At 40.0% G+C, this 56572-nt stretch carries 52 protein-coding genes (1 of these 52 running past the window's edge); 28 read left to right on the plus strand and 24 right to left on the minus strand.

The features are described from left to right. The 7 genes from thiL to nrdR all read right to left on the minus strand — a co-directional run. Nucleotides 1–497: the 5' portion of a thiamine-phosphate kinase gene (thiL, locus tag PVK63_RS16045; protein WP_130088117.1), read on the minus strand. It extends 496 nt beyond the left edge of the window; 497 of the gene's 993 nt are visible here — the first part of the coding sequence; it begins with the start codon at nucleotides 495–497; its stop codon lies off the left edge, out of view. Between the two features lie 82 nt (nucleotides 498–579). Next, nucleotides 580–1047: a transcription antitermination factor NusB gene (nusB, locus tag PVK63_RS16050; protein WP_105054205.1), complete on the minus strand. Its 468-nt coding sequence runs from the start codon at nucleotides 1045–1047 to the stop codon at nucleotides 580–582. Further along, nucleotides 1047–1517 carry a 6,7-dimethyl-8-ribityllumazine synthase gene (ribH, locus tag PVK63_RS16055; RefSeq protein WP_122035847.1) on the minus strand — a complete coding sequence of 157 codons (471 nt, stop codon included), beginning with the start codon at nucleotides 1515–1517 and terminating at the stop codon, nucleotides 1047–1049. The genes nusB and ribH overlap by 1 nt, the downstream gene beginning before the upstream one ends. A 149-nt stretch (nucleotides 1518–1666) precedes the next feature. Further along, nucleotides 1667–2776: a bifunctional 3,4-dihydroxy-2-butanone-4-phosphate synthase/GTP cyclohydrolase II gene (gene ribBA, locus PVK63_RS16060; protein ID WP_130088116.1), complete on the minus strand. Its 1110-nt coding sequence runs from the start codon at nucleotides 2774–2776 to the stop codon at nucleotides 1667–1669. A gap of 37 nt (nucleotides 2777–2813) precedes the next feature. Continuing rightward, nucleotides 2814–3470: a riboflavin synthase gene (locus PVK63_RS16065; protein WP_130047208.1), complete on the minus strand. Its 657-nt coding sequence runs from the start codon at nucleotides 3468–3470 to the stop codon at nucleotides 2814–2816. A gap of 3 nt (nucleotides 3471–3473) precedes the next feature. After that, complete coding sequence (ribD, locus tag PVK63_RS16070; RefSeq protein ID WP_130088115.1) at nucleotides 3474–4595, minus strand: bifunctional diaminohydroxyphosphoribosylaminopyrimidine deaminase/5-amino-6-(5-phosphoribosylamino)uracil reductase RibD; 1122 nt, start codon at nucleotides 4593–4595, stop codon at nucleotides 3474–3476. 1 nt (nucleotide 4596) lies between these two features. After that, a complete protein-coding gene (nrdR, locus tag PVK63_RS16075) occupies nucleotides 4597–5046 on the minus strand; it encodes a transcriptional regulator NrdR (RefSeq protein ID WP_130044730.1) in 450 nt (149 codons plus the stop codon). Nucleotides 5047–5205: 159 nt separating this feature from the next. Between nrdR and PVK63_RS16080 the strand changes: the two genes are divergently transcribed. Next, the gene (locus tag PVK63_RS16080; protein ID WP_130088114.1) at nucleotides 5206–7194 is read left to right on the plus strand and encodes a methyl-accepting chemotaxis protein; all 1989 of its coding nucleotides are present in this window, start codon (nucleotides 5206–5208) and stop codon (nucleotides 7192–7194) included. Between the two features lie 84 nt (nucleotides 7195–7278). Beyond that, the gene (locus PVK63_RS16085; RefSeq protein WP_130044728.1) at nucleotides 7279–7605 is read left to right on the plus strand and encodes a hypothetical protein; all 327 of its coding nucleotides are present in this window, start codon (nucleotides 7279–7281) and stop codon (nucleotides 7603–7605) included. Nucleotides 7606–7684: 79 nt separating this feature from the next. On the opposite strand, the gene PVK63_RS16090 is transcribed toward PVK63_RS16085, so the two are convergent. After that, nucleotides 7685–12199, minus strand: coding sequence for an SslE/AcfD family lipoprotein zinc metalloprotease (locus PVK63_RS16090; protein ID WP_274440740.1), 4515 nt, complete (start codon nucleotides 12197–12199; stop codon nucleotides 7685–7687). A 245-nt stretch (nucleotides 12200–12444) separates the two neighbouring features. After that, nucleotides 12445–13695: a serine hydroxymethyltransferase gene (gene glyA / locus PVK63_RS16095; protein ID WP_130047211.1), complete on the minus strand. Its 1251-nt coding sequence runs from the start codon at nucleotides 13693–13695 to the stop codon at nucleotides 12445–12447. 326 nt (nucleotides 13696–14021) lie between these two features. Between glyA and PVK63_RS16100 the strand changes: the two genes are divergently transcribed. Beyond that, entirely contained in the window at nucleotides 14022–14630 is a 609-nt protein-coding gene (locus tag PVK63_RS16100) for a YitT family protein (protein WP_130047212.1), read from the plus strand. 64 nt (nucleotides 14631–14694) lie between these two features. Here the strand turns inward: PVK63_RS16100 and PVK63_RS16105 are convergent, their stop codons facing one another. The 8 genes from PVK63_RS16105 to gmhB form a co-directional block, all read right to left on the minus strand. Continuing rightward, nucleotides 14695–15021, minus strand: a complete 327-nt coding sequence (locus PVK63_RS16105; protein WP_130088112.1) for an MliC family protein — start codon at nucleotides 15019–15021, stop codon at nucleotides 14695–14697. Between the two features lie 233 nt (nucleotides 15022–15254). Then, nucleotides 15255–16223, minus strand: coding sequence for an ABC transporter ATP-binding protein (locus PVK63_RS16110; RefSeq protein ID WP_130088111.1), 969 nt, complete (start codon nucleotides 16221–16223; stop codon nucleotides 15255–15257). Further along, nucleotides 16220–17227, minus strand: a complete 1008-nt coding sequence (locus PVK63_RS16115) for an ABC transporter ATP-binding protein (RefSeq protein WP_130088110.1) — start codon at nucleotides 17225–17227, stop codon at nucleotides 16220–16222. Before PVK63_RS16115 ends, PVK63_RS16110 begins: the two co-directional genes overlap by 4 nt. A 76-nt stretch (nucleotides 17228–17303) precedes the next feature. After that, nucleotides 17304–19142, minus strand: a complete 1839-nt coding sequence (locus PVK63_RS16120; RefSeq protein WP_165371239.1) for an extracellular solute-binding protein — start codon at nucleotides 19140–19142, stop codon at nucleotides 17304–17306. Between the two features lie 87 nt (nucleotides 19143–19229). Further along, nucleotides 19230–20273 carry an ABC transporter permease gene (locus tag PVK63_RS16125; RefSeq protein WP_207215690.1) on the minus strand — a complete coding sequence of 348 codons (1044 nt, stop codon included), beginning with the start codon at nucleotides 20271–20273 and terminating at the stop codon, nucleotides 19230–19232. An 11-nt stretch (nucleotides 20274–20284) separates the two neighbouring features. After that, nucleotides 20285–21313, minus strand: coding sequence for an ABC transporter permease subunit (locus tag PVK63_RS16130; protein ID WP_130044718.1), 1029 nt, complete (start codon nucleotides 21311–21313; stop codon nucleotides 20285–20287). Nucleotides 21314–21574: 261 nt separating this feature from the next. After that, nucleotides 21575–21742, minus strand: coding sequence for a hypothetical protein (locus tag PVK63_RS16135; protein ID WP_130047218.1), 168 nt, complete (start codon nucleotides 21740–21742; stop codon nucleotides 21575–21577). 228 nt (nucleotides 21743–21970) lie between these two features. After that, complete coding sequence (gene gmhB, locus PVK63_RS16140) at nucleotides 21971–22522, minus strand: D-glycero-beta-D-manno-heptose 1,7-bisphosphate 7-phosphatase (RefSeq protein WP_130088108.1); 552 nt, start codon at nucleotides 22520–22522, stop codon at nucleotides 21971–21973. Between the two features lie 255 nt (nucleotides 22523–22777). Between gmhB and metN the strand changes: the two genes are divergently transcribed. From metN to PVK63_RS16240, 20 genes are all read left to right on the plus strand, one after another. Continuing rightward, entirely contained in the window at nucleotides 22778–23812 is a 1035-nt protein-coding gene (gene metN / locus PVK63_RS16145) for a methionine ABC transporter ATP-binding protein MetN (RefSeq protein WP_105063353.1), read from the plus strand. Then, on the plus strand, nucleotides 23802–24479 hold the full coding sequence (locus PVK63_RS16150; RefSeq protein ID WP_105063354.1) for a methionine ABC transporter permease: 678 nt from the start codon (nucleotides 23802–23804) through the stop codon (nucleotides 24477–24479). The genes metN and PVK63_RS16150 overlap by 11 nt, the downstream gene beginning before the upstream one ends. 38 nt (nucleotides 24480–24517) lie before the next feature. Continuing rightward, a complete protein-coding gene (locus PVK63_RS16155) occupies nucleotides 24518–25327 on the plus strand; it encodes a MetQ/NlpA family lipoprotein (RefSeq protein ID WP_130088106.1) in 810 nt (269 codons plus the stop codon). A gap of 95 nt (nucleotides 25328–25422) precedes the next feature. Then, complete coding sequence (tsaA, locus tag PVK63_RS16160) at nucleotides 25423–26121, plus strand: tRNA (N6-threonylcarbamoyladenosine(37)-N6)-methyltransferase TrmO (protein ID WP_165371238.1); 699 nt, start codon at nucleotides 25423–25425, stop codon at nucleotides 26119–26121. A 148-nt stretch (nucleotides 26122–26269) separates the two neighbouring features. Beyond that, entirely contained in the window at nucleotides 26270–27985 is a 1716-nt protein-coding gene (locus tag PVK63_RS16165; RefSeq protein WP_130088104.1) for a proline--tRNA ligase, read from the plus strand. Nucleotides 27986–28362: 377 nt separating this feature from the next. Continuing rightward, the gene (locus PVK63_RS16170; RefSeq protein WP_130088103.1) at nucleotides 28363–30039 is read left to right on the plus strand and encodes an ABC transporter substrate-binding protein; all 1677 of its coding nucleotides are present in this window, start codon (nucleotides 28363–28365) and stop codon (nucleotides 30037–30039) included. Nucleotides 30040–30110: 71 nt separating this feature from the next. Continuing rightward, a complete protein-coding gene (locus tag PVK63_RS16175; protein WP_242504744.1) occupies nucleotides 30111–31013 on the plus strand; it encodes an ABC transporter permease in 903 nt (300 codons plus the stop codon). 18 nt (nucleotides 31014–31031) lie between these two features. Continuing rightward, entirely contained in the window at nucleotides 31032–31796 is a 765-nt protein-coding gene (locus PVK63_RS16180; RefSeq protein WP_130088102.1) for an ABC transporter permease, read from the plus strand. 10 nt (nucleotides 31797–31806) lie between these two features. Further along, nucleotides 31807–32541 (plus strand): ATP-binding cassette domain-containing protein, encoded by a 735-nt coding sequence (locus PVK63_RS16185; protein WP_130088101.1) that lies wholly within the window; start codon nucleotides 31807–31809, stop codon nucleotides 32539–32541. Between the two features lies 1 nt (nucleotide 32542). Next, complete coding sequence (locus tag PVK63_RS16190; RefSeq protein WP_130088100.1) at nucleotides 32543–33130, plus strand: ATP-binding cassette domain-containing protein; 588 nt, start codon at nucleotides 32543–32545, stop codon at nucleotides 33128–33130. Between the two features lie 367 nt (nucleotides 33131–33497). Next, nucleotides 33498–34361 (plus strand): urease accessory protein UreD, encoded by an 864-nt coding sequence (locus PVK63_RS16195; RefSeq protein ID WP_130088099.1) that lies wholly within the window; start codon nucleotides 33498–33500, stop codon nucleotides 34359–34361. A gap of 15 nt (nucleotides 34362–34376) precedes the next feature. Further along, nucleotides 34377–34679: an urease subunit gamma gene (locus tag PVK63_RS16200; protein WP_130047231.1), complete on the plus strand. Its 303-nt coding sequence runs from the start codon at nucleotides 34377–34379 to the stop codon at nucleotides 34677–34679. A 10-nt stretch (nucleotides 34680–34689) separates the two neighbouring features. After that, a complete protein-coding gene (locus tag PVK63_RS16205; RefSeq protein WP_130088122.1) occupies nucleotides 34690–35046 on the plus strand; it encodes an urease subunit beta in 357 nt (118 codons plus the stop codon). Continuing rightward, nucleotides 35046–36749 (plus strand): urease subunit alpha, encoded by a 1704-nt coding sequence (ureC, locus tag PVK63_RS16210; RefSeq protein ID WP_130088098.1) that lies wholly within the window; start codon nucleotides 35046–35048, stop codon nucleotides 36747–36749. The genes PVK63_RS16205 and ureC overlap by 1 nt, the downstream gene beginning before the upstream one ends. 61 nt (nucleotides 36750–36810) lie before the next feature. Then, a complete protein-coding gene (ureE, locus tag PVK63_RS16215; RefSeq protein ID WP_017018617.1) occupies nucleotides 36811–37302 on the plus strand; it encodes an urease accessory protein UreE in 492 nt (163 codons plus the stop codon). An 11-nt stretch (nucleotides 37303–37313) separates the two neighbouring features. Beyond that, the gene (locus PVK63_RS16220) at nucleotides 37314–37979 is read left to right on the plus strand and encodes an urease accessory protein UreF (protein ID WP_130047232.1); all 666 of its coding nucleotides are present in this window, start codon (nucleotides 37314–37316) and stop codon (nucleotides 37977–37979) included. 9 nt (nucleotides 37980–37988) lie between these two features. After that, nucleotides 37989–38609 (plus strand): urease accessory protein UreG, encoded by a 621-nt coding sequence (gene ureG, locus PVK63_RS16225; RefSeq protein ID WP_130047233.1) that lies wholly within the window; start codon nucleotides 37989–37991, stop codon nucleotides 38607–38609. A 373-nt stretch (nucleotides 38610–38982) separates the two neighbouring features. Further along, on the plus strand, nucleotides 38983–39189 hold the full coding sequence (locus PVK63_RS16230) for a YaeP family protein (protein ID WP_130044681.1): 207 nt from the start codon (nucleotides 38983–38985) through the stop codon (nucleotides 39187–39189). After that, nucleotides 39189–39377 carry a DUF4250 domain-containing protein gene (locus tag PVK63_RS16235; protein ID WP_130047234.1) on the plus strand — a complete coding sequence of 63 codons (189 nt, stop codon included), beginning with the start codon at nucleotides 39189–39191 and terminating at the stop codon, nucleotides 39375–39377. Before PVK63_RS16230 ends, PVK63_RS16235 begins: the two co-directional genes overlap by 1 nt. Before the next feature lie 787 nt (nucleotides 39378–40164). Next, complete coding sequence (locus PVK63_RS16240; RefSeq protein ID WP_130088097.1) at nucleotides 40165–42375, plus strand: immunoglobulin-like domain-containing protein; 2211 nt, start codon at nucleotides 40165–40167, stop codon at nucleotides 42373–42375. A 102-nt stretch (nucleotides 42376–42477) separates the two neighbouring features. On the opposite strand, the gene PVK63_RS16245 is transcribed toward PVK63_RS16240, so the two are convergent. Beyond that, nucleotides 42478–43824 (minus strand): sodium-dependent transporter, encoded by a 1347-nt coding sequence (locus PVK63_RS16245; RefSeq protein ID WP_130088096.1) that lies wholly within the window; start codon nucleotides 43822–43824, stop codon nucleotides 42478–42480. 488 nt (nucleotides 43825–44312) lie between these two features. On the opposite strand from PVK63_RS16245, the gene PVK63_RS16250 reads away from it, so the two are divergent. Genes PVK63_RS16250 through PVK63_RS16260 form a run of 3 tightly spaced genes read left to right on the plus strand, consistent with a single transcriptional unit; the run spans nucleotide 44313 to nucleotide 46712 of the window. Continuing rightward, complete coding sequence (locus PVK63_RS16250; RefSeq protein ID WP_130044677.1) at nucleotides 44313–44753, plus strand: ATP-dependent zinc protease family protein; 441 nt, start codon at nucleotides 44313–44315, stop codon at nucleotides 44751–44753. Further along, entirely contained in the window at nucleotides 44753–45658 is a 906-nt protein-coding gene (gene rimK, locus PVK63_RS16255) for a 30S ribosomal protein S6--L-glutamate ligase (protein ID WP_012533521.1), read from the plus strand. Before PVK63_RS16250 ends, rimK begins: the two co-directional genes overlap by 1 nt. Continuing rightward, nucleotides 45645–46712 carry a succinylglutamate desuccinylase/aspartoacylase family protein gene (locus tag PVK63_RS16260; RefSeq protein WP_165366856.1) on the plus strand — a complete coding sequence of 356 codons (1068 nt, stop codon included), beginning with the start codon at nucleotides 45645–45647 and terminating at the stop codon, nucleotides 46710–46712. The genes rimK and PVK63_RS16260 overlap by 14 nt, the downstream gene beginning before the upstream one ends. 64 nt (nucleotides 46713–46776) lie before the next feature. Here PVK63_RS16260 and PVK63_RS16265 read toward each other — a convergent pair whose 3' ends face one another. From PVK63_RS16265 to purL, 4 genes are all read right to left on the minus strand, one after another. Further along, nucleotides 46777–47262 carry a GreA/GreB family elongation factor gene (locus PVK63_RS16265; RefSeq protein ID WP_130088095.1) on the minus strand — a complete coding sequence of 162 codons (486 nt, stop codon included), beginning with the start codon at nucleotides 47260–47262 and terminating at the stop codon, nucleotides 46777–46779. 177 nt (nucleotides 47263–47439) lie between these two features. Continuing rightward, complete coding sequence (locus PVK63_RS16270; protein ID WP_130044675.1) at nucleotides 47440–47760, minus strand: DUF3622 domain-containing protein; 321 nt, start codon at nucleotides 47758–47760, stop codon at nucleotides 47440–47442. 169 nt (nucleotides 47761–47929) lie between these two features. Continuing rightward, entirely contained in the window at nucleotides 47930–48439 is a 510-nt protein-coding gene (locus PVK63_RS16275; RefSeq protein WP_130088094.1) for an RNA methyltransferase, read from the minus strand. 216 nt (nucleotides 48440–48655) lie between these two features. Beyond that, nucleotides 48656–52567, minus strand: coding sequence for a phosphoribosylformylglycinamidine synthase (gene purL, locus PVK63_RS16280; protein WP_130088093.1), 3912 nt, complete (start codon nucleotides 52565–52567; stop codon nucleotides 48656–48658). A gap of 363 nt (nucleotides 52568–52930) precedes the next feature. Between purL and mltF the strand changes: the two genes are divergently transcribed. Together mltF and PVK63_RS16290 are read left to right on the plus strand one after the other, a co-directional pair. Then, entirely contained in the window at nucleotides 52931–54415 is a 1485-nt protein-coding gene (gene mltF, locus PVK63_RS16285) for a membrane-bound lytic murein transglycosylase MltF (RefSeq protein ID WP_130088092.1), read from the plus strand. Between the two features lie 325 nt (nucleotides 54416–54740). Continuing rightward, the gene (locus tag PVK63_RS16290) at nucleotides 54741–54899 is read left to right on the plus strand and encodes a hypothetical protein (protein WP_165366855.1); all 159 of its coding nucleotides are present in this window, start codon (nucleotides 54741–54743) and stop codon (nucleotides 54897–54899) included. Nucleotides 54900–54991: 92 nt separating this feature from the next. Here the strand turns inward: PVK63_RS16290 and tadA are convergent, their stop codons facing one another. After that, nucleotides 54992–55522 carry a tRNA adenosine(34) deaminase TadA gene (gene tadA, locus PVK63_RS16295; protein WP_130044671.1) on the minus strand — a complete coding sequence of 177 codons (531 nt, stop codon included), beginning with the start codon at nucleotides 55520–55522 and terminating at the stop codon, nucleotides 54992–54994. Beyond that, on the minus strand, nucleotides 55523–56395 hold the full coding sequence (locus PVK63_RS16300) for a LysR substrate-binding domain-containing protein (protein WP_130044670.1): 873 nt from the start codon (nucleotides 56393–56395) through the stop codon (nucleotides 55523–55525). It abuts the gene before it with no gap. Nucleotides 56396–56572: the final 177 nt, after the last annotated feature.

Here is a 56572-nt window from a genome sequence, read left to right on the forward strand (position 1 = left end):
CCAGCAGCACTGTCTCCTATAAATCCTGTAACGTAAATATCATCTCCTACCTTTGCACCTTTACGAGTTAACCCCTCTCCTCTTGGTACAAGACCTTGCACTGTAATCGTAATACTTAACGGACCTTTGGTTGTATCACCGCCAATGAGTTGAACATTATGTTGTTTTGCCAGGCCAAAGAAACCTTCGCAAAATCCTTCTAGCCACTTCTCATCAGGCTTAGGTAACGTTAATGCGAGAGAAACCCAGGTTGGTTTTGCTCCCATTGCCGCCAAATCACTTAAATTAGAAGCCAGTGCTTTATATCCAACCTTAACAGGATCTGCATCGATTAAAAAATGCGTTCCCGCCGCTAGGGTATCTGTTGTAATCGCAACTTGATAACCTTCAGGTACTGAAACCAAAGCGCAATCATCACCAATACCTAAGTCAACATCACTTCTAGAAACATTGTTTTGAACAAAGAATCGATCTATTAAATTAAATTCACTACTCATTGTTTATGCATTCAGTTTTTAGTTATAAAAAAGGCCAGCAACTAGGCTGACCTTTACAATTAATTAGTATGCTACTTCCAACTTATTTTTTACGTAACGTCGGAGCCGCTTTATCTAATACACCGTTTACAAATTTGTGGCTATCTTCTGCTGCGAATACTTTTGCAAGTTCAATCGCTTCATTGATAACAACTTTGTATGGTACGTCATCACGGTTCATCATCTCGTAAATAGACATACGTAATAACGCAAGTTCCATTTGGTCAAGATCTTGAAGTGGACGAGATAAGTATGGACGCATTTTACCGTCTAACTTAATGTGGTTAAGAGCAACACCTGAGAAAAGATCGCGGAAATACGCTACATCTGTCTCTGGGGCTTGTAGCTTAGGCTCTTTTGCATGATGCTCTTCTTCATCATACTTCTCTGCAGTTAAAAACTGCTCTTCAATATCAGCAATATTTTCTTTGCTTAATTGCCATGAATAGATTGCTTGAAGCGCAAATTGACGTGCATTACGACGTGCGGCTGGTTTCACACTAACCCCCATTAGGATTCGATTTGAGACAGAACATTAATCATTTCGAGTGCGCTTAGTGCAGCCTCTGCCCCTTTATTACCAGCCTTGGTACCGGCGCGCTCGATTGCTTGATCGATAGTATCAACAGTCAAAACACCAAACGCCACTGGAATACTATACTCCAGAGATACTTGTGCTAGACCCTTATTGCATTCACTACATACATAGTCAAAATGTGGTGTACCACCACGAATAACAGAACCCAATGAAACAATAGCATCATATTTTGCTGTTTTAGCTACTCGTTGAGCAACTAATGGTAATTCTACAGCGCCAGGGCAGCGAACAACAGTGATGTTTTCTTCAGATACTTGACCAAAACGCGTTAAAGTATCAATAGCGCCAGAAAGTAAACTTTCATTAATAAAGCTATTAAAGCGAGAAATGACAATTGCAATTTTCGCATTAGGAGCAGCAACGCCGCCTTCAATTACGTTCATAAGCCTTCCTGTATCTATATTATTCCAATTAAACTGGGTAACTATTTTCAACTATATATCATAGTGAGAATCGGCGAATTCTATCACAGCTTTGTGACAAATATCTAATTATTTGGGCTCTATTTACTCAATAGAGCCCATGGGAGCCTTTATTTTGATACGTATTCAACCACATTAAGGCCAAAGCCTGATAATGAATGGTAACGCTTTGAAGACGACGATAGTAAACGCATGTCAGAGATCCCTAAATCAGCTAGGATTTGAGACCCAACACCGACACGGCGAGAAGTGCCTTGCTTTTTCGCCATTGTTGGCGCTTCACCACTATCTTGTCGTTCTAATACTTTGATTTTATGAACAATGCTATCTGCTGATTCTTCATTACCTAAGATAACCAACACGCCACCTTCATTTGCAATACGCTGCATTGCTGTTGGTAATGTCCAACTGCGCTCAGAACAGCGATCAGAATGAAGGATATCTGTAAAGGTATCTTGTAGATGAACGCGAACCAAAGGCGCGTTATCTGATACATTCTCTTTTTTCATTGCATAATGAAGTTGGTTATCAATGGTGTCACGATAAGTCACTAACTCAAAGTCACCAAACTCTGTTGGTAACTTACACTCCGCAACGCGCTCAATTGTGGTTTCATTATCATTACGGTATTCAATTAAATCGGCAATGGTACCTAACTTAATATCGTGCTTTTCAGAAAAAACTTCTAAATCTGGGCGACGAGCCATTGTTCCGTCATCATTTAAGATTTCAACAATAACACCTGCAGGTTCAAAGCCAGCTAAACGAGCTAAATCACAACCCGCCTCAGTATGGCCAGCACGAGTTAATACGCCACCTTCTTGAGCTGCTAACGGGAAAATATGACCCGGCTGAACTAAATCTGCGGCAACCGCATTTTTAGCAACAGCGGCTTCTACTGTACGAGAACGATCGGCTGCTGAAATACCTGTAGTTACGCCTTCAGCTGCTTCAATAGACACAGTAAAGTTAGTCGTAAACTGTGCGTTATTGTCTTGTACCATTGGTGGAAGACCCAGCTTTTCACAACGACCTTTCGTCATAGTAAGACAAATTAAACCACGACCGTGTGTTGCCATGAAATTAATAGCTTCTGGTGTGATTTTTTCTGCAGCAATGATCAAATCGCCTTCATTTTCACGATCTTCATCATCCATTAGGATAACCATCTTACCTAAACGAATATCTTCAATAATGTCTTTTGCTGAGCTAATTGCCATGTGAAATACCTTTAATATATTAAGTTAGGTTAAGTGGTTATTTTAAGAAACCTGATTTTGCCAAAAGATCCATCGTAACAGAAGACTCAGGTTGCTCTTCTTTCTGTCCGATCACAAGTCTTTCTAAATAACGAGCGATAACATCGACTTCTAAGTTCACTTTTTGTCCTACAGAGAAGTTATCCATGGTTGTTTCTGCTGCCGTATGAGGAACGATCGTCAGCTTAAATGCATTTTTACGTAAATCGTTCACTGTTAAGCTAATGCCATCAACCGTAATCGACCCTTTTTCTACCACATACTTTGCTAAACTTTGTGGTAATTGGATCCAAAACTCAACCGCTCGACCTGTTTGATGACGTTCAATAATTTCACCAACTGCATCAACATGGCCAGAGACAATATGACCACCAAAGCGAGTCGTTGGTAACATGGCTTTTTCAAGATTGACTTTATCGCCCGCTTTGTAATCAACAAAACCGGTACGTTTTAAAGTCTCTAACGATAAATCAGCAGTATAGGTATGCTCTGTCATCGCAACAACCGTTAAGCACACACCGTTGGTGGCAATGCTATCTCCAAGCTTTACATCGCCCATGTCTAACTTACCAACATTGACGGTAACACTAATATCCTCACCTTTTGGAGTGATTGCCTGAAGTGTTCCTATTGACTCAATAATTCCTGTAAACATCTGTTACCTTAATATTTTTGCTGTAATACGAATGTCTTTTCCGACCATTCGAACATCCGTAATATCTAACTCTATCGCTTCAGACATTGCTTTTAATCCAACTAGATTTAATAAACTGCGTCCATCAGCGCCCATTAACTTAGGCGCGAGATAAATAATCAGTTCGTCCACAAGATCCGCTTTTATCATGCTTGCTGCTAATGTTGCGCCCGCTTCAACCCAAATATGATTAACATTATGAGCCTTTGCTACTTTATCAATGATTTCAGATAAGTTGAGTTGACCATCTTCAGTAACATTACAATGCAAATGATTATCTTGTGATGTTATAGGATGAGTATATTGAGAAGAAGCAGTAACAACCTCTCCCTCGGTCATAAATAACTTCAAGTCAGGCGTCAATTGATGCTGGCGATCGAGAATAATACGAAGAGGCTGTCTTACTGTGTCTTTTTGATAAGATTTCTGAATTGATATAGGGAGTTCTTCCCAGCGAACATTTAGAGAAGCATTATCTTCTACTACGGTTTTTGAAGTGGATAAAATCGCCCCCGCTTGCGCTCGGTAGCGTTGAACATCTTGTCTTGCTTCTTTTGATGTTATCCATTGGCTTACCCCATTTTCTAATGCGGTTTTACCATCTAAACTCGCTGCCATTTTTAATTGAACAAATGGCTTTCCCGTTTCCATACGTTGTAAAAAGGAAGGATTTAAGGCTCTTGCATCGGCTTCTAATAAGCCTGACGCCGTTTCAATACCAGCCTCATTTAACATTGCTAAGCCGCGTCCTGCAACTTGAGGATTAGGGTCAACCATTGCGCAAATAACCTTGGTAACACCCGCTTTTATTAAACCTTCAGCACAAGGTGGGGTTCTTCCATAATGTGAACAAGGCTCTAATGTCACATACGCAGTGGCATTTTCGGCATCTTTACCAGCCTGACGCAGTGCATGTACTTCAGCGTGTGGCTCACCCGCTTTTAAATGCGCCCCCTCACCAATAATCTGTCCATTTTTTACCAATACACACCCTACGTTTGGGTTTGGTGCAGTGGTATAAATACCTTGTTTTGCCAATGAAATGGCTCTTTGCATCATTTGGTGATCTTGGGAGGTAAATTTCATGTTATTTCTCTAATTTTGCGATTTCTTCACCGAACTCTTTAATGTCTTCAAAACTACGATAGACAGAAGCAAAACGTATATAAGCCACTTTATCGAGTTCTTTTAATTGGTCCATTACAAGGTTACCGATCATATCTGAAGGCACTTCTCGCTCACCTGTTGCTCGTAATTGTGACTTAATGGTATTTAATGATAACTCAACTAAATCGGCACTCACTGGTCGCTTCTCTAACGAACGATATAGACCACCAGATAATTTATCTTCGTCGAATGGTTCGCGATTACCATTCGATTTAATCACTTTTGGCATCACTAATTCCGCCGATTCAAAAGTAGTAAATCGCTCACTGCACGCCAAACACTGTCGGCGACGACGAACTTGATGCCCATCGGAAACTAATCGTGAATCGATGACTTTCGTGTCTGTTGCGCTACAAAATGGACAATGCATAAGTTGCCTCCTATTCTTTTTTATTTAGTGTACAAGAAAAGCAGAACTGTGCCTATGCTCACGTGCTTAAGCAATGAGTTACAAATATTGATTTACCTAAAGTAACCATAAGCAGTGCCGATATCCTAATACACTCCTACTTTCTTTTTAAGGCTATTTGTGACGTTCTCTATTTTAAAAAGTATCAAATACCGCTTATTACTTATATCGTTATTACCAACACTAATTATTTCTGCCTTTTTAATTCAATTATTTAATCAGGAAAACAGTAATGTCTATAACGCTAACTTTTCATTAGAAGCTGTCACTCTTTTTAACTCTCTTGACGATCTGGCTCATAACTTTGCAGTTGAACGAGGATTAACGGCAGGGTTTCTGGCCTCTAAAGGAAATTCAGGAAAAGATAAGTTAATTGCCCAGCGTAAAAAATCAGATAACGCAGAACAAGCACTTCGTACATTTAATCCTGAGTTTTTAGATAAACAAGTGGTAGACCTTGTTCTTTCAGACATCATTCAGCAATTAAACCATAAAGGTAACATTCGTTCTCAAGTTGATAGACAGTCTATTACTGACTCTCCTTTTGTTTATTACTCCACATTAAATCAACTCTCTCTTGATTCTATCTCTGTAATCATTGGGAGTATCGACTCTCAAGATTTACGTAACGAAATGCTAGGCTTATCAGCTCTCCTACAAGTAAAGGAAGAAGCAGGAAAAACTCGAGGAGCATTAAATGGGGCCTTTGCTGGCAAACAATCCAGTTTAGATACTTATGCAAACATTAATAACTACCTTTCAACAGAGTCTCTTGCGATTCGTCAAGCCAACTCAGTGCTTTCTTCTCATTTTGTTGATTTGCTAGCTTCAGTAACTCGCTCTAATACATGGAAACAAGTTTCTGATATTCAACTAACTTATTTATCTCAAAAAGATAATTTATCCTCACTTAATGGCCCTAATGCAAGCGATTGGTTTAGTATCGCAACTCAACGTATCGGGTTAATTAAAGGAATTACAGATAATATATCTCAAGTATTGAATACTAAAGCTAACGAGAACATGGCCCAAGCGAAATTTAATCGCCTAATCTATATTGCGATTGCTGTGCTGCTTATTCTTCCTATTGCAATGATAAGCTTCTTTACTTCACGATCTATTGGCCAACGTATGACTTCATTTAGTCAAAGGATTAATGAAATTTCAGCCACAAAGAACCTAACGTTAACGCTTGAAGATAATAATGAAAATGAATTTGACCACATTGCTAAAAACATTAACTCATTAATTGAAAGCATTTCTTTGCCGCTTCGAACAGCACATACAGTAGCATCTCAAACACAACATGAACTAAGCCAGCTAAGTGAACTCCTAAAAAAAGCAAAACTATCAAGCCAAAGAACATTCACTCATTGCGATACTATTGCAACAGCAATGACCGAAATGGCGCAAACAAGCTCAGAAATTGCTGGGGTTACAAATAGCGCTCATGAAACGACAACAGAAGCTGCAAACAATGCAACAAAGTGTCAAAGTCACACAATAAACACGACTAAAATTGTTAATGATTTACATCACAGCATCGTAAATACTCATGAACATGTTGAGCATCTTGAACAACAGACATTAAACGTATCTGAAATTTTAGACACCATTACAGCAGTCTCAGAACAAACAAACTTATTGGCTCTTAATGCTGCGATAGAAGCAGCTCGAGCTGGAGAGCAAGGGCGAGGCTTTGCCGTAGTTGCGGATGAAGTTCGAAAATTAGCTCAACGTAGTCAAGAAGCAACAACGGATATCCGTCAGTTATTAGATACCATTGGTAGCAGCGCTAAGCAGTCATTTGTATTAATGGACGAAAGCAAAGCGTTAAGTACCAAAACTCAAGATAGCGTAAACGCCTCAACTACATTTATTGATTCATTACACTCTGCTGTTTCTGAGATCGATAATTTTAATACCAGCATTTCAGCTGCGACATTAGAACAATCAGAAACGGCTAATGCTGTAAATACTGATATTGATGATTTAGCTTCATTAGCAAATGGAACCAATGAGCTTATTCAACATCTTGATAGTGAGATGCAGCTTATAGAGCAAACAATGGCAGAGCTCACATCTCAAATTAATACCATTAAGGTTTAGCTCTGATTTATTGGATTGAAACTCGCATTCATTAAGTAGACACGATATATTTATAAGATAATGCAGATTAAGGGAATCATCACAATGAAAAAAATCAGTTTAGCGTGTGTATTTGCACTAGTTTTAGCTGGCTGTAGCAGTGCACCAAAACAACAAGACAATTATCAAGATGCCTCTTTTGAGCTATGTAATACTGAAGTGAAAGTATATTCAGTGAGTGATGATGGCCGTGTTCGTATCGTATGTAGCGATGGTTCTAAGTTCCAACTAAATAGCCAAAAGACACTAGATATCATGCGTGATATTAACGTTGATTACTGTACTGGAGAAGGTCTAGGTAAGTTTAATGAAACAAGCCGTTACTATACTTTCCAATGTAAATCTGGCGCGTTGATTAATATTAATAAGTAAGTTTTTATTTTATTTACTTACAGGTAACAAAAAGCCCCCGAACCTTAATGGTTCGGGGGCTTTTTATATTTAAAAGTAACTATTGTAATGAGCGAACGGTTACTTCACTAATTTTCAAAGGATCTCTTTGTGGCATTGGCAACTTCAAATTACTAACTGCAGTTTTCCCAAATGGAGACACTCCACCTTCATATATTGGTTGTTCTTGTCCTGGTAGTATTTGAGCAACAACACCTGGGTTCCAAGCGCTAAAAAATTCTGTTAAATCAGTTTGAGCAGCATAAGATGCACATAACATCAATGCGTCGCTTTTTTCTAAGTTCTGATTATAACAGTAATTAGTACCCTTTAAATTTAGGTCTAATTCAGATTCATTACGCGTTAGACGATGCATCAACTTAAATAAATTCCAGCCTTTCATACCCGTTATTGAGGTTTCGTAATATGCAGGAACTCTCCCCTCATACCAATCATTTATATCAAACTCTGTTTCAGCCCACTCTTTTAATTGAGCGAACATAACTAAACGCTCTCCAGCACCACCAGCACCCCAAACGTGTCCTTTTTCAGATTCAATAAACTCTGGCATTAATTGGATATCGTTAACAACACGCTCCATTTTACCTAGATGCTTATCTTGCATATACAGAGCTAAGATATTATTTGCTACTTCAGTTGCACCCGCGACAGTAAAAGGCGCTTCTGCCGCATTGTGTCCAACTTCATGCCAAAGCAGCCAATCATTAAGCGGCGTTGTGCTTAAGTTACGACGTTGAACATTAAAGCTGTCGTTCATTACAGGGTAGCCAGAGTGTGCGGCACCAATACTAATGGCCACATCATTGACAAAATGGTGGCGATTATTTGGCATACTTACATCGGTTGCTTTACGGTTTTTTGAATCCGATGCGGTCTCATTTCTCGCATAAAAATCATTAAGATCTTCTGAGAAGATATCTAACTCATTAGCAAAAACATCAAGCTTCCCTTCATAACGTTCTGCATTCAAATTCAATTTTGGTGCAGTATATACAAAGCTATTCGATACCACTTCTCCAATTGGTGCTGGTGAATTGATTGGATTTATCCAGCCATTATTTTCAGTGTTTGTCACATCATATAGTGGAGCATCAACTGTATTTGATAACGTAATAGTTACTTCTTTAGAACCACCACCTTGAACATAAATTAAACCACCATAAGGTACTGTAAACTCATGAGACCCCGAATCAAGAGTAAAGCTCTTTGTCATTCTTGGTGGACGCTTCAAGCTTAATTCATGCTTTTCTCGACCAGTTAAATCATCGTGTAATGCGATTGAAAAAGTAACTGGTTGTTCATTACCAAATACTGATACTGTAAATGGTTGATGAGCAACAGCCCATTGACCCGTTGGTTGGCGATTACCCGCGTACCAAGCCGCACTATAATTTCTCATATCTAACGTTAAGGTATCACCACCTTGGGACCCAGAAGGCTCACCAGGGAACTGTCGAATATCAACTTTAACATCGTAGTCCCAAAAAGAACGACCAAGCATTAAACGAGTTAAAGGCTTTTCCATATAGTTCAAAGGGTAACTAGGATTCATTTTTCCTGAATACACCCCCTTATCAGAACCATAAACCATATTTAAACGAGACAATGTTGCTTTTACATCGTCCGGGCAAGTTGTATTACCTAGGGCCTTATCACTCGTATAGCAATTCAAGAATTGTGTAAATCGCTCAAAGCCCAATTCATCATCGGCGGCACTTTCGTAACGGTACGCTAAGTTATTCCATAGCCATACAGTCATATTTTGATAAATACGATTCACGTCAACACTGCTTAAACGCACACCTTCTGCGCCTTCCGTTCTAAAATAGCGCTCATGTTGATACAAACTTTCTATATTCACACCAAGATTGGCGGCTTTCACCATGGCTTGAGCTTCCGCTTCACCTAAATTGAGTTCCGTATAAGCAGGAATATACATCCCCCCCGTTAGTGGGATGCCGTTGCCAGGTCGATACTCTAAACAGTTTATTTCATAGTGATACGTTGAGTTGGTACATTCTTGATAACTAAACTTACCATTCACTTTAAATTGCTCAAGAATGCGATTTTTAGCCGCGTTCAATGAGGCTTGGTTGATAATAGGAAGACCATCCGATCCGATAATCCATTCATTTTTATCATTTTTCTCAAAGTGATCAGCTTCATTGATAAAGGCTAATTGTTTCTCAATCTCACCTTTATCATTCATTTCATTCCAACTGACGACTTCTAATTTAGGCTTATCATCCGGTTTATTATTAAGAATAAAATCCCAAACAACGGTTCCATCTTCCTTAATCGTGTAAGGTAACTTAGGTGGGGCACCGGCCCCCTCACTCACCGCAGCATAACGCTCAATAACCCAAGAACCGTATTCTTGATGAGAACGAACGCGATCAGGATAACCACCACTCGGCCCATTGCCATTAGATACGACTGAGTTATTCATCCCAAATGCCAATCCAGCACTATCAAACAAACGAGCAATATGGCCTATATTATTGTTTTCATTAATTGTTTCCATAACTAAAACGCTACCGCCTTTTGTTACGTATTCAATCAATGCCGTAATATCATCGACATTCAGTTTCGGTTTATTAAGATCAGCACTCATCGGCAATTGATAAGCGTTATCGACATCATTACCTACATACTCATAAGCATTAATCAACAAAAGAGGCATCGATTCAGGATCAATATTATCAAAAGAAGAAAGCTGCTCTGTCGTCGCATTAAATACTGGCGCTAATTGATAAGGTGCTGAGCTCCCTATCACTTGTCCATGACGCTTAAAATACACGTGTGGGATATTCGTGCCTACAGCTATCTTCTCTGCAACGGTTTTATTGGTTAAATAACGCAATGTATTTTGGAAGAAATGCGTCATATCATCACTGTCGGTGGTGACACTGCACTGACCTTCAGCATTCACCGAACCATTCCAGCTATAACCATTTGGGCACACAAGTACGCTATTGTAGCGAGCGTTACCCATGACCATCACTTTGCCTTTACCTAGTTCACCAATACTCACAAAAGGCAAATTAAACGTTGCTGTACTCGCTCCAACATTATCTGGAGTGACCGTAGAAGGTGCTTCTGTAATATAAGCTAGGCCTTTTTCATCCCATGCTTTTTTATCACCAAATTTCAACCAATAATTATTATCATTACGAGCCATCATCACAGGAAAAGCGGTATTGGCAATATTGACTGCCGCTTGGCCACGAGCGTGCCCCGTACTGCCATAAAAATTAGTGCTGTCATGAAATACATGAAAACGCTCTACTGGTTCCCAACCTTGAGTTACACCCCATAGCTTGTTGATATCCGCTTGGATTGATCCCATTTCAGCAGCGACATTACGTGTATTATGGATATAACCAAACGCATCTGCATCACACGATTGCCCACAAATCGCTTTATCGATTTCAAACGCTTGTCCTAATGTAAATTGTGTTTTAAATTCTGCTGGTTTTATTCCTGTCGCTGGTTGATCCCCCGTAGCTCCACCAAGGTTTAACTCTGCATCTTTATCATTTAAAGAAAGCGAGATAATCTCATTAATCACATTAGGGTACTGAGCAAATACTGCTTCTGTTTTCTCTGATAATTTCAAGTGTGATGATAAAGGATTACGATAACGCTCAATAAGCGCTTCGGCATTACGCCCTCTTTGCTCTTCACCTAAATCGGTCACTTTAAATACAGTTTTATTACCACGAACAGAGCCAAGTTCAAACGTATCAATACCAAAACTAACCGCCTCTCCCCAAACAAATTCAAACTCACCATTCTCATTCGTTTTTCCACGAGCCGACGCACTAAAATAGGCGATACCTTCAACTGGTTTACCCGAAGCATCTTGCAATACGGCTTTCGTTAAAATCGTTTCAGTTGGGGTATATTGCAAACTTTTCTCTGCATTAACAGAGACAAATCCAGGCTTATCACTAACCGTAATTTCTGGTTCAATATTTGGTATATGTGTACTTGGTACTTTATCCGCTAGCGACCCTGCCGTTTCATTAATGACTTCCTGCTCAAACGCCTCAGACTCCATATTAATGTCGTTGAGTAATCGTTCAAAGCGAGCGCGTTCCAATAGCGTAAAATCAAAATCAATTTGGCTATGACGAGTAACCGCCATATTTTGGATTAGCGTTATTATGTTCGTTTTTTTATTCGAGTTATCCTTATATTCATCAGCTAAAGTTAGCTGTAAATATCTAGTATCTAGTGCTTTCGTTACTAGATTTATACTTCCTGAAGGATACGTTGCAATCAATAAATCATCGACGTAACAAGAAATAGAATCACTTGCTACAAATTCAAAGCCGCTTGCCGGTTGATCATTACATTTAACTGATTTACCAAAAACATTAATACCATCTAAAGATAAGATACCTATGTATTTAACCCCTGGGGTTCCACCGCCTCCAGTTCCAGGGCCGGTATCAACGTCTGGTCTCGAAGATCCTATATCTATACTTTCTTGATTACAGCCAGCAAGCGCCATTGATATCAATGATGCTAACAATAATTTTTTACTCATGATTCAACCTTTTAGAAGTGCTGAAACTAAACGTTCAGTTCACTGAGATCGAAACATACCACAATTATTTTTACCGATTCTCAAAAATAATACAGAAATAGAATTAAAATCATGTATTGGAAATATTTTCCTACAGACACGATGAATTATCTGTACTTTATTTCACTCTTATTATTCTAAATTCTCAATAAAAAAGACTAGCCCATAACAGGCTAGCCTTTAAAATTTAGTCTTGAGAAAAAGTATTAAGCGTATACAGGTAGACGCTTACAGATCTCTAACACTTTTGCTTTTGTCGCTTCGATAACAGACTCATCACCCATGTTGTCTAGAATGTCACACATCCAGCCAGCAAGTTCTTTCGCATCAGCTTCTGAGAAACCGCGACGAGTGATAGAAGGAGAACCAACACGGATACCAGAAGTAACAAACGGGCTACGTGGGTCATTTGGTACAGAGTTCTTGTTAACCGTAATGTTAGCTGAACCTAATGCAGCATCCGCTTCTTTACCTGTAATGTCTTTGTCGATTAAATCAACTAGGAACAGGTGGTTCTCTGTAGAACCTGAAACGATGTTGTAACCACGTGCTAGGAACTCGGCAACCATTGCTTTTGCGTTAGCAACAACGCGTGCTTGGTATTCTTTAAACTCTGGCTCTAGTGCTTCTTTAAATGCAACCGCTTTACCAGCGATAACATGCATTAGAGGGCCACCTTGGCCGCCAGGGAATACTGCTGAGTTTAGTTTCTTATAAAGATCTTCGCCTTCGTTAGAAAGAATAAGACCACCACGAGGACCAGCAAGTGTTTTATGAGTCGTTGTTGTCACTACGTGAGCGTGTGGTACTGGGTTAGGGTAAACACCAGCAGCAATAAGACCCGCTACGTGAGCCATATCTACGAAAAAGTAAGCGCCAACTTTGTCTGCGATTTCACGCATACGCGCCCAATCACATACTTGAGAGTAAGCAGAAAAACCACCAATGATCATCTTAGGTTTATGTTCTACTGCTAGTGCTTCCATTTCTTCGTAATCAATTTGGCCAGCTTCATCAATGCCGTAAGGAATGATGTTGTAAAGCTTACCTGAGAAGTTTACTGGAGAACCATGAGTTAAGTGACCACCGTGAGCAAGGCTCATGCCTAAAACTGTATCACCAGCATTTAGAAGCGCCATGTAAACTGCATTGTTTGCTTGAGAGCCTGAGTGCGGTTGTACGTTTGCGTACTCTGCACCAAACAATTCACACGCACGATTAATAGCTAGTGTTTCCACTTTATCAACGAACTCACAACCACCGTAGTAACGCTTACCAGGGTAACCTTCTGCGTATTTGTTTGTTAATTGTGAACCTTGAGCTTCCATCACTCGTGGGCTAGTGTAGTTTTCAGAAGCAATCAGTTCGATATGCTCTTCTTGACGTACTGTTTCTTCCTGGATTGCTGCAAACAAGTCTGCATCGTAATCTGCAATGTTCATATCACGCTTAAGCATCTGTATCTCCTGACTCAGATAAATATAAAACCCAAAAATAGCCCAATGACGCAAACGATTACGTCACTAGTCTTAACTGCGATGTATTCTACATAATTTGATCTAGATCAGATACCCTAAATTACATATTTCTTTATGATTTTTGTTGAGGATTCCTCATTATCAACATGAATGGGATTCAATATGTGTCAATAATTTGCTTTACACTATGTAAAGGCTTTACTACAAATCTTCTCTTATATTTACCGACAATCGATTGCATAAATTTATAATCCTACTATTCTTGCGACCATTATTTTATTGGTACAAGAACAGACCCTGTCGTTATGGAAAAAATTAAACACACTCACAAGGAAGATGTCATTGCTATTCTGACAGGCACTTTCTTAGTCTCCCAAGGTATTTTCTTTTTGCAAGCCGCTCAACTCTTAACTGGGGGCACCACTGGATTGGCGCTATTATTGAGCCAAATGAGCGGTCTTAGTTTTGGTATTTTATATTTCACTTGTAACTTGCCATTCTATGCTCTGGCTTGGCAACGATTTGGGAAACAGTTTGCATTAACCAGTTTAATCTCTGGTGGCCTTGTCTCTATCATGACGGATCATTTGAATATGATGATCTCAGTGGATCACATTAATGATATTTATTGCGCCGTCGCGGGTGGTTTATTAATGGGATTAGGTATGCTTATTTTATTTAGGCATCGTTCTAGTTTAGGTGGTTTTAATGTCCTTTGCCTGTTCATTCAAGAGAAGTTTGGAATATCGGTAGGTAAAGTTCAAATGGCGATCGATTTCTGTATCCTAAGTGCCTCCTTCTTCTTTATAACCCCTTGGTTATTGATTGTCTCTGTTCTTGGTGCCGTGGTATTAAATATCGTCCTTGCAATGAACCATAAACCTAATAGATACATTGTGACTTATGGGACGTAGTGCCTAACCATCACATTGAATGAAAAAAGGCGATGCGTTATTAATAGCATCGCCTTTTCTTTACTTATTTAATCACCGTACAATTCTTTAAAACTACACGACCTAAATCCAGCCGAGCTTCATCCCCTTTTCCGTGAAATACTATCGCAGCGCTAATATCAGGCATTCCATCATCTGAAATATACTTCATTCCTGATGCTGATACGGCACGCTTTAAAGCATAATCTTCTTTAGGAAGTTGCAGTAATGCTTTGTCTTCATTAAACGTTATCTGAAAATTTTTACCACCATCGCACTGATAGTTAACTGGTTGCGCAGTTCCCATATCAGGCATTGTAGATGAACAACCAGCAAGTAATCCTAGGGCCGTAAAAGCCAATAATTTTTTCATGATTTTCTCTCATTCTTTTTTATTAACTATAGGATAAAACAAGCAAATACAGATGTTTCAAAAAAGATATTTATACCATTCTGGATAAGTCTTTGTTCAGATAATTGCGTAGGAAAAATCGATTAGAGCAAGGCATAAATTACAGTAACTAGTGGATCTAATTACAAAATTTATAACGCAGATATAATCGATTTTAACAAGCAAGAATGATCAAATACTTATGTAGATTGGTATTATCTATATAAATGGCAAGCCACTTCATGCCCATTATCAGAAAGTTCGTGCCTTATCGGTTCTTTAGTGAAGCATTCTGCCTCTGCTTTTGGGCAACGAGTTGAAAATCGACATCCTTTGGGAGGATTAATAGGCGAAGGAACATCTCCTTTTAAAATAATCCGCTCCTTTCCTCTAAATCTAGGATGAGCAACAGGTATCGCAGACAGTAGCGCTTCAGTATAAGGGTGCTTTGGCGAGTGATATAAGGTTTCCGAATCACCATATTCAACAATTTTACCTAAGTACATGACTGCTACTTTGTCAGAGATGTGCTTCACAACTGATAAATCATGAGCAATAAAAATCAACGCTAAGTTCATCTCTTTTTGTAAGTCTAATAATAAATTCACTATCTGAGCTTGAACTGACACATCCAATGCAGACACTGATTCATCACACACTATTAATTTTGGTTTTAACGCTATGGCTCTTGCGATACCAATTCTTTGCTTTTGACCACCCGAGAACTCATGAGGATAACGCGTTGCTGCACTCGCAGGTAAACCGACTTTAATCAGCAAATCTTCCACCCATTGTTTACGCTCCTCAACTGTCCCCACTCCGTGAATAACAAAAGGCTCTTCTAGAATCATCTCTATCGTGTGTCTTGGGTTCAGAGATTCAGTAGGATCTTGAAAAATAATCTGCATGTCTTGGCGAAGTGACCGCATCTCTTTATTGCCAAGATCTGTAATATCATGACCTTCAAAGTATATACGCCCTGCTGTTGGTTCAAATAACTTCAGAAGGCTACGACCTAATGTACTTTTCCCACAACCAGATTCCCCGACAAGCCCAAGCGTTTCACCTTTATTAACACTCAGTGAAACCCCATCAACCGCATGAACTACATATCCCTTATTAAAGATCCCTTTTCCTGAATAAAAATACTGCTTAAGACCATCAATTTTTAATAATTCACTCATTTAACCACCTCATTACTGGCAATTAATTCATGAGTAAAATGGCAACTTACCTGATGCAATAAACCTACTTCACTCATGATTGGCACCTCAGTGTTACATATGTCTTGCTTGTATTTACAGCGTGTTGAAAATCGACAACCTGTTGGCATTTCATGTAATGAAGGAACGGTTCCCTGAATGGTTTCAAGTTCTGTTTTTGGCTGCAAACTTAAACTCGGCATAGAAGACATCAGGCCTTGCGTGTATGGGTGCTTTGGATTATCAAACAATTCAAAAATACCCGCTTGTTCTGCCACTCTCCCTGCATACATCACGACAACTTCATCACAGATCTCAGCCACCACGCCAAGATCATGAGTAATAAAAATAATCGACATGCCCGTTTCATCTTGCAGCTTTTTCATTAACTCTAAAATCTGCGCCTGAATGGTGACATCTAACGCTGTCGTTGGCTCATCACAAATTAAAATGTCAGGTTCACATGCGAGGGCAATGGCGATCATGACACGCTGACGCATACCACCAGACAAATTATGGGGGTACTCATGAATCCGAGATTCCGGTGATGGGATGCCTACTTTTTCTAACATCTCTAAAGAATAGGCGAGGCGCTGTTTTTTATCTAAATCAGGACGGTGAAGTTCTAATACTTCGTTAATCTGCTTTCCTATGGTATGCACGGGGTTAAGTGCCGTCATTGGATCTTGGAAGATCATGGAGATACGATTACCACGCATTTCATATAATTTATCAGGACTTAGCTGAACCAAATCCGTCTCATTATATAAAATTCGCCCCCCGACTACATTGCCATACGGCTTAGGTAATAACCCCATAATAGACATCGATGTGACACTTTTCCCACACCCTGATTCACCAACAATACCAATGGTTTTTCCTTTTGGTACTTGAAAGCTAACACCATCTAACACTCTTACTGTGCCATCATCAGTTTGAAACTCAGTCACTAGATCTTCTACTGATAAAACAATCTTTCTATCCATATGCATCTTCACTGTTTTTATTAGTATGTTGTCACTAGGAGATCCCTCTCCTAGCCTTTACGTTACTTAGTTAAACTTATAATTTGTAAGTGTCATCAATGATGGTCACAGGCTCAAAGGTTTTGCCTGATTTCATTGCGGCTTTGGTTTCTTTCTTCGCTGCTTCATCAATCCAGAAGGTGCTGAATGTTTGAGAGAATCCCCAGCCGTGGAATAAATACCCAGTCTGTTTAGTGGCCATATTTTCAGGTAACTTCATCCAACGCCAATAACCTGCACGTGCGTATGGCACCATATAACCCGGTACAATAACGTTAGCATCCGCAATCACTTGTTGGATCTTGCGAGAAAGCGCTCGTTTTTTCTCAATATCAAATTCATTTTTGAATGAGTCGATCAAACTATCTAGCTCTGGAGAGGTGAAATTAGTGAAATGGTTAGTTTGTGGTTTATTGGCATTATCTGAGTGGAAATATTCCCAATAGGCAGGAATGTCGCCTGTGCCCATATTATGGAAAGAGATATCGTGCTTTTTCTCAAGTACATATTTAAACATACTTGAGCCATCAATAAGATTCAGCTCAAGATCCAGCCCTGCCAATTTTGCCTGCTCTTTTAATACCGCAACACGAGGAGTGAAAGATTGCTGAGAATAAGTGACGGCAAAACTTAGGCGCTCCCCCTTATCATTAACACGAATACCATCAGAGCCGACCTTAGTGAATCCCGCTTGCTCAAAATATTCGATGGCTTTTTTAGCATCAAACTTAGGCGCTTTAATCTCTGTATTGTCATAACCAATATGACCAAATCCCATTCCATTTGGCTTACGAGAATAATCCCCACGAAGGACTTTCTCTATCATCATGTCAAAGTCGGTCGCATACATAATGCCTTTACGAACATTAATATCGTTCAGCATTGGTTTTGCCGTATTCAACCATAGTCCACCAGCTCCCACTGGTGCTTGGTTAAACACCCATGCTTTTTGTATGTACCCATTTTGATAGTTTTTGCCGGAAGATTTTTCATGCCAAAGGTCAGGACGAACCAAATCAAACGAATCTAAATTGCCTTTTTCAAAATGCTTTAGCGCAATATCAGCATCGCGGATCACCTTGATATTAATTTTTTCTACGTTGTAACGATGTTGGTTATACTTATTTTCATAACCCCACCAATCTTCACCTACGTGTTTAAAGGTAATGTTTTTACCCTTTTTAATTTTATCAATATAGTAAGGTCCTGTGACAGGCTCTGGCTTGAAGTTGTATTTACGAACAAATTTATCATCAATGCCATCGTTATTTTTATCCACCTTTGGCTTACCATAAAAATGTTCTGGTCGAGGCATTAAATTGGTGTACTCAATCAATTCATCACGGTTACGAGCTTTGGCAGAAACAATACCTACCGTATTTTTATCAAAGGTAATGATGTCCGCAATTTCATTGGTAAAAAAGTCATTATACCAAGGGGCAACAATGTCTGTTGAACGCATCAACTTAAGCATAAATTGATAATCATCCGCGGTGACAGGCTTACCATCACTCCATGTCGCTTTAGGATTTAATTTAAAATAAACCGTCTTATTATCATCACCAAACGCCCATGACTGAGCTAACCCTGGAAGCCACTCTCCCGTATTAGGGTGTTTAATCAATGGTGGTAGATTTGCTTCTAAAATCCACGCTCTAAAAGCCCCATTAGAGTCAGGCCCAACGGTTCGAAAAGTTTGTGGAAAACTTAACGTGTAGGTTCGATATGAACCTCCAAAGGTTGCTTCAGAAGAGGCAAATGTGGGTGCGGTGTCATTGGTTTGCCACTGTAAATTATCAGGCAGCTCCGCTGAAAATACGTGAGAGCTAAATAACGCAGCGGTAGATAGTGCTAATATCGTGAGCTTTTTATTCATAATTATCGATTCCTTTCTTTTTATTATCTCTATTTTCGATATGGCCTAGGTTCCTGCTTTCCATCAACCTAGATTAATAGTTAATACTTAAACGTATCGGGTGTGTTTTTTTGGATCGAAGGCTTCACGTATCCCCTCCCCAATAAAGGTCACCATAATTAATACCGTAACAATCGCAGTCACAACCGAGCTTGCTATCCATGGTGAATCTAAATTTGATTTTCCTTGCTGTAATAATTCTCCCCAACTTGGCGTTGGTGGCATTAAACCGAGCCCTAGGTAGTCCAAAGCAGTAAGAGCGGTGATATTTGCGACAATAGTAAATGGCGCTAAAGTAACAATCATAACCATGGTATTTGGCAAAATATGATGGAATAAAATTCGACTATTGGACGCACCTAGGGCTTTGGCTGCCATTACGTATTCACGAGCCTTTTCTTTATAGGTCATGGTTCGCATATACCATGTCATTCCCATCCAGCCAAACATGACATTAATTAAGGTAAACAACATAAAGCTGGGCTTCATAATTGATACCAATATCATGATGACATATAAGAAAGGCACCATAGACCAAATCTCAATAAAGCGTTGGAAAAACAGATCGAACTTGCCACCAAAGAACCCCATCGCACAACCAACAGATACGCCAATTGCGTAAGATATTGCCAAGGTAATTAAGGCGAATCCCATGGCAATTCGAAAGCCATAAACCAATCGCGACACAATATCTCGACCAATCGTATCTGTGCCTAAATAATGCTGACCTTCAAGACTGGGCTCTGTAGGAGGAAAATCCCCTGAAAAATCTTGTTCATAAGGATTCCATGGAACAATAGGCATAATAACGAAGTTACCCTGCTCTTCTTGTTCAAACTTAATTTTCAACTCTCTGTAATTGGTTTCATGAACATAATCTAAACCAAAGGTCTCTCCAGATTTTACGTCACCATAGGTTGGAAAATACCACTCCCCTTGATAACTCACCAATAACGCTCTGCTATTAACGAACACTTCAGCAAAGATAGAAAGTACCAGTAATAAAGACAAAATAAGAAATGACCAATAACCACGTTTTATCGCCTTAAAACGTTGAACTTTCTTTTGCGTCAGTGGACTTAAATTTAATATCGACGTCATAATTAAGCTCCAAACTTCACGCGTGGATCAACCACTGCAACACACACATCAGATAAAATATTGCCTAGCATCAGCATCATGGCGTTAATGGCAAACAACCCCATAACGACTGGGTAATCTCGCTCCATAATCGCTTCGTAACCGAGTAAGCCAATACCATCAATATTGAAAATAACCTCAATGAGAAATGAACCCGTCATAAAAAACATCAGTGAATTCCCAAAGTGACTCGCAACAGGGATCAAACTATTACGTAAGGCGTGTTTACGAACGGCTTTTCTAAATGGCAACCCTTTAGCAATGGCAGTACGAACATAATCCGCTGCTAAGTTTTCCATTAAGTTATTCTTCATCGTCATCGTAAGTAGAGCAAAATCACCGATGAGATAACAAAACAGAGGTAATACGGCATGCCACATAATGTCTTTTATTTGTTCAAAAGCGCCGAAATCATCAAAGTCATCACCAACAAAACCTCCCATTGGAAACCATTCTAATTGGTAACTGAATAAGCTAATCAAGAAAACACCAATCACATAGCCCGGCAAAGCAAAACCAACAAAAATAGCAATGGAAGACGTGGAATCAAGAATAGAGCCGTGCTTTAACGCTTTTAAATAACCGAGTGGAATGGAAATAAGATAACTGAGTAGAAAGGTCATTCCTCCATAAAAGAGAGAAACAGGTAAGCGCTCAGCAATCATATCCCATACGGGTTCGTAATAACGGGTCGATTCACCAAGATCAAGCACTACTAATTTTGTTAACCAATCATAATAGGCTTCAAAAACGGGCTTATCTAAACCATAAAACGCATTAAGCTCGGCGATTTGATCTTCTGATAAGGCATTATTTCCATCAGTTACACTGCTCGTTCCACCCGTTTCAGCGCTTCCCTGCATTTGTAAGCTCAGAAGCATACGCTCTACAGGGCCACCGGGAACAAAACGCGTTAACGCAAAAATAAGTAAGGTAATACCAATGAAGGTTGGGACAACCAATAAAAGTCGTCTAAGTAGGTAAGATATCATCCGTGACTATTGCTCCAAATCCAATCTGCTGACTCCGCTGCATTTATTTTTTTATAATAGTTTTATTAACTTAGCTCAATAGTATGCCAACTACAATCCGGTCTATTGAGAGTGTAAGCGAGTTAACAGTTTGCAGAATAGTGAAAGGATTAGAAAGAGAAAGACATGAATTTGACACTTTTGTTAAGAAAGTGTCACAAAATAAACCTCTTTGGATTAGATTATCTATCTAAATAGAAGAGAAATATTAAAGCAAGCAAATTACTGAAAAGGGATCTCACTCAAATGAGAAAGGATTTCTTGTTGTTGTTCATCCGTTAATAAATCCCATGTATTCACAGTCTCATCTACGGGCGTTTTTTGATGACATAGTGCCTTTGGCTGATCATTACCTAAAAGCAGATTTGAACTTTTATCAACGTTATTCATAACAACCACCTTAGTTTACAACTCTACTCACTGAGTTATTTAAAATTCATTTACATAATTAACTTTAAGTAAATTTCTATAATAAAGATACACCCTTTAGCTCTTAAAAGTAAGACAGAAAGAAAAAGCTATTTTAAAACAAAGTAATAACATAAAAAAACGCCTACAGACTTCTCCATAGGCGCTTAATTACATTCTATTTTCTGATTAACTTAGATAAAAAAACACCTAAGCAAAAAGGAACTTAGGCACATCCGCAATGCTATCAAGTACCGTAGTTGCTAACGCTTCACCTTCTTCAGTTACTGGTTTACCGGTACGAACAAGGATACGAGTACCAACACCCGCAGCTTGTGCTGCCATCATGTCTTCTTTCTTATCGCCGATCATGACCGAGTTTTCCATATCGATGTCTAAAAAGCTTTGTGCTGAGTTAAACATACCTGGGTTTGGTTTGCGGCAATCGCACTCTTCTTTGTATCTTTCTACTGTTGCTTCTGGGTGGTGAGGGCAATAATAAATACCATCAAAATCAATACCGTGATCAGCAAAGTTCCAATCCATCCATTCCGTTAGGATTTCAAATTGCTCTTCAGTAAACATACCACGAGCAATTCCCGATTGGTTTGTTACTAATACAAGTAGGTAACCCATGTCTTTGCATTTTTTAACGGCATCAAATACACCATCAATATATTCAAAGTCATCACGCTTATGAACATAGCCACGATCAACGTTAATGACGCCATCTCTATCAATAAATACCGCTGGTTTGGACAAGGTGAAACCCTCTAAATAGTCAAATCGGTTAATAAAAAATTATCGCACGCTTTTGCTTTCTTAGCATCATAATTTATACGTTTAGCCGTCTAGACGTAAAAATACCTATTGACTTAAATCAATATCCGAAATAGCATCAGTAGGATATAAAAAATGAGAGATCGCTCAGATTTTTTAACCTTGGTTATCTTTCTATTTACACTGGCTTTCTATTTACATTAGCTCCCTATTTAAAAATGCAGTTCAAGGCGAATCATGATTGAAATAAACCGCGTTAATAAGGTGTTTTATCAAGGTGCAAAGGAAATTAATGCCCTTAAAGATATTAACCTACATATTGCCCAAGGCACCATCTTTGGTGTAATTGGCTCATCAGGTGCAGGGAAAAGTACGCTGATACGCTGTGTAAACATGTTAGAGAAGCCAACAAATGGTGAAGTGATTGTTGATGGTGTTGATTTAACAAAACTCTCTTCAAGCGAGTTAAGCAAAGCACGCCGCAATATCGGAATGATTTTCCAACACTTTAACCTTCTTGCTTCACGAACTGTATTTGAAAACGTAGCTCTACCTCTAGAGTTAGCGGGAAAATCAAAACAAGAGATCAAGAAAAAAGTCACTGAGCTATTAGATTTGGTTGGCTTAGAAGATAAGCACCACACTTATCCTGCAAACCTTAGTGGTGGTCAAAAGCAACGTGTTGCTATAGCTCGTGCACTTTCAACAGATCCAAAAGTACTGCTTTGTGATGAAGCAACCAGTGCGCTTGATCCTGCAACAACAAAGTCAATTCTAGAGCTAATCAAAGATCTAAATCGAAAATTAAATATTACTATCCTAATCATTACCCATGAAATGGAAGTCGTAAAAAATATCTGTCATGAAGTTGCTATTATCGGTGGCGGTGAGTTGGTTGAAAAAGGCATTGTGAGCGATATTTTTGCTCATCCTAAAACCAAACTTGCACAAGAGTTTATTCGTGCAACATTAGATTTATCAATTCCTGATGATTTCAAATCTCGTCTACAAGAAACCTATGTAGAAGGCAGTTACCCTCTTATTCGTTTGGAATTTACTGGTGCCAGTGTTGATGCTCCTGTGATTAGTCAAATATCTCGTGAATTTGACATTGATATCAGCATCTTAAATGCAGATATCGATTATGCTGGCGGCGTTAAATTTGGCCTTATGCTAGCCGAGTTTTTTGGCAACCAAGAATCAACAGCGCAAGCAATTACATTCTTACGCAATCATCACGTAAAAGTAGAGGTATTAGGTTATGTCATTTGATGTGATTTCTGCATGGCTTGATTTAAACAGCAAGCTGTTATTAAACGCAACAGGCGAAACCCTTTATATGGTTGCGGTTGCTGGTATTGTTGGTTTTGCTATTGGTATCCCTCTTGGTGTTGTTTTACACATCACTAAAAAAGGCGGACTAATGGAGAACACGGCGTTTAACAGCGTACTTGGTGCAATTGTAAACGTAGGTCGTTCAGTGCCTTTCTTGGTTCTAATGGTTGCGATTATTCCAGTAACAAAATTGATTGTTGGTAGCTTTATTGGTACCACTGCTGCGATTGTCCCATTAACCATTGGTGCCATTCCATTTGTGGCTCGTTTAATCGAAGGTGCGTTAATCGAAGTACCAAGTGGGCTGGTTGAAGCAGCACAGTCAATGGGCGCAACTCCACTGCAAATTATTACGAAAGTACTGCTTCCTGAAGCACTACCAACTATTTTAAACTCAGTAACTATCACACTAGTAACACTAGTTAGCTACTCTGCAATGGCAGGTACAGTTGGCGGCGGTGGCTTAGGTGATGTTGCTATTCGATATGGTTTCCACCGTTATGATTTAACCATCATGGCTGTGACCGTTGTTATGCTGATTGTTTTGGTTCAAATCATTCAATCTGTTGGTGATTCTTTAGTTAAAAAAGTCGATCATCGTTAATTTTATTTAATATGGAATTCATTTTTAAGGAGTAAATAATGAAATTGAATCTAAAAAAACTGGCAGCAGTTGCTGGCCTAGCATCAACACTTATCCTTACGGGTTGTGGACAAGAAGAAGCAAAAACAAACTCAATTAAAGTGGGTGTAATGGCAGGTGCTGAAGCGCAAGTTGCTGAAGTTGCGGCTAAAGTGGCAAAAGAGCAATACGGTCTTGATGTTGAGCTAGTGACATTTACCGATTACGTAACACCAAACGCCGCATTGGATGATGGTTCAATTGACCTAAATGCATTCCAACACAAGCCATACCTAGATCAACAAGTGACTGATCGTGGTTACAAAATTGAAATCGCTGGTAATTCATTTGTTTACCCAATTGCTGGTTACTCTAAGCAAGTAACTTCAGTTGACCAAATTGAAGATGGTGCACGTATTGCGGTACCAAACGATCCAACGAACCTTGGTCGTTCTTTACTTCTTCTTCAAGAACAAGGGCTAATCACATTACGTGATGGTTCTGGTCTTGCTGCAACGGTTCGCGATATTACGGCTAACCCTAAAAACATCACTATTGTTGAGTTGGATGCAGCACAGCTTCCTCGCTCTCTTGATGATGTAGCACTGTCTGTAATCAACACAACTTACGCAAGTAGCCTAAACCTTACACCTGAGAAAGATGGCATCTTTGTTGAAGATAAAGACTCTCCGTATGTAAACCTAATTGTTGGTCGTACTAACAACGTAAACACTGAAAACGTAAAAACGTTTGTTAAAGCGTACCAATCAGAAGAAGTTTACCAAGCAGCACTTAAAACATTTAAAGGTGGCGTAGTTAAAGGTTGGTAATCCCTTTCTTTTAACAAGCTAACCTACAAAAGGTTGACGTGAGAGCGTCAACCTTTTTTAATATCTAAAGATTATTATTCATAAAGAATACTTCAATGACTTATCAAATCGATCCTGTTGGTTTTATCCAATCGCCTTACAAAGAAAAGTTTGCGGTTCCTCGCCAACCTCGCTTAGCACCTAGCGCCAGATCTCGCTTAAAATTAGTGGGAGAGGCAAATTCACCAGAAGCGGTTCGTGGAATTGAGCAATTCTCTCATCTATGGTTATTGTTCTTATTTGACCAAAACTTAGAGTCGGGATGGAGACCAACGGTTCGCCCACCACGTTTGGGTGGCAACGAACGTATTGGTGTGTTTGCTTCGCGTGCGACCTTTCGTCCCAATGGCATTGGTATGTCAGCCGTCGAATTAAAAAGTGTGGTTCAAGAAGGCAATCAAACCTATTTAGAATTGGGCAGCGTTGATTTGGTGGATAACACGCCAATCATAGACATCAAACCATACATCCCCTATTCCGATTCCATTCCTGATGCACTCGGTGGTTTTGCAGAGAAAGAACCCGATGTTCTTGATGTATATTTATCGATAGAAGCACAAAGATCACTTAGCTCTCACCCTCAAAAAGCACATATTGAAGCAGTGATAAAAGAAGTACTTGGACAAGATCCACGCCCAGCCTACAAAAAAGGGAAAGCTGATAACAAAGAATATGCGGTAAATTTGTTTGATTTGAACGTAAAATTCACTGTAGATAGCAATTCGATCACGGTAACTGCAATTGATCGCTTTTGAGATCGCTTTTAGGCTGATATCATAGAAAGCTTAATTTTAGATTGATCCTGTTCTCATTAAAGAACATACCATAACTAAGATTGAACTCTCGATTTAACTGTTTAAGTCGAGCTATTCCAATATTCATAACTAACAAATGGATGAAAACATGCGCACTAGCAAATACCTTCTTTCAACACTGAAGGAGACTCCAAACGACGCAGAAGTAATTAGCCACCAGCTAATGCTACGTGCAGGTATGATCCGTCGTCTAGCTTCAGGTTTATATACTTGGCTACCGACTGGTCTACGTGTATTGCGTAAAGTCGAAAACATCGTTCGTCAAGAGATCGACAATGCAGGTGCAATCGAAACTTTGATGCCCGTAGTTCAACCGTTTGAGCTTTGGGAAGAAACAGGCCGTTCTGAAAAGATGGGTCCTGAGCTTCTTCGCTTTACTGACCGTCATGTTCGTCCGTTTGTACTTAGCCCAACAGCTGAAGAAGTTATCACGAGCCTTGTTCGTAACGAAGTTAACTCTTACAAGCAACTTCCACTAAACTTGTACCAAATCCAGACTAAATTCCGTGATGAACGTCGCCCACGTTTTGGCGTTATGCGTGCACGTGAATTCTGCATGATGGATGCGTACAGCTTTGATATCGATAAAGAAGGCCTACAAAAGTCTTACGATGCAATGCACGATGCTTACTGTAAAGCCTTCGACCGTATGGGTCTTGAGTACCGTCCAGTATTGGCTGACTCAGGCGCTATCGGCGGCAGTGGTTCTCAAGAGTTCCACGTACTTGCTGAAAGCGGCGAAGATTTAATCGCATTCTCAACAGAATCTGATTACGCAGCTAACATCGAAAAAGCAGAAGCTCTAGCACCAACAACTGAACGTGCTGCTCCTACTCAAGAGATGACAACGGTTGATACACCAAACGCAAAAACAATTGCAGAATTGGTTGAGCAACACGGTATCGCGATTGAAAAAACAGTTAAGACATTATTTGTTAAAGCATCTGATGAAATTGACGCTGATATCATTGCACTTATCATCCGTGGTGATCACGAACTTAACGAAGTTAAAGCTGAAAACCTAAAAGAAGTTGCTTCTCCACTAGAGATGGCTGACGAAGCACAACTTCGTGACCTAATCGGCGCTGGTGCTGGTTCTCTTGGTCCTGTAGGCCTAGAACTGCCATTCATCGTTGACCGCTCTGTTGCAGTAATGAGTGACTTTGGTACAGGCGCAAACATCGATGGTAAGCACTTCTTTGGTGTTAACTGGGAGCGTGATGTACAGCTTGGTCAAGTTGAAGATCTACGTAACGTTGTTGAAGGCGATCTAAGTCCATGTGGTCAAGGTACTCTACAACTGAAACGCGGCATCGAAGTCGGTCACATCTTCCAATTAGGCACAGCCTACTCGGAAGCAATGAACTGTGGCGTGCTTGATGCTAACGGTAAAAACTCTATCCTTGAGATGGGCTGTTACGGTATTGGTGTTTCACGTGTTGTTGCATCAGCTATTGAGCAAAACAACGACGAATACGGCATTGTATGGCCAGAAGCGCTTGCACCATTTACGGTTGCTATCGTACCGATGAACATGCACAAATCTGAGCGCGTTAAAGAAGCAGCAGAAAAACTGTATGCAGAACTAACAGCAATGGGCATCGATGTACTCTTTGATGACCGTAAAGAGCGTCCAGGTGTTATGTTTAAAGACATCGAGCTTATCGGTATTCCACATACGGTTGTTATTGGCGACCGTAGCATGGATGAAGGTAACTTCGAATATAAAAACCGTCGTGCAAACAGCAAAGAAGTGGTTGAAATTGCAAACATCGTTGAGCACATTAAAGCTCAATTAAGCTAATTTCATCACCTTTTAAATACCAAAGGCTAAGTAGATTTACTTAGCCTTTTTTATATCCATGAAATAATGTTACTTTTACTCATTTATTTCTTGATTACTTTACATCTACTGATAGAATCCGCAGCAACAAGATCGCTCTCTTTTTTTACCGTTGTTCTACGGCTTGCGATTTTTATATACCGATGAATTTAACTCTTTATTTGTTAATACCATCAAATTCGATCTGATATTATTTACCATCAATCTATACGTATTTAGCACTATAACAACTAATGTGTAATTACCTTTTTATTAAGGTGCTTCGTATTGTCTCAAATATAACTGAATCAACAATCGTTATATTCGTGTGATGAGTTTAGATCGCCACTTAATTTCTAATGCAGTTCGTAAATGCATTCTCTCATTTACCTGCACTACTTCTTTTATATTGGAAACAAGTTGTGAATACATTATTTAAATTAATAAATGGAAATAAAAATCTATTCATTTATTTTCTATTTTCATTAATCATTTCTTTTTTTACTACGTTCAGTCTTTCAACATTCGCTTCTGAACCTCAAGTTAAAAAACCAGATATTTTAAAAGTTGCCCTTGGTAGTGAACCCGCTTCCGGCTTTGACCCGATCCTTGGTTGGGGTAAATACGGCAATCCGTTATTCCAATCTACCCTATTAAAAAGAGATAAAGAATTAAATTTTGTTGGCGACTTAGCGACAAAATGGCGCTTAACCAATAATAAACTGACCTGGATTGTCACTTTAAGAAACGACGTTCAATTCAGTGATGGTACTCCACTGACAGCAGAAGATGTCGCTTTCACTTACAATCAAATTTTACAGCAAAGCAGCACCCATGATCTCAGTGCATTAAAAATGGCAGAGCCTTTAACTCCTTATTCGGTAGCCTTCCATTTAACTCAATGTGACATTACATTTCTAGACCGATTCTCCTCTATTGGAATCGTTCCAAAACACGTTTATCAACAGCAAGATAATAGCTTTCGTTATGGATCATCCCCGGTAGGCTCTGGTCCTTATGTCCTAACCAAGTGGGTAAAAAACCAGTACGTTAGTATGAAATTGAATCCATATTATTATGGGAAAACACCTCATTTCTCACAGTTAATCGCTGTTTTTGGAAGTGAAGAGTCTCGTTTTATTCAACTAAAAACACACCAATTAGATTTAAGTGTTGTACCTCAACGCTATGCAAATCAAACACTCAAAGGCTATAAACTATGGTCAGTACCGACACTAGATAATCGTGGTATTGTCTGGCCAATGCACTACAACAAAAATGCTGAAATGACTTACATCACAGCCGACCCTGCCATAAGGGAAGTGTTTGATTACTTAATTGATAAGCAATTAATTGTAGATAAATTATTAGATGGTTATGCAACACCTGCGTATTCCATCGCAGATAATATGCCTTGGGGTTTGGATACCCAAGATATCACTTCTAAAAAAGTAAACCTAAGCCATGCTAACGCTTTGCTTACACAAGCGGGTTGGAGTGACAGTAATAATAATGGGACGCTAGATAAACAAGGTCATGAAGCTTCTTTTTCTCTGCTCTATAAAGCAGGAGATAGTGTCAGAGAACAGCTGGCATTAGCAATCAGTTCAATGGCGGCTAAAGTCGGTATTAACATTAATGTTAAAGGTCTCGAATGGAATGATATTGCCCTCCAAATGACGACAACTCCCGTCCTTATGGGCTTTGGTAGTCACTCTGCAAGTGAAGTAACTTATGTTTATCACTCTCGTTATGCGCATACTGATTTCTATAACTCAGGCGGTTATCGAAATCCACAGGTCGACTCAGCGATTGATAAAGCCCTTAAAGCACCATCATGGGATGCATCATTGCCTTTTTGGCAACAAGCACAACAGCAGATACAACAAGATCGCCCATGGACTTGGTTAGTTAATATCCAGCACCTTTATATGGCTAAAAATTGCTTAGATTTAGGAAAACCAATTACTGAACCACATGATCATGGCTGGCCGCTAACCGCAAATATCGAAGAGTGGCGTTGGACGTGTCAATAAACACCCAACATTCAAGTCGTGTGTGCGTAAGTTTAACTCGCCTTGTGATTCAACTGTGTTTGGCTCTTGTAATGATAACGCTACTCTTGGCGTTATCACCGATTGATCCCATCAGTGCGTATTTTGATGGTAACGCGCTCGCTGTGTTTGGCGAGCGAAAAATACAGCTTATCGAACAACTAGGCCTAAACCAAACCGCCTTGGAGCGCATGATAGATTTTACAACGTCATTACTGTCAGGTGATCTTGGTTACTCTTATCACTATCAAGAGCCAGTCAGTGAGATCATTTGGCAACGCAGTCGTTATTCCATCATGCTAATGGCTAGCGCGAGTGCTTTATCACTTATCCTTGGCTATACCATGGGGCTGTTACTTGGTTTATTTCCGACAAAGAAATGGAGTAACGTTTTTACTCACATTACATTAATGATGAATGCCATCCCTAGTTTTTGGGTTGGTTTAATCCTAATCAGTGTTTTTGCTATAAAATTAGTTTGGTTTCCTATCGGCGGTGTTTCTCCTTTAGGAATTGATCCTGAGAGTTTATCTTTATATGAAAAAGCACCTTACTTCGTATTACCATTAGTGACCTTATGCTTTAGCCTAATGGCACCCATTATTTTACATACGAGAGAAAAGGTCATTGAAGTGAGTCATAGCCAGCACGTGCAATATGCTCGCCTTCATGGTCAATCTATTTTCTCTATTGTTCGGTACCATTTATTAAGAAACACCCTGGTCCCAGCTTTAGTCATTCAATTAGCGGGGTTCTCTGAATTATTAAGTGGATCAGTCATTGTTGAAACCGTCTTTAATTTTCCAGGCATAGGGCAAACCTTAGTAAAAGCAGGCCTTAGTGGAGATACGCCACTGCTGCTGGGGATCACTTTTTGTTGTGCCATCTTTGTTTTTATCGGTAATGCCCTAGCCTCGCTACTCAGTAAGCGGCTCTCTTTGTCCGCCTCATTTTAACCTTAAAGAATATTTATTATGTTAAAGAAGCATCTTCCTTTAACCTTATTTTGTCTTTTATTACTGATTTCCCTCTCTTGGCAAAATAATGGCGAGAACATTGATTTATTCAATAAAAACCTTATGCCAAACGCCCATTATTGGTTTGGAACCGACTGGTTAGGCAGAGATGTCTTTAGCCGAACTCTCAAAGCGCTTTTATTCAGCCTTGCTATGGGAGGGCTAGCCTCTCTCTTCTGCTCATTGCTTTCGATGTGTTTGGCTTTGATTGGAAATATCAATGCAACTTGTAGCTACCTAATTAATACCCTAATTGATGTATGGAGTGCTTTACCACACATCTTAGTCATGATTGTACTGTCCATTTTAGTTGGTGGTGGTTTTGAAGGGTTAGTGGTTGCTATTACCTTTAGTCATTGGCCTAAATTGACGCGCTTGCTTAAAGTTGAAATTGAACAGTTACGCCAAAAGCCTTATGTATTGCATTCACTGGCTTTTGGGCACTCTAAATTGCACAGCTATGTAACGCATTTGACGCCTCACCTTTTGCCACAAATGCTAACCGGAATGTTAGTCTTATACCCTCAAGCATTAGTTCATGGCGCCGGATTGACGTTTTTAGGCTTTGGTATTGAACCGTCCACGCCCTCCATGGGCGGAATGCTCTCTGAAGCCAGTAAATACTTACTTAGTGGCCAATGGTGGCTGGCTTTATTCCCGGGGATAATGTTAATCATTAGCTCATTACTGCTGATGCAAATTGGCGCTAATACAAGAAAATAAGGAGCTGGCAATGATTCAAATTAGTGCACTACATATCAAACAAAAAGATCACCAAATCCCGCTGCTCAGCAACCTTTCTTTATCTATTGATAAAGGTGAAGTTTTAGCGATCATCGGAGCCAGTGGTTGTGGAAAAAGTGTATTAATTAACACCATTATGAACTCCCTCTCTTCTGATTTCAGCGTCACAGGAGAGATTAATATTGATCCAACAGTGCGAATGGCTTTAGTTCCACAGTACATTGATGCTTTAAATCCGACAGCAAAAATTGGTTCCCAACTAGCGCAATTTGACCCTACAAAAAAATGGTATCAACGCAAAAATACAACCGCTATTCACAAGGCTCTCACTTTTGCTCAATTACCTCAATCTGTCGCTAGTTTGTACCCTTATCAATTATCAGGAGGTATGGCGAAACGTGTGCTCTCTGCGCTGGCTTTCATTCAAAACCCAGACGTTATTATTGCTGATGAACCAAGCTGTGGTATCAATGATGAATATGTTGAACCTTTATTTCAGCACTATCAACACCTCGCTCATAATGAGAAAAAAAGTGTCATCATCATCAGTCATGACTTAAAACACGTTATTGATATTGCCGATCGAATTCTTGTATTAAATAATAATGATGATGGAAACCAACTGTCATCCATAGAGTACACGAGCCCAAAAAACATTAAGGAAGGAAAAAGCCAACCATACAGCCAAGCGTTATGGAAAGCCTTACCTAACCACTGGGAATAATATGATTCAATTACTTAACGCCTGTATTCACTACAAAAATAAACCACTTTCGCTGCCCAATATCAGCCTAGAGCAGGGAGAGATTCTAGGACTCTCAGGGATCAGTGGCAGCGGTAAATCAACCGTCGCCATGCTATTGGCTGGTTTTATTACTCCTAACTCAGGGAGTGTAACGATACCTGAATACAACAAAAACACACCTAATCCAGTTCAATGGATTGACCAACATCCAGAACGCTCATTCAATCCTAAGTGGACATTATTACGATCTTTAAAAGAGAGCTTTCGTGATAATCCTTTTGATGAATACCTAGAGCGCTTTAGTATTGATAAAGAGTGGTTGTCTCGTTATCCAGCAGAGCTATCTGGCGGACAGCTACAACGTTTAGCTTTATGTCGCGCATTATTGCCCACAACTCAATACTTACTGTGTGATGAGATCACAGCTCAACTCGATCCCATTACTCAAAAAACAATTTGGGAACAACTACTGCAACTGTGTCAGGAAAAAAACATGGGGCTTTTAATTATTTCTCATGAAAAAGCCTTACTTAACTCTATTTGTCATAAAATAATTACTATTAATTAAGAAGTTTTATTCAAAGATATCGACCTGTTTTTAGAATAAATTTTCTACTTATATTTAACAAATTTAAAACCCTAAAAAAGTTCTATTTTTCATTATATTTCTGTTGCCAAGTCTAAAATATAGGATTAATATCCAGATCATAAAGCGTTCAAAAATCTTCTCTAAAGTTAATCTATTTTTCATATTCATGTTCACTCAAATTAGATTACCTTTACTGTAAATATGAGTACTTAACTCAACACTGCCGTAATTTAGGCAATTACAATTTATTTAGAATACTTATCTCTCTAGTTTTAAACTGGAGATGTTTGCTATTTATTTTCATTACTTCTTTTGAGGAAAATATGCCATAGCGGCAGGGTTAAATATGCCTGAAATAAATACATCCCCCTCTGGTTGGTTAGCAGACATATCCCTTTTCTATGAAAAAAGAGGCTCAAATACCAAACTAGTTCGTCGTGAACAAGTTGGTCCATTAATGGTGCAGCGTCCTTTTTATCCAGAAATTGGGGTTTCTCATACCTATTTACTTCACCCACCCGGTGGCGTAGTCGGTGGTGATCAACTCAATATTAATATTCATGTTGCACCAGAGGCTCACTCATTAATAACAACACCAGGGGCCACTAAGTTTTATCGTAGCTCTGGCGCAACATCAAGCCAAACACAGCGCTTAAATGTCGAAGAAAAAGGCTTCTTAGAGTGGTTACCTCAAGAAAACATTTTTTTCCCAGATAGCCAAGCACACTTAAATACTCAAGTTGCTCTACATAAAAATTCGCATTTTATTGGTTGGGAAATGAACTGCTTTGGCCGCCCTGTACTCAATGAGATTTTTGAAAAAGGCATGGTGACAGGGCGAACCAACATTAACGTTGATGGCAAATTACTGCTTTCAGAGTCCATGTATATCGACGCCATTAATGAAATTAAGCACGCAGCAGGAATGCGAGATTACCCAATGCTTGGAAATCTGTATATCTACCCTGCATCTGAAACATTAGAAGATAAATTAAGAACACTGATTAATGAACATTTCCATGAACAAACTGGGTTATTTGGCAATAGCGATCCTATTTGTGGAATTACTGAAATTGATGGCTTATTGGTTATCCGTTATTTAGGCCACCAAACAGAGCCAATGATGGCGTGTTTCAGCACTCTATGGCAACAGACTCGCCAACATTGGTTAGGCTCCTTACCCGAAGTCCCACGCATCTGGGCTACATAATTAGTTGGAATAGCAATGGAATTAACACCAAGAGAAAAAGACAAACTGCTGCTTGCTTCTGCGGGCATGATCGCTGAAAGACGTAAGGCGCGTGGACTAAAACTGAATTATCCAGAATCTATCGCCTTAATCTGTTTTGAAATAATGGAAGGCGCACGCGACGGACGCACAGTGGCTGATCTAATGAACTACGGTCGTACTATTTTAACCGCTGATGATGTGATGGAAGGCGTCCCTGAGATGATCCCAGATGTTCAGGTTGAATGTACTTTCCCTGACGGAACTAAACTCGTTTCAATTCACGATCCTATTGTTTAAGGAGCAAATGATGATCCCTGGCGAATTAAGAGTTAATAACGACCTAGGTCAAATAGAATTGAACGTGGGCCGCACAACACACACATTATCTGTCGCAAATTACGGTGACCGCCCTATTCAAGTTGGCTCCCATTATCACTTTTATGAAGTCAATGAAGCGCTTCATTTCGATCGTGAGCCAACCAAAGGCTTCCGTTTAAATATCCCTGCAGGAATGGCTATTCGTTTTGAACCCGGCCAACGTCGCACCATTGAACTGGTTGAATTTGCAGGTAAACGTGAAATCTACGGTTTCCAAGCCGCAATCATGGGTAATGTCGATAAGCACATCACTCCAACAATTCCTGACGATAAAGAGGTGAAGTAATGGCACATATTTCTCGTACGGCTTATGCCAATATGTTTGGGCCGACAACAGGCGACCGCCTTCGTCTAGCAGACACTGAGCTGTTTTTAGAAGTAGAAAAAGATTTTACAACCTACGGCGAAGAAGTGAAATTCGGCGGTGGTAAAGTGATCCGTGATGGCATGGGTCAAAGCCAAGTGATTAATAGTGAATGCGTTGATGTGGTTATTACCAACGCATTAATTCTCGATCACTGGGGTATTGTTAAAGCCGATATCGGTATTAAAGATGGTCGCATCTTTGGTATTGGTAAAGCGGGTAACCCTGACGTTCAACCGAATGTCGATATCGTTGTTGGTCCAGCAACCGAAGTGGTCGCTGGTGAAGGCAAAATCATTACCGCTGGTGGCGTTGATACGCATATTCACTTTATCTGCCCTCAACAAGCGGAAGAAGGCTTAACTTCTGGTGTCACTACCTTTATTGGCGGTGGTACAGGCCCAGTAGCTGGTACCAATGCAACCACGGTAACGCCAGGTATTTGGAACATACACCGCATGTTAGAAGCGGTTGATGATTTACCTATTAATGTTGGTCTATTTGGTAAAGGCTGCGTAAGTAAGCCTGAAGCACTGCGTGAACAAATTGAAGCTGGTGCAATGGGGTTAAAAATCCATGAAGACTGGGGCGCAACCCCTGCGGCTATTCATAACTGTTTAAACGTAGCTGATGAGATGGACATCCAAATTGCCATTCACTCAGACACCTTAAATGAAGGTGGTTTTTACGAAGAAACCGTTAAAGCCATTGGTAATCGTGTTATTCACGTATTCCACACCGAAGGCGCTGGCGGTGGTCACGCTCCAGATGTGATTAAGTCAGTGGGTGAACCTAATATTTTACCGGCATCAACCAACCCAACCATGCCATACACCATCAATACCGTTGATGAACATTTGGATATGTTGATGGTCTGCCACCACTTAGATCCATCTATTCCAGAAGATGTGGCTTTTGCGGAATCTCGTATTCGTCGTGAAACCATTGCTGCTGAAGATATTCTTCATGATATGGGGGCAATCTCGGTGATGTCATCGGACTCACAAGCCATGGGCCGTGTTGGTGAAGTGATTATTCGTACTTGGCAGTGTGCGAATAAAATGAAACTTCAACGTGGCATTTTAGAAGGTGATAACGAGCATAACGACAACGAACGAATTAAACGTTATGTGGCTAAATACACCATCAACCCAGCGATTGCTCATGGTATTTCACATGAAGTTGGCTCTGTTGAAAAAGGCAAGCTGGCTGATTTAGTGTTATGGAACCCAGCGTTTTTTGGTGTAAAACCGGCGCTTGTGATGAAAAGTGGTTTAGTCGCTTACGCCCCTATGGGTGACATCAATGCCGCAATTCCAACACCACAGCCGGTACATTATCGCCCAATGTTCGCCTGTTACGGCAAAGCGAAATTCAAGTCTTCAATGATCTTCCTATCTCAAGCGAGCATCGAAGCGGGTGTTCCTGAGAAATTGAATCTACAAAGCCAAATTGGTGAAGTAAAAGGGTGTCGTAACATCTCGAAAAAATCGATGATTCATAACAGTTATACTCCAAATATTGAATTAGACAGCCAAACCTATGAAGTAAAAGCCGATGGCGTTCCTCTTGTATGCGAACCAGCAACAGAGTTACCAATGGCACAACGTTATTTCTTATTCTAACCCCCTGCCTCGCTGGTTTTCTACCTATTTACCGGCGGGGCACTTTTTAGAGTGAACAACCATGATTAAATTTACTCACCTTGTACATCACCATCATGATGAGCATCATCACGGTGAAGAACATACGCACAACACCGCTGAACTAACCATTTGTTTAACGATGCAAGAGCGCACCAAAAGTCGCCTAAAAGTGACCTTAAGTGATGGCTCTGAAGCGGGTCTATTTTTACCTCGTGGCACCGTATTAAAAGAGCACGATATCGTTGAAAGTGACGACGGTATCCAAGCGATGATCACCGCTGCTGAAGAAACCGTATCAACGGTTTACAGCGACGACTTATTGCTACTTGCAAAAGCGTGTTATCACTTAGGTAACCGTCATGTTCCTCTACAAGTTGAAGCTGGTTGGTGCCGCTACCTGCACGATCACGTACTAGATGACATGGTGCAACGCTTAGGGCTAAACGTAAAAGTTGAGCAAGCGAAATACCAACCAGAGCCAGGTGCTTACGGTGGCTCAAGTGCAGGCTCACACGATGGTCATCACCACTAAGGGCGGCCATTGTGTTAGAGGATTTACGGCTCTACCAATTAATTAGCCCATCGTTACCCGTTGGCTCATTCACCTATTCGCAAGGATTAGAATGGGCGATTGAAAAAGGTTGGGTGACTAATGTGACTGAGCTAAAACATTGGTTGAATAATCAATTGATGGACAGCTTAGCGACGTTAGAGCTGCCTGTTTTAGCTAAATTAACTCAATTACTGCAGCAAGAAGAGTGGCAACACGCTCAAGATTGGTGTGATTTTATTATTGCCAATCGAGAAACCAAAGAGTTACGACTTGAAGAAAGACAAAGAGGACTCGCCTTCTCTATGTTATTGCCAAAATTAGGGATCGAATTAAATCAAACCACCCTGCCAATGGTAAAACAAACTCAAGTTGCCGCTTTTGCGTTAGCCGCTAACCATTGGAACTTAACACCAACTAAACTCGCCGCAGCGTATGCGTGGGGATGGTTAGAAAATGCCGTGATCGTTGGTATTAAGTTGGTTCCATTAGGGCAAAGTGCCGGACAACAGTTGTTATTAGAAATGGCAGAGGTTATCCCACAAGCAGTAGAAAAATCACAGCACTGGCCTGAACACCTGATTGGTAGCTTCACTCCAGCGCAAGTATTGGCAAGTTCTCGACACGAGAGCCAATACACTCGACTATTTAGATCGTGAGAAAATAAAATGCAAGATTACAAACAACCTTTACGTATTGGTGTTGGCGGCCCTGTTGGCTCAGGCAAAACAGCACTATTAGAAGTACTGTGTAAGACACTGCGCGATACATACCAAATCGCTGTAGTAACCAACGATATCTACACGCAAGAAGACGCTAAGATCCTAACTCAAGCTGAAGCACTAGATGCGGACCGTATCATTGGTGTAGAAACCGGTGGCTGTCCTCACACTGCCATTCGTGAAGATGCATCAATGAACTTAGCGGCCGTTGAAGAGTTAGCACAACGCCATAAAAACCTTGATGTGGTATTTGTAGAAAGTGGTGGCGATAACCTAAGTGCAACTTTCAGTCCTGAATTAGCAGACTTAACCATCTATGTGATTGATGTTGCTGAAGGCGAAAAGATCCCACGTAAAGGTGGCCCAGGTATTACAAAGTCTGATCTATTAATCATCAACAAAATCGACTTAGCACCGTATGTTGGTGCGTCTCTTGAAGTGATGGAATCAGACACGGCACGTATGCGTCCAACGCGTCCCTACGTGTTTGCTAACCTGAAAAAAGGCGTTGGTTTAGATAAAATCATCGAATTCATCATTGATCGCGGCATGTTAGACGCAAAATAATAACGCTAAGCGAATTGCGATAAACGAACATCAATAGAATCCTTCCTAGATAAGTTAAAGCCTCATAACAAGTTATGCCATAACAGGCTTGTTTTGAGGCTTTGTTTTATCTAATACCAATCGTAGTAAATAACTGATCATCCTAACTGGTTAAAATGCTCGATAACTACGTTGAAATTTTTGATTGTAGAATAACTACTTATCAAAAAATTTCGTCTTGCTCTCAAGCATTTTTCCTGCGCTATTTCTGAGCACTTACTTACTGTGATTGGTATAAATCAATGTATTAGCAATTTAAAACATTTGATGATTGGTAATAAAAATTGCTCAGTGTAAACTTCATCATAATTATCATTTTAAAATGGAAAGTCTAATGAAAGTATATGATTGTTGTGACATGGTACGTGAGCTGTATTCTTTAATTGGCAGTGGTGATCAAGGCTATATTCCTCAAGCCATTACGTGTGCTGTTAAGTCATTAAACGACATCGCTGCAGATGAGTCTCTACCAAAAGCAACTCGTGAAAAAGCCGCATTTGCCGCTGCAAATTTATTAATTTCTGATTTTGAGGATGAGTAATGACACCTGAAAAAATGGCTTCAATGGATCCTGTTATGCTAATGAGCATAGTTAATATGAAGATCCGTGATGAATTTGGTGATCTAAATAGCTACGTTAAATTCTATGAATTAGATAAAGACGTTCTCATTAAAAAGCTAGCTGACGCCGGGTTTGACTACCTAGAAGAAGCAAAACAATTTAGATAATACCTATGCATTAATGCCATTGATATAACATCTAATGCTAACAGGCATTATCTTACAATACGTTTTCTTAGCGTAATAAAGGAGAAGAGCTAGCCATGCCTTCTCCTTTTTATTTCCTGTGAAAAAATAAATGACTAAATATTTATATCTATGAGTATAAAATCTCACTTAATTACACATCATATTCCCTTTCAAACACACAAAACCATTTATTTTTATCTGTATCCTTTATTTAAAACAATCAAACATGGCTAAATAACGAACAATATTTTTTTGATATTAGTTCCATTATTGACACTCGCGTTGACTGGAAAAATACAGCGTAAATAAAATGATAATAAGAAATGTCGTATTTGTTTATTTCGAATAAATATTAAACACAATCAGAAAGCATCAAAATCAAACCCAGTCAAATCACACGATCAAAAAATGAGATCTTAATTCAGGTGATAAACCGTCTGAAAATTAATATAAAAGTTCTAAAATAATTTTTCAATTCCCCTCTTTATCATACTTATTCATTTTAAAAACCTTAACAAACAACGACAAAAACCAATATAATCAACAATATACACAAACAATTCAGTTTTATATCATGCAGGAAAGCACAGTAATAATGCATGTTTTTTTTCGATTATTACCTAGTAACATTTTGTTACACTTATAGTGTCACTAATTTGAGAATTCACTGGTAAATTTCACTCCATCAGCAAGGAGCCAGAAAAAAGACGTTACGTTTAATTAACATTGCTTCTGGTCTTAATTCTTTAAAGTGAATAAAAAAAACATGACATTACTAACAAAAAAAATAAAACTTAATGCAATCGCTTTAGCCCTATTTGGTGCAGGCTTCTCTGTTCAAGCTCAAGCAAACGACGACATGGTTAACCCAGAAGGTGGTGTGGTTGTTGGTTACTGGCACAACTGGTGTGATGGTCGTGGTTATCAAGCAGGTAATGCTCCATGTATGACACTTGAAGAAACAAACCCTATGTACAACGTGGTTGATGTGTCTTTCATGAAAGTATATGACACAGCTGAAGGCCGCATTCCAACTTTCCGTCTTGACCCAGCAGTAGGTCTGACTGAAGCAGAATTCATCGACCAAATTAAAGAACTAAACGCACAAGGTCGTTCAGTATTGATCGCTCTTGGTGGTGCCGATGCACACATCGAATTAAAGCGTGGTGATGAAGTTGCTTTTGCTGAAGAAGTAATCCGCTTAGTAGAAGTATACGGTTTTGATGGTCTAGATATCGATTTAGAGCAAGCAGCCGTGACTGCAGCAGATAACCAATGGGTAATCCCTGAAGCACTGAAAATTGTTAAAGATCACTACCGTGCACAAGGTAAAAACTTCTTAATCACAATGGCTCCTGAGTTCCCATACCTGAAAAGTGGTGACAAATACGTTCCATACCTTGAGCGCCTAGAAGGTTACTACGACTGGATCAACCCACAATTCTACAACCAAGGTGGTGACGGTATTTGGGTTGACGAAGAAAACGCATGGATCACTCAAAACAACGATGCAATGAAAGAGAAGTTCATTTACTACATCTCTGATTCATTAATCAACGGTACTCGTGGCTTCCACAAGATCCCACACGACAAATTAGTTTTTGGTATTCCAACAAACAATGACGCAGCAGCATCAGGTTTCGTAAAAGAGCCTCAAGCACTATACAATGCGTTTGATGCACTGAAGAAACAAGGTCAACCACTACGTGGTGTAATGACATGGTCAATCAACTGGGATATCGGTACAAACTCAGCGGGTACACCATACAACAGCAGCTTTATTAATGCTTACGGCCCGTACATTCACAGCCAAACAACACCGCCACCAGTTGCTGGTAAGCCTGTGTTCACTGGTCTAACTGATGTTCGTGTTCAACACGGTACTGTATTTAACCCACTAGCTGGCGTTAAAGCAATGGATAAAGAAGACGGAGATGTTTCTGCATCTATCCTTGTTGAAGGTTCAGTAAACACTCACGTTCTTGGTGATAACGTTCTTACTTACAGCGTGATTGACTCTGACGGTAACGAAACAAAGCAAGCTCGTAATGTAGAAGTGTACAGCGCATTACCAGAGTTTTCTGGTGTAGCAAACACAACCGTAAAAATTGACACTGAGTTCAACGCTCTAGCTGGCGTTAAAGCAACAGATGCTGAAGATGGTGATCTAACCTCTACTATTAGCCTTGAAGGTTCTGTTGACACAACGACTGCTGGTAAATACACATTAACGTACACAGTAAAAGACAGTGCAGAGCAAACAGTAACTGCAACACGTACAGTGACGGTTAATGATGGTTCACAAGTTTGTGTTAACCCTTGGAAAGCAGACCAAGTATACCTAGCTGATGAGACAACGACTCACAATGGCAAAACATGGCAAGCAGGTTGGTGGACTCAAGGTGATGAGCCGGGAACCACTGGTGAATGGGGTGTATGGAAACAAATTGGTGACAGCGATTGTGGCGGTGTAACACCAGAACCAGACGTTGAATTAAACGCTAAAGTGACCGATCTTAAAAACGAGTACTCTGTAGCAGATTCTTCAGCAACAGTAACGTTTACAGTAACAACAAATGAAATGGCGTCTATTAACCTTGATGTTATTGACCGTTTTGGCAGCCCAGTAACGACTTACTCTGCATCAGTTAACGGCACAGAAGCTGTATCTTTAAAACTGGCAAATATTGAAGAAGGTTATTACTCTATGCGTCTAATCGCATCAAACGATGATGATTCAGTGGAAGCGCGTTACAGCTTTAACCTTGTTGCTGAAGATACATCTACGCCAACACCACCACCAAGTGATGTTCCTGCGTACGAAGCGGGTGTAAATTACTCCGCGGGCGATAAAGTATTAGCAACAGACGGTGATGTTTACCAATGTAAGCCTTGGCCTTACACTGCATGGTGTTCAAGCTCTGCTTACGCACCAGCAGAAAGCCAATTCTGGGCTGATGCTTGGGATAAACTATAATTGTTTATCATTGGATGAATAATCCACAACAATAAAAATAAAAAACCAGCATTAATATGCTGGCTTTTTTATACCTAATAGAAAAGCTATCACATCATTAATTTAAAATGATGCCCATAAAACAGTGATAACTAAAATAGGACACACAAATTTCACATATAAAGGCCAAATTTTACCAAAGAAACCTTGTTGAAATTCAGGATACCCTTGCTCAAGTTCTTTAATTTTAGAATGACGACTCCATACCCAGCCACCAAATACACAGAACAATAGCGCTGCAACAGGTTGTAGATATTGAGTTGCAACCATCGCGACCAGACCAAATAACTCACCAAAATTAAAGACAATCACGACACTGAAAGCAGCAATCAATAAACCTAACACCCAACTTGTTGGCGTTCTTTTTGTTTCAAATCGCTCGCTAACTAATGATACTGAACACTCAAGCATAGATATTGATGACGTTAATGCAGCAATCGTTAACAATAAGAAAAATACAATCGCAAACAGATCACCAAACAAACCTAAGCTATCAAACATCATTGGTAATACAGTAAACACCAAAGTATCTGAACTTAATAGTGAACCATCTTCAGCGTAAATTTGAACGCCTTTTTGCATTGCAACAAACATCGCTGGCATAACAACAAGACCAGCAATAAAAGCAACGGCGGTATCTACTAACGTTACATTCATCGCCATCTTTGGTAGGTTCTCTTTTTTACTTAAATAAGAACCGTAAATCAACATTGAACAACCACCAATGGTTAGAGAGAAAAAGCCCTGCCCCATCGCAGCTAAGATCAATTTTTTGTCCATTACCTTTTCAAAATCAGGGATAAGGTAGTGCTTTAATCCTTCTACAGCACCCTGCTGCATCATGATATAAACAAATAATAGACCAAATAAAATGAATAATGCAGGCATTAAACGTGTCGACCACTTCTCAATACCGTCTTTAATTCCACCTTGTACGATTAGAATAGTTAATACATAAAAAATGATTGTACCAAGCAAATTACGTTCAATACTAAAGCCTTTAAACCACTCAGATACGTCATGTAAACCAATGACATTAGCCATCGCACCAAGTAGAAAACAGATTAACCATCCACCAACAATGCTATAAAACATTAATACCGCACTAGGAACACTTAATCCAATCCAACCGACAAACGCACCAAATTTCTTACCTAATGGATTAGAGGTAAGTGAACGCATACTATCAACTGGGTTTGCTTGACCATGACGACCAATTGCCATTTCGACAACCAACATAGGAAAAGCAACAACTAAAATCATAACTAAATAAACAAGTAAAAAGGCGCCACCACCATTACTTGCGGCTTGTGTTGGGAAGCCCCAAATATTGCCAAGACCAACCGCAGCCCCTGCTGCTGCCAATATAAAACCTAATCGTGAACTAAAACTTTCTCTATTACTGCTCATTAAATGCATCACCCAACTAGTACAATGCGATTATATTACCTCGGATTTCATTAAAAACCAGAAAAAATTATCAAAGCTGTTGATTAATTTCTTATAAAATAAAATTTGAGGTGATTTCTTCTGATTTATTTTTAATAGCAACAATATATCCATTCATTTATTTTCATAAAACCACAATAAAATATGCTTTTTTTTTAAACAAAAGGAATATATAACGTATTCCTCTAATAACAAACAAGCATTAGAAAAAGTAATCCAAAAGCGTCAAAATTATAATCAATATTTTATTTGACGAAATTAAAAACTACTGATAAATTCGCCGTCATTGAGTCACGGTGTACACATCCTATAACACCTCTCTACTTACTCCACCAAACTCCAGACTACTGAGTAATACACTCAGACAATTAGATGGTAGCCAAATGGGTTAGATATCCACAAAGTATCAACTATACTTAACGTGGATTTTTTCTATTTGAGACAAATTAATGACTGATAAAATCATTGTTGGATGGCGCGAATCACTTAGCCTTCCAGAACTTGGTATTAAATTAATTAAGGCAAAAGTTGATACTGGCGCTAAAACTTCTTGCTTGCATGCTTTTAAAGTAGAGCCCTTCACAAAGGATGGTGAAGACTGGGTCCGCTTTTGGATTCATCCAGAAAAACGTAATAACGATTTCGTGCAAATTTGTGAAGCACCAATCGTTGACCGCCGAAAAGTAAAAAGCTCAAGCGGTCAAGAAGAGCTACGTTACGTTATTAAAACAACGATCCGAATCTCAGGCCAAGAGTGGCCAGTTGAAATTACATTAAGTAACCGAGAAACAATGGTGTTTCGCATGTTACTAGGAAGAACAGCAATGCAAGATCGTATTGTTGTAGATCCATCGTCGTCTTACCTTGTTGATTTTGAGGAAACTGTATAATGAAAATCGGTATTTTATCGCGCAACCAATCTCTTTACTCTACTAGCCGCTTAATTGAAGCCGCAGAGAGTCGTGGACACGAAGTTAAAGTGATTGATGCACTACGTTGCTACATGAATATCAATTCAGAAAAACCTCAAATTCACTTTAAAGGTGAAGAACTGGTTGATTACGATGCGATCATTCCTCGTATCGGCGCTTCTGTTACTTTCTACGGTACTGCCGTACTACGTCAGTTTGAGATGATGGGTGTATACCCTGTAAATGAATCAGTTGCGATCACTCGTTCTCGCGATAAACTGCGTTCAATGCAATTACTTTCTCGTAAAGGTATTGGTATGCCGATTACAGGCTTCGCAAGCAAGCCTGATGACGTTAAAGACCTATTAGACATGGTTGGCGGTGCGCCAGTTGTGATCAAGCTCTTAGAAGGCACTCAAGGTATTGGTGTTGTTCTTGCAGAAACGCGTAAAGCAGCAGAAAGTGTTGTTGAAGCATTCATGGGCTTAAAAGCGAACATTATGGTTCAAGAGTTCATCAAAGAAGCTGGCGGTGCAGATATCCGTTGTTTCGTTATTGGTGGCAAAGTAATTGCTGCTATGAAACGTCAAGGTGCAGAAGGCGAATTCCGCTCTAACCTACACCGTGGTGGTTCAGCATCACTTGTTAAATTGACTCCTGAAGAGCGTAAGACAGCGGTAGCTGCTGCAAATATTATGGGATTAAATGTTGCAGGTGTAGATTTACTTCGCTCTGAGCGTGGTCCACTGGTTATGGAAGTGAACTCATCTCCGGGCTTAGAAGGCATTGAAAAAGCAACTGGTAAAGACGTTGCTGGCCTAATTATTGATTTTATTGAAAAAACTGCAGCGACTAAAAGGACTAAAACTCGTGGCAAAGGCTAAAAAAAATCAAGCGTTTGAAATACTAACGCACTCGGTTGCACCTGGTGAAAGAAAGGTAATTGAGATTGAAGCCGCTAAGCTTTATACGCACTCACCTCTATCGATCCCTGTTGAGATCATTAATGGCCAGCATGCTGGCCCTATCCTGATGGTAAATGCTGCCATTCATGGTGATGAACTTAATGGTGTTGAAATTGTACGTCAATTAATCAATAACATTGATCCAAAGAAACTAAAAGGCACATTAATTGCTGTGCCTATTGTTAACGTCTTTGGCTTTATTCATAAATCACGCTATCTTCCGGACCGTCGTGATTTAAACCGTTGCTTCCCTGGTTCTGAAAAAGGGTCTTTGGCATCTCGTATGGCAAACACCTTCTTCACTCAGATTGCGCAACGTTGTGATTATATTGTTGATTTACATACTGGTGCTATTCACAGAACGAATTTGCCTCAACTAAGAGCTGATTTAAGTAATCCTGAGACGTTACGTATTGCACACGCATTCGGTACACCAGTGATTGTTGATTCACCTCTTCGAGATGGCTCACTTCGTAGTGAAGCTGAAAAATGTAACATCCCAGTATTAACGTATGAAGCAGGTGAAGCATTACGCTTTGAACCAATTGCGATCAATGCGGGTTATGTGGGTGTACAACGTGTAATGCAAGCTATTGGCATGCTAAAGGCCAGCAGAAAACGCTTACCAGAAGCGGTCATTGCTAAATCTACAAGTTGGTTACGTGCAGAAAGCGATGGTATTTTACGTACGGTTGTAACTCTGGGTGAACAAGTTGAAAAAGGCCAAGTTTTGGCTTACATCAGCGCACCATTAGGTCATAGTGAAATTGAACTTCGCGCTCATAAAGGCGGCATCGTTATCGGTCAACAAACCTTACCTTTAGTTAATGAAGGTGATGCTGTTTTCCATCTTGCTTACTTTACTGAAGATGACGAAATGGTTGGTCAAGCAGTAGAAACCTACATTGATGAAATCATTGAAGCGGATACAGATCAGCTAACTAATGGTCAAATCGCAGTTCCTAGCGTTTAATCACATAGTCAAAATCACATTCTAAAAGAGAGGCTTGCCTCTCTTTTTTTGATCACAAATAAAATTATTTAACATCAATAATTTCGTATTGTTGCTTTTTCCCCGCTAAATTTAACTCAAATTCATCACCGAATTGCAAACCTATTATCGCTTTTCCCAACGGGGCCGACGGTGTGATCAATGAGAAATCCACGCCTTGGTAAGAAACCTTAACTCCACCCGCTGAAGGACCAATAAAGAAGCGACTTTCAATATCATCTTGATTAATTAGAGTCACTAAAGCGCATTGATTAATCGCCGTTGATTCTGAGTAGTCTAAACGTGGTAATTTACGATACGCCAAAATATCCGCTTCACATTCAGCGACTCGTAACGCTTGGCCATGTGCTAAATATGATGCTTCTAATCCAAACGTTTCATACTTACTTCGCGCTATCGCTTCTTTATCAGTTGCTTGATCAATCGCTCGTTGAGTTGCCTCTACCGCCATTTGATGCACATCACGCAACGCTTGGATGATTGATTCTAATAATGCTTCTTTTTCTATCATGAGTAATTTTACTTTATTAATACCATTCTGGATAAGTAGTTGTTCAGATAATCGATTTTAACAAGCAAGAATGATCAAATACTTATGTAGATTGGTATAAAGACATAAAAAATGGCAGTTACGAATAACTGCCATTTTATGGTATCTGTTTTTCAATCACATTTCTGTGATGACAAATTACTCTTCGTCGAAGTCGTATTCGTCTTCTTCTGCATCACGAGCTGCTTCATATTCAGCTTTTTGTGCCGCTGCTTTTTCTCTCTTACGTGCGATCATTTCTTCTTTTTCGCTACGTTGTTCCGCTTTACGATCATTACGAACCGCTTGCGTTTTAGCAAATTCAACAAGCTCTTTCTCTGCCCATTCAACTGCTTCTGCTTCAGTTTCAAAACCAAGCTGACGCTTAGATACAACCGTTCTGCGAGAAGTTACTTGGCGCGTAATTTCAGCAGCCCAAGCGTTACGTTTTTCTACAATACGGTAATCAAATTTTGCCATTTTTATTTCCTAGAATTCGATAGTTAAGGGATAGATCATTATTAGAAAATCCATCTATAACTGCAGGTTAATATCTGCATTCCCTTTAATGCCCGCTATTAGAACACATCTAGCCAAAAATGCATCAAAAAGATGTCAATCTATAAGTACTTTAAAAGAGAAGTAAGTCTTATTTTTTTACGACTAAATGATTGCGATTATCGCGACTACTGCGGATTAACTCATCCCCTTTAACAATGTCCACTGATTTTGCTAATCGGTCGTATAACAGCACATTGACTGTAGCAGCTAGATTCATACATCCAACGGTTGGAACATAAACCACATGATCGGCGCGATCAGCAACTTGTTGTGTAATCGAGCCATCTTCAGGGCCAAACACATAAATTGCTTTTTCTGGATGTACAAACTCAGGAAGCGACGTTGCACCTTCAGCTAACTCAACACAAACGACCTTCATGTCTTTTGGTAAATCATCCAATAAGCAATTTACGCTCGTTAATGGAATTTTATTAGCCACTTTTTTAGTATCCGTTTGAAACTTAGCGGCACGATCATATCGCTCACCAGTATAGCGAACATCATCAACTTGATAGCAGCCCGCTGCACGCATTACTGCACCAACATTTGTCGGGCTTTTAGGATTACTCAAGCCAATCGTTACGTGCGAATTTTTCATTGTTTGTTCCAACAGATAAAGTAAAAAGCTATTCTAACAAAAAAACCGCTGAAGCCTAAACTTCAGCGGTTTTATTTAAAAAAGCCGTCTTTACCCAACTCTTTTATTTATTATAGAACAGAGTGCTTATTTATTTTTCAGATTTTAATCACATTTTTAAAAAATCGTGATAACTAACTGATTATAAGGATTAAGACTCTATTCTTTATTGCTCAATTAACCCACATTCTTACGTGCATTTTGGAACATGCGCATCCAAGCACCATTCTCGCCCCAACCTTCTGGAGACCAAGAGTTAGCAACCGTACGGAATACACGCTCTGGGTGAGGCATCATGATAGTCACACGGCCATCCGTCGTTGTTAAACCAGTGATAGCGTTTGGCGAACCGTTCGGGTTATTCGGGTATTGCTGCGTTTGGTTACCGTTGTTATCAACGTAACGTAGAGCAACCGTACCTGAGTTTTCAATCGCGTTTAGGTGGTCGTTGTCACGCACTTCTACGCGGCCTTCACCGTGAGAAACTGCGATTGGCATACGAGAACCTTCCATGCCATTGAAGAATACAGAATCAGACTTCTGAACTTCAACGAGGCTGAAACGAGCTTCAAAACGTTCAGACTCATTGCGAACGAAACGTGGCCAGTATTCAGCTCCAGGGATAAGTTCACGCAGGTTAGACAACATCTGACAACCGTTACACACACCTAGAGAGAAGGTATCTTCACGCTTGAAGAAGTTTTCAAATTGATCACGCGTAGAGTCGTTAAACAGAACCGATTTAGCCCAACCTTCACCAGCGCCCAGTACGTCACCGTAAGAGAAGCCACCACAAGCCACAAGACCGTTGTACTCTTCTAGTACCGCTTGACCCGTTAGGATGTCGCTCATGTGAATATCAGTTGCTTCAAAGCCTGCGCGGTCAAATGCTGCTGCCATTTCAACGTGAGAGTTAACACCCTGCTCACGTAGAATTGCCATCTTAGGTTTAGCGCCCTTATTTATCATAGGAGCGTTGATGAACGGTGCAGCGATATCTTCATTTACGTCGAAGCTAAGTTTTACGTTTAGACCTGGGTCTGAGTTGTCTTTCTTCGCTTCGTGTTCTTGATCAGCACATACTGGGTTATCACGTAGACCTTGCATCTTGTGCGTTGTCTCAGCCCAGATAGTACGTAGTTCAGTACGGTTACGTTCAATGACTACAGACTCGCCAGACTTAATCACTAGTTCGTTAGAGTCTTCAACAGAACCAATGACGTGTGAACACGCTTCTAGACCGTTTGCAGCAAGTGTAGAAAGAACAGCATCTAGGTCATCGTTTCGAACTTGGATTACCGCACCCAACTCTTCATTAAATAGTGCTGCTAGTGTGTCTTCACCTAACGCTTCAATGTTTGCGTTAACACCACAGTGACCTGCGAATGCCATTTCTGCTAGCGTTACGAATAAACCACCGTCGCCTTTATCGTGGTAAGCCACAACTTGGTCGTTAGCAACAAGTGCTTGAATGCCTTCGTAGAAACCTTTTAGCTGTGCTGCATTGTCTACGTCTGCTGGCTTGTCACCAAGCTGCTTGTAAACTTGTGCTAGAGCTGTTGCTCCTAGACGGTTTTTGCCGTTACCTAGGTCGATAAGTACTAAGCTTGAAGCTCCTTTGTCAGTGCGAAGCTGAGGCGTAATCGTCTTACGAATATCTTCAACACGAGCAAATGCAGTAATAACAAGAGACAGCGGAGACGTTACTTCTTTGTGCTCGCCGTTCTCTTCCCACTGAGTCTTCATCGACATTGAGTCTTTACCCACTGGGATAGTTAGACCCAGTGCTGGACATAGTTCTTCACCAACTGCTTTTACCGCTTCGTAAAGACCGGCATCTTCACCTGGGTGACCAGCTGGAGACATCCAGTTCGCCGACAATTTAATGTGTTTGATATCGCCGATGTTGGTCGCAGCGATGTTTGTGATTGCTTCACCAACCGCTAGACGAGCCGATGCGCCAAAGTCTAGTAGTGCCACTGGCGTACGCTCACCAAGAGACATTGCTTCACCGTGGTAAGAGTCGTAACTTGCCGCTGTTACTGCGCAGTTTGCAACTGGAACCTGCCATGGACCAACCATTTGGTCACGAGCCACAAGGCCTGTTACCGAGCGGTCACCGATAGTGATAAGGAAGGTTTTCTCAGCGACTGTTGGTAGACGAAGAACACGGTCAACCGCTTCGTTCATTTCAATACCAGAACGATCAATCGCAGGGTTATTCACTTTTAGCGTTGTCGCGTCACGGTGCATCTTAGGTGTTTTACCTAATAGGATGTCCATTGGCATGTCGATTGGCGTGTTGTCGAAGTGTGAATCTTCAAGTTTAAGTTCACGCTCTTCCGTTGCTTTACCAACCACGGCGTATGGTGCACGCTCACGCTTACAAATCGCATCAAACGTGGCCATATCTTTATCTGCAACGGCCATTACGTAACGCTCTTGAGATTCGTTACACCAGATCTCAAGTGGGCTCATGCCCGGCTCATCGTTTGGTACGTCACGTAGGTTGAAGATACCGCCACGCTCACCATCGTCTACTAGCTCAGGAAGTGCGTTCGAGATACCACCCGCACCCACATCGTGGATGAATGCGATTGGATTCGCATCACCTAACTGCCAACAACGGTCAATAACCTCCTGACAACGACGCTCCATCTCTGGGTTTTCACGTTGTACTGAAGCGAAATCAAGATCTTCTGCTGATTGGCCTGATGCCATGGAAGAAGCGGCACCGCCACCAAGGCCGATGTTCATCGCAGGACCACCAAGAACAATTAGGCTCGCACCGACTGGGATCTCTTTTTTCTGAACATGCTCGTCACGAATGTTACCAAGACCACCAGCGAGCATTATTGGTTTGTGGTAACCACGCACTTCTTCACCTGCGTGAGAGTTTACTTTCTCTTCGTAAGTACGGAAGTAACCAAGTAGGTTTGGACGACCAAATTCGTTGTTGAATGCCGCGCCACCAAGAGGACCTTCAAGCATGATATCCAAAGCAGTAACGATACGGCTTGGCTTACCAAAATCAGTTTCCCAAGGTTGAACGAAGTTCGGGATCTTAAGGTTAGATACAGAGAAAGCAACAAGACCGGCTTTTGGCTTACCACCAATACCCGTTGCGCCTTCATCACGAATTTCACCGCCTGAACCTGTAGATGCGCCCGGCCAAGGAGAAATTGCGGTTGGGTGGTTGTGCGTTTCTACTTTCATCAAGATGTGTGTTTTCTCTTGATGGTAGCTGTATTGGCGAGTTTCTGGATCTGGGAAGAAACGACCGACTTCAGAACCTGTCATTACCGCTGCGTTATCTTTATAAGCCGACAATACGTGATCAGGGGTCACTTCAAAGGTGTTCTTAATCATTTTAAATAATGATTTTTCTTGCTTAACGCCATCGATAGTCCAATCCGCGTTAAAGATCTTGTGACGACAATGCTCTGAGTTCGCTTGTGCAAACATCATTAATTCAATATCTGTTGGATTACGACCTAGCTTTTCAGTAAAGCTTTCAAGTAAGTAATCAATCTCATCTTCTGCCAAAGCAAGACCTAGGGTAACGTTTGCGTCTTCAAGCGCTTTACGGCCACCGGCTAATAGATCAACTTCTGCATATGGCGCAGGTTCTGCCACAGCAAACAATGCTGACGCTGATTCAAAATCGGTAAATACCACTTCCATCATGCGATCATGGAGAATGGCTTTAAGTTCAACTAATTGAAGTTCAGAAAGCGTTTCAGACGTTTCTATATAAAAAGCAGTACCGCGCTCTAAACGTGCGATTGTAGCTAGGCCACAGTTATGAGCAATATCAGTAGATTTTGAAGACCAAGGCGAGATAGTACCTGGGCGAGGGGTAGTAAGTAGCAATAAACCTTCAGGTTCATGCTCCTCAATCGTTGGACCGTAAGTCAGTAATTTTTCTAGCTTCTCAACTTCAGACGCATCTAAGTCCGCCGTTAGATCAGCAAAGTGTGCAAACTCAGCATAAATACCAGTAACAGGTAAATTTAGCTCGCGACAAAGCTCAAGTAGCTTGTTAACACGAAATTCAGATAGAGCAGGTGAACCACGCAAAATTCTCATGTACTTAGGTCTCTTTGGCAATGAATTAAAGGTAATATTGGAATAGTTTCATGTAGTTAAAAATAGTTAACTCGATTAATTATTCATAACTCATAGTGACTATGCCGATGTTACCTCTGGTATTGCGAGCGCATTATAAAGGATTTTGTTTTGTGAAGTAACACCAAAAGCAACCGTTTGCGTATTTTTTTTGAAAAAAGTGTAAATGACCTTTAAATTTAAAATTATTGCGCAAAAAACAGGCATAACGAAAAATAAACTGTCTCAATCTCTAATAATTGTTGTAATTTGTTACCGTGCTTTTGCCTCTTGATATGCCATTTGATATAACTACGCCTTACTTATTTAAAAGAGCATTCTGACTTGAGCCGCATCCCATATCATCGTCTTCTAAAATCTTGCCTTGTCATTTCTACACTGGTTTTCACCCTTACAGGATGCCAAGTAGAATCAGAACCAAAAACAAAGCTAGAGCAAATCAGGGAACGTGGTGTTTTACGAGTCAGTACGTTAAATAACCAACTCTCTTATTACATTGGTTCTGATGGTCCAACCGGACTAGATTACGATCTGGCAAAAGCCTTTGCTGAAAAACTAGAAGTAAAACTCGAGATCACCCCTGCATATACTTATTCAGGCTTGTTTCCTGCGTTAGAGCGTAATGAAGTCGACATTATCGCGGCCAATATGACAATTACCCCTGAACGCTTACAAAAGTTTCGTCCGGGACCTGTCTACTACTATGTCAGCCAACAAGTGGTATATAAAAAAGGCAGCTGGCGCCCTCGTAATATCAAAAACCTAACTCAACTTGATGAAAATATCACCATTGTTAAAGATTCAAGTTTTGAGGGTACGGTAACAAAGCTTAAAGAAAAGCACCCGAAATTAGAGTGGCATACTGAAGCGGATACTGATGTTAGCGAGTTACTAAAAAAAGTAGCGACTGGCGAAATACACTACACGATCGCTGATTCTGTTGAATTATCACTGACACAACGTATTCATCCTGAATTGGCTGTCGCTTTTGAATTAACGGAAGATCAACCCGTTGCATGGTTTATACAACAAACAGAAGATGACAGCTTACAAGCCCTACTCATTGAATTCTTTGGTGAGTTAAAAGAGAGTGGCAAACTAGCGCTTCTTGAAGAGAAATACTTTGGTCATGTTGAGTCGTTTGATTATGTCGACACTCGTGCTTTTATTCGAGCACTAGAAAGTAAGTTGCCAAAATGGGAACCACTATTTAAAAAATACGCAGGTGACTTTGATTGGCGTTTCCTTGCTGCTCTTTCTTACCAAGAGTCTCATTGGAATCCTCTTGCAAAATCCCCAACAGGCGTTCGTGGCATGATGATGTTAACACTACCTACGGCCCAATCTGTTGGTGTTAAAAACCGTTTAAATCCAGAACAGAGCATTCGTGGTGGGGCTGAATATTTACGTCGAATAGTTAAGCGGGTTCCTGACTCAATTACTGAACATGAGAAGATTTGGTTTGCACTTGCTTCATACAACATAGGCTTTGGACATATGATGGATGCAAGACGCCTAACTCAACGTTTAGGTGGTGATCCTGACTCTTGGACAGATGTTAAAGATAACCTGCCACTATTACGTCAAAAGCGTTATTACAAGTACCTTCGCTATGGCTTTGCTCGTGGTGATGAAGCTCAGAATTATGTAGAGAACATTCGTCGCTATTACCAAAGCATTATCGGCTACGAGCAAGAGCAAGCAAACAAGTTGATCCAAGAAGAAATTACGGTTGAAGATTTGACCGTAATTGATGTTCCACTTTCTTCTGCAGCTGCGACGATTAGTAATGCCACATCTAGCAAATAACTTTCTATTTGCTGGTAATAAAAATTGTTAAAAAAACTTACTAAATGGCATGTTCATGTTACGGTAACAATTAACACATACTCTGAGTTACTTGTTCTCAAGATCATGCCAATTAAAGTTATACCAATGTAATTAATTAAATGATCTATTTATTACGCAGGAAAATCGCTTAAGAATAAGGCAAAAATTCTTATAAGTAGTTATTCTACAATAAAAATTTTTAACGATATTACTAAGTGATTTAACCAGTAATAATGATCAGATAATTACTGGAATTGGTATTAAACGTACTTTAATTTTTATTCGTTTAATTAAGGGGGAGCCCATGCTCTCTAATAGAAGAAAACTTAAACCAAGTACCTCACTAAAAGGCAGTACTCAACGTCGACGTAAGCTGTTAAATAACCACAAGAAAGTGCTTCATCGTCAACGAACTTATGCTATGTCACTGTTTGATGAAGGTGAACCGTTCTCTTGTCGATAATCTTTAGGCAAGCGTTTTTTATTCGCACACAGTAAAAAGGCAAATTGCGATAATTCAATTTGCCCTCTCTTACATTTACTTTATCTTCTAGATTATTCCATCATCTGATTTTTCAATTCAGCTTCCCGCTGTAACTTTCGCTCTTCTTTTTTCTCTTTACGTCTGCGTTTAAAAAAAGCTTGTAGCTGTGCTCTACACTCTTCTTCCATCACTCCAGAAGCACACTCTACAAAATGAAATGCGGTTGCTGACGTAAATAAATTAATCACACTGCCAGATGCACCTGTTTTCATATCTGATGCACCAAAAATAACACGCTTAATACGACTATGCACAATCGCACCAGCACACATAGGACATGGTTCTAACGTAACGTATAACGTCGCATCAACTAAGCGATAGTTTTCAATTTTACTTCCCGCTTGTTTAATCGCCATCATCTCGGCATGTGCCGTTGCATCATGAGAACCAATTGAACGGTTCCACCCCTCACCTATGATTTCACCATCTAAGACAATCACAGCACCAACAGGAACTTCACCTTCTTCTTCAGCAATTGCGGCCAGTTCTATTGCTCGCTGCATATAGAAGTTCGCATCTTTATTTTCTTTTTCAACACTCATCTATTCAGCTAACTCTTGGGCTAAAAATTCAACCAATAAACGAACCTTAGTGGAAAGATGTCGGTTATTTGGATACACCGCCCAAATCCCCTCTTTTGGCTCACGATAAGGTACGAGTATTTCAACCAACTCACCTTTATCCATTGATTCCTGAACATAAAAATCAGGCAATTGAACGATACCTAAGCCTTTTAACGCTGCATTAGTTAAGGCTGCACCGCTATTACAATGAACAGACCCTTTCACTCTTACGCTTTTTTCTTTTTTCTTTTCAATAAAACGCCAAATAGGCAAACTACCAATCAAACAGTTATGCTGAGATAATTCAGATAAGGTATGAGGCTCACCATGTTTTTCAATATAACTAGGAGAAGCGCACACTCTAACCTGTCGACTTGATAAGCGCTTTGCCATCATAGTTGAATCGGTTAAACGGCCTAATCGAATCGCCAGGTCAAAATCTTGCTCAACCAAATCTAATGTCTGATTTGATAAAACAAGTTCAAGCTCAAGCTGTGGGTACATCAGCATAAAATCACTAAGCAATGGCGCAATTAACTGCTCACCATACGTCACCGACGATGTGATTTTTAAGCGTCCTTGAGGTGTTGCATTAAGCTCAGTGATCGCTCTATCTGCTTGTTTTAATCCTTCAACTAAATGACGACAATGCTGATAATAAGTTTGTCCTGCTTCAGTTACCGACACCTTGCGCGTTGTTCTGATCAATAACTTAATTGATAAACGATCTTCTAACGCAGCAACTTTACGGCTAATTTGAGCCACTGATGTATCAAGAGCTCTGGCCGCTCCGGTAAAGCTTTGCGCTTCAGCAACGGCAACAAACTCAGTTACCCCTTCCCAATCAATCACAGGCAATTCCCCACTAGTATTATTACATATTCGTAAAAATTATTTACTATTCTACCGTATTATCAATTGATGCGAAATACTTATAATGGCACCCAACAAGACGACGAGCACAAACAAAAAATAGCACTATGCTTAAAATGAAACTTGCATATATGTCGTCGATTACATTATCCCAAT

Source organism: Aliivibrio sp. S2TY2, from assembly GCF_028765525.1.
Classification (GTDB): Bacteria; Pseudomonadota; Gammaproteobacteria; order Enterobacterales; family Vibrionaceae; genus Aliivibrio; species Aliivibrio finisterrensis_A.

Bases quoted from the DNA above. Each gene is read 5' to 3' on its own strand.
- nusB (WP_105054205.1), bottom strand. From the start codon at position 1,047: ATGGGGGTTAGTGTGAAACCAGCCGCACGTCGTAATGCACGTCAATTT.
- ribH (WP_122035847.1), bottom strand. From the start codon at position 1,517: ATGAACGTAATTGAAGGCGGCGTTGCTGCTCCTAATGCGAAAATTGCA.
- ribBA (WP_130088116.1), bottom strand. From the start codon at position 2,776: ATGGCAATTAGCTCAGCAAAAGACATTATTGAAGATATTCGTTTAGGT.
- PVK63_RS16065 (WP_130047208.1), bottom strand. From the start codon at position 3,470: ATGTTTACAGGAATTATTGAGTCAATAGGAACACTTCAGGCAATCACT.
- ribD (WP_130088115.1), bottom strand. From the start codon at position 4,595: ATGAAATTTACCTCCCAAGATCACCAAATGATGCAAAGAGCCATTTCA.
- nrdR (WP_130044730.1), bottom strand. From the start codon at position 5,046: ATGCATTGTCCATTTTGTAGCGCAACAGACACGAAAGTCATCGATTCA.
- PVK63_RS16085 (WP_130044728.1), top strand. From the start codon at position 7,279: ATGAAAAAAATCAGTTTAGCGTGTGTATTTGCACTAGTTTTAGCTGGC.
- PVK63_RS16090 (WP_274440740.1), bottom strand. From the start codon at position 12,199: ATGAGTAAAAAATTATTGTTAGCATCATTGATATCAATGGCGCTTGCT.
- glyA (WP_130047211.1), bottom strand. From the start codon at position 13,695: ATGCTTAAGCGTGATATGAACATTGCAGATTACGATGCAGACTTGTTT.
- PVK63_RS16100 (WP_130047212.1), top strand. From the start codon at position 14,022: ATGGAAAAAATTAAACACACTCACAAGGAAGATGTCATTGCTATTCTG.
- PVK63_RS16105 (WP_130088112.1), bottom strand. From the start codon at position 15,021: ATGAAAAAATTATTGGCTTTTACGGCCCTAGGATTACTTGCTGGTTGT.
- PVK63_RS16110 (WP_130088111.1), bottom strand. From the start codon at position 16,223: ATGAGTGAATTATTAAAAATTGATGGTCTTAAGCAGTATTTTTATTCA.
- PVK63_RS16115 (WP_130088110.1), bottom strand. From the start codon at position 17,227: ATGGATAGAAAGATTGTTTTATCAGTAGAAGATCTAGTGACTGAGTTT.
- PVK63_RS16120 (WP_165371239.1), bottom strand. From the start codon at position 19,142: ATGAATAAAAAGCTCACGATATTAGCACTATCTACCGCTGCGTTATTT.
- PVK63_RS16130 (WP_130044718.1), bottom strand. From the start codon at position 21,313: ATGATATCTTACCTACTTAGACGACTTTTATTGGTTGTCCCAACCTTC.
- PVK63_RS16135 (WP_130047218.1), bottom strand. From the start codon at position 21,742: ATGAATAACGTTGATAAAAGTTCAAATCTGCTTTTAGGTAATGATCAG.
- metN (WP_105063353.1), top strand. From the start codon at position 22,778: ATGATTGAAATAAACCGCGTTAATAAGGTGTTTTATCAAGGTGCAAAG.
- PVK63_RS16150 (WP_105063354.1), top strand. From the start codon at position 23,802: ATGTCATTTGATGTGATTTCTGCATGGCTTGATTTAAACAGCAAGCTG.
- PVK63_RS16155 (WP_130088106.1), top strand. From the start codon at position 24,518: ATGAAATTGAATCTAAAAAAACTGGCAGCAGTTGCTGGCCTAGCATCA.
- tsaA (WP_165371238.1), top strand. From the start codon at position 25,423: ATGACTTATCAAATCGATCCTGTTGGTTTTATCCAATCGCCTTACAAA.
- PVK63_RS16165 (WP_130088104.1), top strand. From the start codon at position 26,270: ATGCGCACTAGCAAATACCTTCTTTCAACACTGAAGGAGACTCCAAAC.
- PVK63_RS16170 (WP_130088103.1), top strand. From the start codon at position 28,363: ATGCAGTTCGTAAATGCATTCTCTCATTTACCTGCACTACTTCTTTTA.
- PVK63_RS16175 (WP_242504744.1), top strand. From the start codon at position 30,111: ATGATAACGCTACTCTTGGCGTTATCACCGATTGATCCCATCAGTGCG.
- PVK63_RS16180 (WP_130088102.1), top strand. From the start codon at position 31,032: ATGTTAAAGAAGCATCTTCCTTTAACCTTATTTTGTCTTTTATTACTG.
- PVK63_RS16185 (WP_130088101.1), top strand. From the start codon at position 31,807: ATGATTCAAATTAGTGCACTACATATCAAACAAAAAGATCACCAAATC.
- PVK63_RS16190 (WP_130088100.1), top strand. From the start codon at position 32,543: ATGATTCAATTACTTAACGCCTGTATTCACTACAAAAATAAACCACTT.
- PVK63_RS16195 (WP_130088099.1), top strand. From the start codon at position 33,498: ATGCCTGAAATAAATACATCCCCCTCTGGTTGGTTAGCAGACATATCC.
- PVK63_RS16200 (WP_130047231.1), top strand. From the start codon at position 34,377: ATGGAATTAACACCAAGAGAAAAAGACAAACTGCTGCTTGCTTCTGCG.
- PVK63_RS16205 (WP_130088122.1), top strand. From the start codon at position 34,690: ATGATCCCTGGCGAATTAAGAGTTAATAACGACCTAGGTCAAATAGAA.
- ureC (WP_130088098.1), top strand. From the start codon at position 35,046: ATGGCACATATTTCTCGTACGGCTTATGCCAATATGTTTGGGCCGACA.
- ureE (WP_017018617.1), top strand. From the start codon at position 36,811: ATGATTAAATTTACTCACCTTGTACATCACCATCATGATGAGCATCAT.
- ureG (WP_130047233.1), top strand. From the start codon at position 37,989: ATGCAAGATTACAAACAACCTTTACGTATTGGTGTTGGCGGCCCTGTT.
- PVK63_RS16230 (WP_130044681.1), top strand. From the start codon at position 38,983: ATGAAAGTATATGATTGTTGTGACATGGTACGTGAGCTGTATTCTTTA.
- PVK63_RS16235 (WP_130047234.1), top strand. From the start codon at position 39,189: ATGACACCTGAAAAAATGGCTTCAATGGATCCTGTTATGCTAATGAGC.
- PVK63_RS16240 (WP_130088097.1), top strand. From the start codon at position 40,165: ATGACATTACTAACAAAAAAAATAAAACTTAATGCAATCGCTTTAGCC.
- PVK63_RS16245 (WP_130088096.1), bottom strand. From the start codon at position 43,824: ATGAGCAGTAATAGAGAAAGTTTTAGTTCACGATTAGGTTTTATATTG.
- PVK63_RS16250 (WP_130044677.1), top strand. From the start codon at position 44,313: ATGACTGATAAAATCATTGTTGGATGGCGCGAATCACTTAGCCTTCCA.
- rimK (WP_012533521.1), top strand. From the start codon at position 44,753: ATGAAAATCGGTATTTTATCGCGCAACCAATCTCTTTACTCTACTAGC.
- PVK63_RS16265 (WP_130088095.1), bottom strand. From the start codon at position 47,262: ATGATAGAAAAAGAAGCATTATTAGAATCAATCATCCAAGCGTTGCGT.
- PVK63_RS16270 (WP_130044675.1), bottom strand. From the start codon at position 47,760: ATGGCAAAATTTGATTACCGTATTGTAGAAAAACGTAACGCTTGGGCT.
- PVK63_RS16275 (WP_130088094.1), bottom strand. From the start codon at position 48,439: ATGAAAAATTCGCACGTAACGATTGGCTTGAGTAATCCTAAAAGCCCG.
- purL (WP_130088093.1), bottom strand. From the start codon at position 52,567: ATGAGAATTTTGCGTGGTTCACCTGCTCTATCTGAATTTCGTGTTAAC.
- PVK63_RS16290 (WP_165366855.1), top strand. From the start codon at position 54,741: ATGCTCTCTAATAGAAGAAAACTTAAACCAAGTACCTCACTAAAAGGC.
- tadA (WP_130044671.1), bottom strand. From the start codon at position 55,522: ATGAGTGTTGAAAAAGAAAATAAAGATGCGAACTTCTATATGCAGCGA.